At 65.0% G+C, this 55213-nt stretch carries 56 protein-coding genes and 1 tRNA gene (1 of these 57 cut by a window edge); 19 read left to right on the forward strand and 38 right to left on the reverse strand.

Features of this window, described 5'->3' with window-relative positions:
* The first annotated feature begins 381 nt into the window (after window positions 1–381).
* Window positions 382–1674 (forward strand): O-acetylhomoserine aminocarboxypropyltransferase/cysteine synthase family protein, encoded by a 1293-nt coding sequence (locus B2P87_RS13075; RefSeq protein WP_141889871.1) that lies wholly within the window; start codon window positions 382–384, stop codon window positions 1672–1674.
* Window positions 1675–1726: 52 nt separating this feature from the next.
* Here the strand turns inward: B2P87_RS13075 and B2P87_RS13080 are convergent, their stop codons facing one another.
* Window positions 1727–2458, reverse strand: a complete 732-nt coding sequence (locus B2P87_RS13080) for an SIMPL domain-containing protein (protein WP_141889870.1) — start codon at window positions 2456–2458, stop codon at window positions 1727–1729.
* A 177-nt stretch (window positions 2459–2635) separates the two neighbouring features.
* Between B2P87_RS13080 and B2P87_RS13085 the strand changes: the two genes are divergently transcribed.
* The gene (locus tag B2P87_RS13085; RefSeq protein WP_244940783.1) at window positions 2636–5188 is read left to right on the forward strand and encodes a hypothetical protein; all 2553 of its coding nucleotides are present in this window, start codon (window positions 2636–2638) and stop codon (window positions 5186–5188) included.
* A 142-nt stretch (window positions 5189–5330) separates the two neighbouring features.
* Here B2P87_RS13085 and hppD read toward each other — a convergent pair whose 3' ends face one another.
* Window positions 5331–6431, reverse strand: a complete 1101-nt coding sequence (hppD, locus tag B2P87_RS13090; protein WP_141889869.1) for a 4-hydroxyphenylpyruvate dioxygenase — start codon at window positions 6429–6431, stop codon at window positions 5331–5333.
* A 152-nt stretch (window positions 6432–6583) separates the two neighbouring features.
* On the opposite strand from hppD, the gene B2P87_RS13095 reads away from it, so the two are divergent.
* The 3 genes from B2P87_RS13095 (at window position 6584) to B2P87_RS13105 (ending at window position 10317) form a co-directional block, all read left to right on the forward strand.
* Complete coding sequence (locus tag B2P87_RS13095; protein WP_008556450.1) at window positions 6584–7039, forward strand: Lrp/AsnC family transcriptional regulator; 456 nt, start codon at window positions 6584–6586, stop codon at window positions 7037–7039.
* A 65-nt stretch (window positions 7040–7104) separates the two neighbouring features.
* Window positions 7105–8325 carry a PAS domain-containing protein gene (locus B2P87_RS13100; protein ID WP_058284487.1) on the forward strand — a complete coding sequence of 407 codons (1221 nt, stop codon included), beginning with the start codon at window positions 7105–7107 and terminating at the stop codon, window positions 8323–8325.
* 102 nt (window positions 8326–8427) lie between these two features.
* Window positions 8428–10317: a monovalent cation:proton antiporter-2 (CPA2) family protein gene (locus tag B2P87_RS13105; RefSeq protein ID WP_058284368.1), complete on the forward strand. Its 1890-nt coding sequence runs from the start codon at window positions 8428–8430 to the stop codon at window positions 10315–10317.
* A gap of 50 nt (window positions 10318–10367) precedes the next feature.
* On the opposite strand, the gene cobT is transcribed toward B2P87_RS13105, so the two are convergent.
* Window positions 10368–11384 (reverse strand): nicotinate-nucleotide--dimethylbenzimidazole phosphoribosyltransferase, encoded by a 1017-nt coding sequence (gene cobT, locus B2P87_RS13110; protein WP_141889868.1) that lies wholly within the window; start codon window positions 11382–11384, stop codon window positions 10368–10370.
* 101 nt (window positions 11385–11485) lie between these two features.
* Here cobT and cobS point away from each other — a divergent pair, with 101 nt between their 5' ends.
* Window positions 11486–12244 (forward strand): adenosylcobinamide-GDP ribazoletransferase, encoded by a 759-nt coding sequence (gene cobS, locus B2P87_RS13115; RefSeq protein ID WP_141889867.1) that lies wholly within the window; start codon window positions 11486–11488, stop codon window positions 12242–12244.
* A gap of 66 nt (window positions 12245–12310) precedes the next feature.
* Here the strand turns inward: cobS and B2P87_RS13120 are convergent, their stop codons facing one another.
* From B2P87_RS13120 to B2P87_RS13140, 5 genes are all read right to left on the reverse strand, one after another.
* Window positions 12311–12820, reverse strand: a complete 510-nt coding sequence (locus B2P87_RS13120) for a CarD family transcriptional regulator (protein WP_008553660.1) — start codon at window positions 12818–12820, stop codon at window positions 12311–12313.
* Between the two features lie 299 nt (window positions 12821–13119).
* Window positions 13120–13458 (reverse strand): ferredoxin FdxA, encoded by a 339-nt coding sequence (fdxA, locus tag B2P87_RS13125; protein ID WP_027236939.1) that lies wholly within the window; start codon window positions 13456–13458, stop codon window positions 13120–13122.
* A gap of 62 nt (window positions 13459–13520) precedes the next feature.
* Window positions 13521–13895 (reverse strand): RNA-binding S4 domain-containing protein, encoded by a 375-nt coding sequence (locus B2P87_RS13130; protein WP_141889866.1) that lies wholly within the window; start codon window positions 13893–13895, stop codon window positions 13521–13523.
* Between the two features lie 7 nt (window positions 13896–13902).
* Entirely contained in the window at window positions 13903–16854 is a 2952-nt protein-coding gene (locus B2P87_RS13135) for a helicase-related protein (protein ID WP_141889865.1), read from the reverse strand.
* Window positions 16855–16881: 27 nt separating this feature from the next.
* Window positions 16882–17448, reverse strand: a complete 567-nt coding sequence (locus tag B2P87_RS13140) for a tetratricopeptide repeat protein (protein ID WP_141889864.1) — start codon at window positions 17446–17448, stop codon at window positions 16882–16884.
* A 100-nt stretch (window positions 17449–17548) separates the two neighbouring features.
* Between B2P87_RS13140 and B2P87_RS13145 the strand changes: the two genes are divergently transcribed.
* The 5 genes from B2P87_RS13145 to B2P87_RS13165 all read left to right on the forward strand — a co-directional run bounded on the left by B2P87_RS13145 (window position 17549) and on the right by B2P87_RS13165 (window position 21488).
* The gene (locus B2P87_RS13145; RefSeq protein ID WP_008554433.1) at window positions 17549–17839 is read left to right on the forward strand and encodes an SCP2 sterol-binding domain-containing protein; all 291 of its coding nucleotides are present in this window, start codon (window positions 17549–17551) and stop codon (window positions 17837–17839) included.
* Window positions 17839–18801: an alpha/beta fold hydrolase gene (locus tag B2P87_RS13150; RefSeq protein WP_141889863.1), complete on the forward strand. Its 963-nt coding sequence runs from the start codon at window positions 17839–17841 to the stop codon at window positions 18799–18801. Before B2P87_RS13145 ends, B2P87_RS13150 begins: the two co-directional genes overlap by 1 nt.
* A 159-nt stretch (window positions 18802–18960) precedes the next feature.
* Entirely contained in the window at window positions 18961–20781 is a 1821-nt protein-coding gene (locus B2P87_RS13155; RefSeq protein ID WP_141889862.1) for a M3 family oligoendopeptidase, read from the forward strand.
* Window positions 20781–21263: a GNAT family N-acetyltransferase gene (locus B2P87_RS13160; RefSeq protein WP_141889861.1), complete on the forward strand. Its 483-nt coding sequence runs from the start codon at window positions 20781–20783 to the stop codon at window positions 21261–21263. The genes B2P87_RS13155 and B2P87_RS13160 overlap by 1 nt, the downstream gene beginning before the upstream one ends.
* Complete coding sequence (locus tag B2P87_RS13165; protein ID WP_027243491.1) at window positions 21264–21488, forward strand: hypothetical protein; 225 nt, start codon at window positions 21264–21266, stop codon at window positions 21486–21488.
* Between the two features lie 25 nt (window positions 21489–21513).
* Here B2P87_RS13165 and B2P87_RS13170 read toward each other — a convergent pair whose 3' ends face one another.
* From B2P87_RS13170 to B2P87_RS13180, 3 genes are all read right to left on the reverse strand, one after another.
* Window positions 21514–21783, reverse strand: coding sequence for a DksA/TraR family C4-type zinc finger protein (locus B2P87_RS13170; RefSeq protein WP_008557604.1), 270 nt, complete (start codon window positions 21781–21783; stop codon window positions 21514–21516).
* A gap of 545 nt (window positions 21784–22328) precedes the next feature.
* Window positions 22329–23225 carry an RNA polymerase sigma factor RpoH gene (gene rpoH / locus B2P87_RS13175; protein ID WP_141889860.1) on the reverse strand — a complete coding sequence of 299 codons (897 nt, stop codon included), beginning with the start codon at window positions 23223–23225 and terminating at the stop codon, window positions 22329–22331.
* Between the two features lie 174 nt (window positions 23226–23399).
* Window positions 23400–24425: an RluA family pseudouridine synthase gene (locus B2P87_RS13180; protein WP_141889859.1), complete on the reverse strand. Its 1026-nt coding sequence runs from the start codon at window positions 24423–24425 to the stop codon at window positions 23400–23402.
* Here B2P87_RS13180 and B2P87_RS13185 point away from each other — a divergent pair.
* Window positions 24424–24729 (forward strand): DUF6476 family protein, encoded by a 306-nt coding sequence (locus tag B2P87_RS13185; protein WP_058284357.1) that lies wholly within the window; start codon window positions 24424–24426, stop codon window positions 24727–24729. The genes B2P87_RS13180 and B2P87_RS13185 overlap by 2 nt on opposite strands.
* A gap of 10 nt (window positions 24730–24739) precedes the next feature.
* Here the strand turns inward: B2P87_RS13185 and B2P87_RS13190 are convergent, their stop codons facing one another.
* Complete coding sequence (locus tag B2P87_RS13190; RefSeq protein ID WP_141889858.1) at window positions 24740–25321, reverse strand: hypothetical protein; 582 nt, start codon at window positions 25319–25321, stop codon at window positions 24740–24742.
* A 165-nt stretch (window positions 25322–25486) separates the two neighbouring features.
* Between B2P87_RS13190 and B2P87_RS13195 the strand changes: the two genes are divergently transcribed.
* Entirely contained in the window at window positions 25487–25843 is a 357-nt protein-coding gene (locus tag B2P87_RS13195; protein WP_058284355.1) for a hypothetical protein, read from the forward strand.
* Window positions 25844–26036: 193 nt separating this feature from the next.
* Here B2P87_RS13195 and B2P87_RS13200 read toward each other — a convergent pair.
* Together B2P87_RS13200 and B2P87_RS13205 are read right to left on the reverse strand one after the other, a co-directional pair.
* A tRNA-His gene (locus B2P87_RS13200) sits at window positions 26037–26113 on the reverse strand.
* Between the two features lie 184 nt (window positions 26114–26297).
* Entirely contained in the window at window positions 26298–26795 is a 498-nt protein-coding gene (locus B2P87_RS13205) for a GNAT family N-acetyltransferase (RefSeq protein WP_141889857.1), read from the reverse strand.
* An 88-nt stretch (window positions 26796–26883) separates the two neighbouring features.
* On the opposite strand from B2P87_RS13205, the gene B2P87_RS13210 reads away from it, so the two are divergent.
* Window positions 26884–27069, forward strand: coding sequence for a DUF6324 family protein (locus B2P87_RS13210; protein ID WP_058284353.1), 186 nt, complete (start codon window positions 26884–26886; stop codon window positions 27067–27069).
* A gap of 191 nt (window positions 27070–27260) precedes the next feature.
* Here the strand turns inward: B2P87_RS13210 and B2P87_RS13215 are convergent, their stop codons facing one another.
* The 5 genes from B2P87_RS13215 to ribB form a co-directional block, all read right to left on the reverse strand.
* A complete protein-coding gene (locus B2P87_RS13215) occupies window positions 27261–27743 on the reverse strand; it encodes an MmcB family DNA repair protein (protein WP_058284486.1) in 483 nt (160 codons plus the stop codon).
* 353 nt (window positions 27744–28096) lie between these two features.
* Window positions 28097–28426 (reverse strand): hypothetical protein, encoded by a 330-nt coding sequence (locus B2P87_RS13220; protein WP_141889856.1) that lies wholly within the window; start codon window positions 28424–28426, stop codon window positions 28097–28099.
* 173 nt (window positions 28427–28599) lie between these two features.
* Window positions 28600–29082 carry a transcription antitermination factor NusB gene (gene nusB / locus B2P87_RS13225; protein ID WP_058284352.1) on the reverse strand — a complete coding sequence of 161 codons (483 nt, stop codon included), beginning with the start codon at window positions 29080–29082 and terminating at the stop codon, window positions 28600–28602.
* Window positions 29079–29630, reverse strand: a complete 552-nt coding sequence (locus B2P87_RS13230) for a 6,7-dimethyl-8-ribityllumazine synthase (RefSeq protein ID WP_058284351.1) — start codon at window positions 29628–29630, stop codon at window positions 29079–29081. The genes nusB and B2P87_RS13230 overlap by 4 nt, the downstream gene beginning before the upstream one ends.
* A 1-nt stretch (window position 29631) precedes the next feature.
* On the reverse strand, window positions 29632–30759 hold the full coding sequence (gene ribB / locus B2P87_RS13235) for a 3,4-dihydroxy-2-butanone-4-phosphate synthase (RefSeq protein WP_058284350.1): 1128 nt from the start codon (window positions 30757–30759) through the stop codon (window positions 29632–29634).
* 195 nt (window positions 30760–30954) lie between these two features.
* Between ribB and B2P87_RS13240 the strand changes: the two genes are divergently transcribed.
* On the forward strand, window positions 30955–32007 hold the full coding sequence (locus B2P87_RS13240) for a proline racemase family protein (protein WP_141889855.1): 1053 nt from the start codon (window positions 30955–30957) through the stop codon (window positions 32005–32007).
* A gap of 169 nt (window positions 32008–32176) precedes the next feature.
* Here the strand turns inward: B2P87_RS13240 and B2P87_RS13245 are convergent, their stop codons facing one another.
* A complete protein-coding gene (locus B2P87_RS13245) occupies window positions 32177–32764 on the reverse strand; it encodes a riboflavin synthase (RefSeq protein WP_058284348.1) in 588 nt (195 codons plus the stop codon).
* Window positions 32765–32928: 164 nt separating this feature from the next.
* Between B2P87_RS13245 and B2P87_RS13250 the strand changes: the two genes are divergently transcribed.
* The 3 genes from B2P87_RS13250 (at window position 32929) to B2P87_RS13260 (ending at window position 37472) form a co-directional block, all read left to right on the forward strand.
* Window positions 32929–34221, forward strand: coding sequence for a capsule biosynthesis protein (locus tag B2P87_RS13250; RefSeq protein WP_141889854.1), 1293 nt, complete (start codon window positions 32929–32931; stop codon window positions 34219–34221).
* Between the two features lie 95 nt (window positions 34222–34316).
* On the forward strand, window positions 34317–35453 hold the full coding sequence (locus B2P87_RS13255) for a polysaccharide biosynthesis/export family protein (protein ID WP_141889853.1): 1137 nt from the start codon (window positions 34317–34319) through the stop codon (window positions 35451–35453).
* Window positions 35454–35459: 6 nt separating this feature from the next.
* A complete protein-coding gene (locus tag B2P87_RS13260) occupies window positions 35460–37472 on the forward strand; it encodes a capsular polysaccharide biosynthesis protein (protein ID WP_141889852.1) in 2013 nt (670 codons plus the stop codon).
* 187 nt (window positions 37473–37659) lie between these two features.
* Here the strand turns inward: B2P87_RS13260 and ribD are convergent, their stop codons facing one another.
* The 18 genes from ribD to B2P87_RS13350 form a co-directional block, all read right to left on the reverse strand.
* Window positions 37660–38757 carry a bifunctional diaminohydroxyphosphoribosylaminopyrimidine deaminase/5-amino-6-(5-phosphoribosylamino)uracil reductase RibD gene (gene ribD, locus B2P87_RS13265; RefSeq protein ID WP_141889851.1) on the reverse strand — a complete coding sequence of 366 codons (1098 nt, stop codon included), beginning with the start codon at window positions 38755–38757 and terminating at the stop codon, window positions 37660–37662.
* On the reverse strand, window positions 38757–39224 hold the full coding sequence (gene nrdR / locus B2P87_RS13270; RefSeq protein WP_058284344.1) for a transcriptional regulator NrdR: 468 nt from the start codon (window positions 39222–39224) through the stop codon (window positions 38757–38759). Before nrdR ends, ribD begins: the two co-directional genes overlap by 1 nt.
* Window positions 39225–39347: 123 nt before the next feature.
* A complete protein-coding gene (locus B2P87_RS13275) occupies window positions 39348–39764 on the reverse strand; it encodes a secondary thiamine-phosphate synthase enzyme YjbQ (RefSeq protein WP_141889850.1) in 417 nt (138 codons plus the stop codon).
* 60 nt (window positions 39765–39824) lie between these two features.
* Entirely contained in the window at window positions 39825–40250 is a 426-nt protein-coding gene (locus B2P87_RS13280; protein WP_058284342.1) for a hypothetical protein, read from the reverse strand.
* A gap of 47 nt (window positions 40251–40297) precedes the next feature.
* Entirely contained in the window at window positions 40298–40708 is a 411-nt protein-coding gene (locus tag B2P87_RS13285; protein ID WP_141889849.1) for a hypothetical protein, read from the reverse strand.
* Between the two features lie 119 nt (window positions 40709–40827).
* Window positions 40828–41229 (reverse strand): hypothetical protein, encoded by a 402-nt coding sequence (locus B2P87_RS13290; protein ID WP_244940782.1) that lies wholly within the window; start codon window positions 41227–41229, stop codon window positions 40828–40830.
* Between the two features lie 106 nt (window positions 41230–41335).
* Window positions 41336–41632, reverse strand: a complete 297-nt coding sequence (locus B2P87_RS13295) for a hypothetical protein (protein WP_058284340.1) — start codon at window positions 41630–41632, stop codon at window positions 41336–41338.
* 84 nt (window positions 41633–41716) lie between these two features.
* A complete protein-coding gene (locus B2P87_RS13300) occupies window positions 41717–42262 on the reverse strand; it encodes a DUF4166 domain-containing protein (protein WP_167510241.1) in 546 nt (181 codons plus the stop codon).
* Window positions 42259–42690 (reverse strand): thiol-disulfide oxidoreductase DCC family protein, encoded by a 432-nt coding sequence (locus B2P87_RS13305; protein WP_141889847.1) that lies wholly within the window; start codon window positions 42688–42690, stop codon window positions 42259–42261. Before B2P87_RS13305 ends, B2P87_RS13300 begins: the two co-directional genes overlap by 4 nt.
* A gap of 19 nt (window positions 42691–42709) precedes the next feature.
* Window positions 42710–43105 (reverse strand): hypothetical protein, encoded by a 396-nt coding sequence (locus B2P87_RS13310; protein WP_141889846.1) that lies wholly within the window; start codon window positions 43103–43105, stop codon window positions 42710–42712.
* Complete coding sequence (rpoD, locus tag B2P87_RS13315; RefSeq protein WP_141889845.1) at window positions 43102–45090, reverse strand: RNA polymerase sigma factor RpoD; 1989 nt, start codon at window positions 45088–45090, stop codon at window positions 43102–43104. The genes B2P87_RS13310 and rpoD overlap by 4 nt, the downstream gene beginning before the upstream one ends.
* Before the next feature lie 133 nt (window positions 45091–45223).
* Entirely contained in the window at window positions 45224–47221 is a 1998-nt protein-coding gene (gene dnaG / locus B2P87_RS13320) for a DNA primase (protein WP_141889844.1), read from the reverse strand.
* Window position 47222: 1 nt separating this feature from the next.
* A complete protein-coding gene (locus tag B2P87_RS13325; RefSeq protein ID WP_058284334.1) occupies window positions 47223–47561 on the reverse strand; it encodes a hypothetical protein in 339 nt (112 codons plus the stop codon).
* Window positions 47562–47598: 37 nt separating this feature from the next.
* Window positions 47599–48144 (reverse strand): sarcosine oxidase subunit gamma, encoded by a 546-nt coding sequence (locus B2P87_RS13330; RefSeq protein WP_141889843.1) that lies wholly within the window; start codon window positions 48142–48144, stop codon window positions 47599–47601.
* Window positions 48137–51082, reverse strand: a complete 2946-nt coding sequence (locus B2P87_RS13335) for a sarcosine oxidase subunit alpha family protein (RefSeq protein WP_141889842.1) — start codon at window positions 51080–51082, stop codon at window positions 48137–48139. The genes B2P87_RS13330 and B2P87_RS13335 overlap by 8 nt, the downstream gene beginning before the upstream one ends.
* Window positions 51079–51348, reverse strand: coding sequence for a sarcosine oxidase subunit delta (locus B2P87_RS13340; protein WP_141889841.1), 270 nt, complete (start codon window positions 51346–51348; stop codon window positions 51079–51081). The genes B2P87_RS13335 and B2P87_RS13340 overlap by 4 nt, the downstream gene beginning before the upstream one ends.
* Window positions 51349–51438: 90 nt before the next feature.
* Window positions 51439–52692 (reverse strand): sarcosine oxidase subunit beta family protein, encoded by a 1254-nt coding sequence (locus B2P87_RS13345; protein WP_058284330.1) that lies wholly within the window; start codon window positions 52690–52692, stop codon window positions 51439–51441.
* 283 nt (window positions 52693–52975) lie between these two features.
* Entirely contained in the window at window positions 52976–54406 is a 1431-nt protein-coding gene (locus tag B2P87_RS13350; RefSeq protein WP_058284329.1) for a Glu/Leu/Phe/Val family dehydrogenase, read from the reverse strand.
* A gap of 347 nt (window positions 54407–54753) precedes the next feature.
* On the opposite strand from B2P87_RS13350, the gene B2P87_RS13355 reads away from it, so the two are divergent.
* A protein-coding gene (locus tag B2P87_RS13355) for a TadE/TadG family type IV pilus assembly protein (protein ID WP_141889840.1) crosses the window boundary here: on the forward strand, window positions 54754–55213 show its 5' portion. 1157 nt of this gene lie beyond the right edge of the window; the window shows 460 of its 1617 coding nt (coding positions 1–460); its start codon is at window positions 54754–54756; its stop codon lies off the right edge, out of view.

Raw genomic sequence — 55213 nt, forward strand, 5'->3', positions numbered from 1 at the left:
GAACTACCGTGTGGGGGCACCATCACTTCAGATACCCACTTGTTTCTGCTTCGGATTTTGCAGCGCGTATAACACAGCAGCCGCCGCTGGAACTCATTCTGACTGCCGCATCTGCACCGAAAGCCAGGCCGGCTGATCCGGCAGCCGGACGCCAGGTATTCCGGTAAAAGCGGATCTGGCCTTCCCGCCCGCAATCGCAGGCTGCAACTCAGGCGCTGGAGCCTGCTTGCCGCGCTGAACCTCCAGTTTAAAACCGGCTGTGAACTGCAGGGCAAACCGCAGCCCGGCCCCGTTTCCGCTGCGGCATTGGCGCGATTGCCTTCTGCCCGCAGCCATGCTGTTGTGCGCGCGACGCAGGAGAGTTTTCAGGGAGACCCACTCATGACCGATGCCCCGTCTTATGGCTTTGACACCTTGCAGATTCATGCTGGCGCCAAGCCGGACCCGGCCACTGGCGCGCGGCAGACGCCGATTTACCAAACCACCGCTTATGTCTTTCGCGATGCCGAACACGCTGCGGCCCTGTTCAACCTGCAGGAGGTCGGGTTTATCTATTCCCGCCTGACCAACCCTACGGTTGCGGTGCTGCAGGAGCGGCTGGCGACGCTGGAAGGCGGCGTTGGCGCGGTCTGCTGCTCCTCCGGCCATGCGGCGCAGATCATGGCGCTGTTCCCGCTGATGGGGCCGGGCTGCAATGTGGTGGCCTCGACCCGGCTGTATGGCGGCACCGTCACCCAGTTCAGCCAGACCATCAAGCGTTTCGGCTGGTCGGCGAAATTCGTTGACACCGACGATCTGGACGCGGTCAAGGCGGCGATCGACGGCAACACCCGTGCTGTGTTCTGCGAATCCATCGCCAACCCGGGCGGCTATGTGACCGATATCCGGGCGCTGGCGGACATCACCGATGGCGCCGGCATCCCGCTGATTGTCGACAACACCTCCGCCACGCCGTACCTGTGCAACCCGATTGCCCAAGGGGCCACGCTGGTGGTGCATTCGACCACCAAATACCTGACCGGCAACGGCACCGTGACCGGCGGCTGCGTGATCGACAGCGGCAAGTTCGACTGGTCTGCAAATGACAAGTTCCCGTCCCTGTCGGCGCCGGAGCCGGCCTATCACGGCCTCAAGTTCCACGAGACCTTTGGCCCGCTGGCCTATACCTTCCACGGTATCGCCATCGGCCTGCGCGATCTGGGCATGACGATGAACCCGCAGGCGGCGCATTACACGCTGATGGGCGTCGAGACGCTGTCCCTGCGGATGCAGCGCCATTGCGAAAACGCGCGCAAGGTGGCCGACTGGCTGGAGAACGACGACCGGATCGATTATGTGACCTATGCCGGGCTGCCGTCCTCGCCCTATTACGAGCGCGCCCAGGCCTGCTACCCCAAGGGCACCGGCGGGCTGTTTACCTTTGCCGTCAAGGGCGGTTACGAGGCTTGCGTCAAACTGGTGGATTCGCTGGAGATTTTCAGCCACGTCGCCAACCTGGGCGACACCCGCTCGCTGATCATCCACTCCGCCTCCACCACCCACCGGCAGCTGACGCCGGAGCAGCAGGAAGCCGCGGGCGCGGGCCCCAACGTGGTGCGCGTGTCCATCGGCATCGAGGATGCGGACGACCTGATCCGCGACTTGGACCAGGCGCTGGCCAAAGCTTGCGGCTGAGACACGGTTTACCTGAAAGAGAAAGGCCGGGCGCCCTGCCCGGCCTTTTTCGTTATTCGCTTGCCGCGCCGCCCGGCTCGGCCATGTCGAACACCACCGAGACATTATGGGTGAAGGTCAGCTCGCCAGCTTCGACCGGCATCGCCTCGCTGCGGGCCATGTCCATGGCCATCATCGGACGCGGCCCGCCACCGCCGCCGTTCTCGGTGATTGTGCGCACCGGGCCCAGCTCCATGCCGGCGGCTTCGGCCAGCTGCTGCGCTTTGCGCATCGCATCCTTGACCGCCTCGCCGCGGATCCTGTCGGTGACCGCGGCGGTATCCTCAACGCCAAAGCTCAACCCCTGGAACTGGTTGGCGCCCGCGGTCAGCACTGTATCCAGCACCGGCCCCAGACGGTCCAGATCGCGCACCCGCACCATCAGCGTGTTCGACGCCTGAAAGCCGGTGATCTCGCGCCGGCCGCCGTTGTCGTAGGAGCGGTCCTGCGACCAGACCGGATGCATCGCGATCTGCTGGGTCTGCATGTCGGCACCAGCGATGCCGCTGTCCTTCAGCTGCGCGATCACCGCCCCCATCGCCTCGGACACAGCCGCCATGGCAGCCGCGGCTTCCTCGGCCTCCTCGGTCACGCCCAGGGTGATGGTTGCCAGTTCCGGCGCCATCTGCAGGGTGCTTTCGCCATTGACCGTGATCTGCCGCGGGGCGGCGGCTTCGCTTGCGGCTGCAGCGCCTGCCCCCATCGACAGCATCAGTGCGGCGGCCAGAAGTTTCCTTGCTTTCATCTTCAAAAGCTCCTTTTACGAATGCCCCTTAGATGGGGACGGCAAACTGCCGCCCGCAAGCCCCGCCGTCAGTCTTTTCCTTTAACTCGGCAATCTCCTGCTTTAAGGTCCGCGGCAAAACACCGGGCGCGTCGGGCGGCCCCGGGCAGTATGGATTTGGATGGTTTGACCCACGGCATGAAACCGGCTTTTGCTCTTTCGCTTTCCGCTGATGGTATTGCGCTTCTCTATCGCGCCGAAGACGGCTGGCGGCACGTGGGCAGCACCCCGTTTGACGCCGGGGATCTGCCTGCTGCGCTGGCGGACATACGCGCCGATGCGCTGCGGCTGGCGCCGGACGGCGTGTTCAGCAAGCTGATCCTGCCAGAGGACCAGATCCGCTATCTGACATTGGAAACCGGTGAGCTGCCGGCAGAGGCGCGGATTGCCGCCGCCAGGGCTGCGCTGGAAGGGGCGACGCCCTATCCGGTGGATGAGCTGGCCTTTGACATCAGCGCGGACGGCAGCCTGACCCATGTTGCCGCCGTGGCGCTGGAAACGCTGGACGAGGCGGAAACCTTTGCGGTGGAGCATGGATTTGGCCCGGTGAGCTTTGTCGCGGCACCCGAAGACAGCGGATTTCAGGGCGAGCCGTTCTTTGGCACCACCCGTGCGATCCGCGGCACCGAGGTAGAGCCCGACAGCGAAGCGGTAGAGGTTGCCGGCCCGGCCAAGCTGCCGGCGCCAGTGGCAGAGGACACGGCAGAAAACAGCGCGCCCGCCCCGGCAGAGAACACACCGGAGCCGTCCACGGACACTGCCGCCGAACAGCCGGCGGAGCAGCAGCCGCCCGCTCCGACCGCCAGCCTGGACCCGCCGCAGCCGCCCCAGGCGCCCGCACAGGAACCGGACGCGGAAGCAGCAAAAGAAGACGCGCCTGTGGATGCCCCGGCGCTGCCCGCCGATGCGAAGGCACCGGTCAGCCTTCCGCCTGCGCCGCCGGCACCGGCAGCCGGCGGCTCCGCGCAGGAGGGCAACGGGTTCTCCAGCATCCGCAGCAAAGCTGCGGCCGCAAACTCCTCTGCTCCGCCCGTTCAGGGTCCGGCGCCGGCGCCTGACCGTATTCCGCCGCCTCTTGCGGCGAAACCGCTGGGGGCCGCTGTTGCGGCCAAGCCCGCGGATCAGGCCGGCGCCGCCGCGCCGCAGCCAAAGATCCCGCCCGCCCCCGCAGCGCTGCGTGAAGCTGCCGCAGCTCCGGCCCCGCCGCCCAAGGAGGATGCCGGCAAACCGGCAGCCAAAGGCAAGCCGCGCTACCTTGGGGTGATCCTGACGGCCCTGCTGCTGCTGTTCATGGCCACCGTCGCGGTTTGGGCGGTATTCGGCGAAAGCGGCTTCTTCTCGGACACGCCTGCTGAAGACAGCCGCCTAGCACCCGAAGGCGCCCCCGGCAGCCCCCCGCCGGACGGGACAGACAGCCCGGCCGCCGTGGTGCCGCAGCCCGGCACGGATGCGGATGATGCCGCCATCGCGCCGCAGGTCAGCGTGCTGGCGGATCAGCCCGACCCCGGCGTGCAGGTCCTTGGCGCTGCCGCGGATGCCCCCACTGGCGAAGCGGCCCTGGCGGACGTGCTTGACAGCGGGCAGGAGCCCTCTGCCGAAGACGAAGCTGCCGCGGATGGCGCGGAGCTGCCTGACGAGACCGCTGAGGCTGACGCGGCAATTCCGGACGCGCTGGAGGACTTCGAAACGGAGGAAGGCTTGGCGGTGCCTGCCGCCCCGGCGCAGGCACCGCAGCAAGAGCCGCTGGACGAATTGGCCTTGGCTGCGCGCTATGCCGCGACCGGGGTATGGCCGGTTGCGCCGGATCTTGGAACCAGCCCCGCTGCGCCTGGCCTTGATGAGCTTTATACCGCCTCCATTGACCAGCCGGACATCGCCGCCGATGCAGTGGCGCTGCCGCAGCCGGAGTCCTTTGCCGGGGATGACAGGCTGGCGGCGATTGCCTCCCCCGCCGTGGCGGGTGCGGACTTTGACCTGGACGCCCGCGGACTGGTCAAGGCCAGCCCCAAAGGCACACTCAACCCCGACGGCATCAGGGTCTACCTGGGCCGCCCGAAGAAGGTGCCGCCGCGCGCACCGGAGCGCAGCGACCCGGCCGCCGAAGCCCTGGCCGAAGAGGTGGCCCGCAATCAGGTGCTGTCGCGCAAGCGCCCCAAAGCCCGGCCCGCGGATCTGGAGGAACAGACCGAGCGCGCCCGGCTGGGCGGCCTCAGCCGGGCCGAACTCGCCTCGCTGCGCCCGCGCCAGCGCCCGGCCAGCGTGAAACCGGCCGGGGAAGAGCAGATGGCGGCCACCGCCCTGGCCATTGCCGCCTCGGCGGTGCCGCGCGAGCGGCCTGCGAATTTCGCCAATCTGGTGGACCGCGCCCGCCGCAATGCCCAGAACCAGGTGCAGACCGCCGCCGCCGTGCCCGCCGCTGCCGCTGCTGCCGCGCCGCGCATCCCGACCGAAGCGTCGGTCGCCCGCCGCGCCACGGTCAACAACGCCCTCAATCTGCGCAAGCTGAACCTGATCGGGGTTTACGGCACCGCCTCTGACCGCCGCGCGCTGGTCCGGCTGCCGTCGGGCCGCTACATGAAGGTGCGGGTCGGCGACCGCATCGACGGCGGCCGGGTGATTGCCATTGGCGAAAGCCAGCTGCAGTACCAGAAAGGCGGCCGCAACCGCACTCTGAAGATGCCCAACAGCTAAGCATCCGGGCGGGACGGCATTTTGCCCCTGCCCACTACCACCAGCCCCCGGTCTGCAGGCAGCCGGGCCCCGAACACGCAGACGAACACGAAAAAGCCGGGCCCGCAGTGCGGACCCGGCCCTGTCACTCAAGCGCCGGCGGTTACTCGGCGGCCTGGATCTCGCCGTTTTCGATCTGCTCCCGCTCGATCGATTCAAACAGCGCCTTGAAGTTGCCCTCGCCGAAGCCGTCGTCGCCCTTGCGCTGGATGAACTCAAAGAAGATCGGACCGATCACGGTCTTGGAGAAGATCTGCAGCAGGATCTTGGTCTCGCCGCCGTCAACCACGCCTTCGCCGTCGATCAGGATGCCGTGTTTCTTCATCCGGTCCAGCGGCTCTTCATGGCCCTGCACGCGCTCGTGGCTCAGGTCGTAATAGCTCTCCGGGGGGGCAGGCATGAACTTGATGCCGCGCTCCGAAATCTCATCGGTCGAGTCATAGATGTTCTCGGTGCCGACGGCGATGTGCTGGATGCCCTCGCCCTTATACTTCTTCAGGTAGGAGACGATCTGCCCGGTTTCGCCGCGGTCCTCGTTGATCGGGATCCGGATACGGCCGCAGGGCGAGGTCAGCGCGCGGCTCAGCAGGCCGGTGTATTTCCCTTCGATGTCGAAGAAGCGGATCTCCTTGAAGTTGAACAGCTCGCCGTAGAACTTGAACCACTTGTCCATGTTGCCCTTGTAGACGTTGTGGGTCAGGTGATCGAGGTAGTAGAAGCCGACGCCGCGCGCCTTGGACTGCTTCAGCCACTCGAATTCCTCATTGTAGGGCGAGGTGTCATAGTACTGGTCGATGAAGTAGATCAGCGAGCCGCCGATGCCCTTGATCGCGGGCACGTCCATGGTCTTGTCATCGCCGTCATAGGCTTCGGCGCCCTTGGCGACGGCATGTTCGAACGCCTTCTGCGCATCGGCCACGCGCCAGCCCATCGACGGGGCGCAGGGGCCATGCTCTGCGACGAATTTTTCGGCAAAGCTGCCGGCCTCGGCATTCAGGATATAGGTGATGTCGCCCTGCTGCCACAGCTCGATGCCGGGCTTTTGCTTGTGTCGGCCGACCAGCTCATAGCCCATCCGGGTGAACAGGTCCCGCAGTTCCTGCGGCTCCGGGCTGGCAAATTCAACAAATTCAAAGCCATCGGTGCCAGCGGGGTTTTCCGGGGTAATCTCGGATTTCGGGGCATTGTGGGGGAACGGACCCATTGCGCGTCTCCTTCATCTGATGTGGGGACAGGATTAAATCTTGCGCCAAGAATACCGCATTTCCGATACAGGTTTTCCGCGTAGTTTAACGCGCGCCGCTTGCTTTATGCGCAGGTTTTTCACATTCTTCCTGAAAAACGGAGAAATCCCGCATGCTGGATCCGACAGACACGAAACTTCTCGCGGCGCTGCAAAAAGACGCGCATCTGACCGCGCAGCAGCTTGGCGAACTGCTCAACCTGTCGCCCAGCCAGGCCGGGCGGCGGCGCCAGCGGCTGGAGGCGGAAGGCTATATCGAGGGCTATGCGGCGCGGCTGAACCCGGCCAAACTGGGGCTTGCGGTGCAGGGGTTTGTGCAGGTGCATCTGGGCAGCCACGGCCCCGAGCAGTCCAAGGGGTTCGCCCGGCTGGTGGCCAGCCAGCCGCAGATCACCTCCGCCTGGACGATGACCGGCGAAGCCGATTACCTGCTGCGTGTCTACTGCGCCGACCTGCAGGCGCTGAACACGCTGATTCACGAAATTCTGCTGCCGCACCCGGGCGTTTCACGCGTCCAGAGCCAGATCGTAATGGCACAATTAAAACGAGATGCGCCGCTGCCAACTTAACTACTCGGGAAGGGTTTGGGCGTAAGACGAACGCAACGACTACTCAAACAGAAGTGGAATTTGCCGTGTCTTTTGTTGACCGCCGTGTTGAAACGCGCCCAAGCAGCGGCGAGGCTCCCTTTGGCCTCCATGAAGTGTTCTTCTCCAGGACTGACGGCCGGGGCGTGATCCAGGCCGGGAACTATGTTTTCCGGCGGGTGGGCGCCTACCCCTGGGAGGAGCTGATCGGCGCGCCGCACAAGCTGATCCGCCACCCGGACATGCCCAAGGGCGTGTTTTCTTTGTTCTGGGACACGATCCAGCGCGGCGACCCCATGGGCGCCTATGTCAAGAACAAGTCCAAGGACGGGCTGTACTACTGGGTGTTTGCCGTGGTTGTCCCCTGCCAGGACGGCTACCTCTCTGCCCGGATCAAGCCCAGCAGCAAACTGTTCGGCGAGGTGCGCGCCTTTTACGCCCAGATGCTCAAGCGCGAGAAAGACCAGGGGGTCAAACCTGAGGACAGCGCCCAGTACCTGCTCGACTGGCTGGGCAGTCACGGCTACGAGAATTACCACCAGTTCGCCGCCCACGCGCTGAGCCAGGAGCTGATCGCCCGCGATACCGGCCTCAGCAACCAGCCGCACGCCCGCATCCGGGAACTGACCGGCATGCTGCGCAATGCCGAAACCCTGGTCGAGGAAACCGAAGGTCTGATCGCCGATTTCGACGCCATGCACACGATCCCGCACAACCTGCGGGTGCTGGCCTCGCGGATTGAGCCGTCGGGCGGACCGGTCACCGTGCTGTCGCAGAACTATGGCTCCATGTCGCGCGAGATGTCGGACTGGTTCGCGGCGCATGTGATGGGAAAGAACAGCAACTTCGCCAAGATCAAATCCTCCGTCAACAACAGCCTGTTTGTCGAAGGCATGGCGCGGATCCTGATCGAATGCGACAACCAGCTGCAAAAAGAACGCCGCGAACTGGGCAATGTCGACATGGAGGCCGAGCGCAAGATCCTCGGCGATTTGGTGAAGGACCAGGTCAAGCGCTCGCAGGACGGCATGAAGGAAGTCGATCAGGAAGCCGAGCGCATCACCAGCGCCTGCCAGGTCATGCACCGGCATTTCCTCGGCCTCAGCTCGACCCGGGTGCTGCTGAAGATCGAAAGCGCCAGGCTGACCGATTCTGGTGAAACCCTGGCAGATATCATCGACCAGCTCGGCGGTTTCCAGGAGCGGATTTCGCGGCGGCTGGACCGGATCGGCAAGCTCAGCGAAGAAATCCGCCTGCTGGAGCAATAATTCCGCGGCGCCGGCCCCCGGCAGGCGCCGAATTGCCTTATCAGCGCGCCGCAGCTGCCAAAGCCATTGCCAAGGTACCGGCGCGCTTGCGATACCTTCTGTATGGAAGAGTTTTTTTACCAGGCAACCGTTTATCTGGCAGCCGCCGTCATCGCGGTGCCGCTGGCCGCACGTCTCGGCCTTGGCTCGGTGCTGGGCTACCTGGCGGCGGGCATTGCCATCGGCCCGGTGCTTGGCCTGACCGGCACCGAAACCGAGGATCTGCGCCATTTCGCGGAGTTCGGCGTGGTCATGATGCTGTTCCTGATCGGGCTGGAGCTGGAGCCGCGCGCGCTGTGGGCGATGCGGCACAAGCTGCTGGGACTGGGCGGCATGCAGATTTCGCTGTCCACCCTTGCCCTGATGGGGGCAGCCATGGCGATGGGCCAGCCCTGGCACGTCAGCCTGGCCATCGGCCTGGCGCTGTCGCTCTCTTCCACCGCGATCGTGCTGCAGACGCTGTCCGAAAAGGGATTGATGCGCACCGGCGGCGGCCGCTCGGCCTTTTCGGTGCTGCTGACCCAGGACATTGCGGTGATTCCGATACTGGCCTTCCTGCCGCTGCTTGGCTCTTATGCAATCCCGCAGTTCTCCAGCGATGGCTCCATCATTCTGGAAAGCGACAGCCACGGCGCGGGCCACGGGTCCTTGTCACTGGTGGACGGGCTGCCCGGCTGGGCGGTGACGCTGGTCACCCTCGCCGCCATTGCCTTTATCATCCTCGCGGGCATCTACCTCACCCGGCCGCTGTTCCGCTTCATCCACGCCTCCAACCTGCGCGAGATGTACACCGCGCTGGCGCTGATGATCGTGGTCGGCATCTCCTTCCTGATGACGCTGGTCGGCCTGTCGCCGGCGCTCGGCGCCTTTCTGGCGGGCGTGGTGCTGGCCAACTCGGAATTCCGGCATGAACTGGAAAGCGACCTCAACCCCTTCAAGGGGCTTCTGCTGGGGCTGTTCTTCATCACCGTCGGCGCAGGCATCGACTACCGCCAGCTCCTGGCGGATCCCGCCGACCTGATCGGACTGGCCGCGCTGGTAATCTTTGCCAAGGGCGCAGTGCTGTTTGCGGTTGGCCGCGCCTTTGGCCTGCGCCGCCGCGGGCTGTGGCTGTTCACCCTCAGCCTGGCCCAGGCCGGGGAGTTCGGCTTTGTGCTGCTCACCTTCTCGCGCCAGCTGAATGTGATCCCGGCGGCCCTGTCGGAAAAGCTGCTGCTGGTGATTGCCCTGTCGATGCTGATCACGCCGCTGCTGTTCATCCTCTATGACTTCCTGTCCAAACGCATGGCCGACGCCCGCCAGGAGCACGAGCCGGACGAGATCGACGAGGAAGGCCCGGTCATCATCGCCGGCATTGGCCGCTTCGGGCAGATCGTCAACCGGCTGGTTCAGGCCAGCGGTTTCAAGACCGTGGTGCTGGACCACGACATGGAGGCGGTGCAGCTGATGCGCCGCTTCGGGGTCAAGAGCTTTCTGGGCGACCCCACCCGCCCGGAGCTGCTGAAAGCGGCCGGCATTGCCAAGGCCAAGGTGTTTGTCGTGGCGCTGGATGATCCCGAAGGGGTGGTCAAGATGGTGTCCCATGTGCGCCGCGCCTATCCGGACCTGCACATCATCGCCCGCGCCAAGGACCGCAACCACGTCTATGAGCTGTATCAGGCCGGCGCCGACGACATCGTGCGCGAGCTGTTCGACAGCTCGGTCCGGGCGGGCCGCTACGTGCTGGAGAACGTGGGCCTCACCGAATACGAGGCGGCGCAGGCGGCGCAGACGTTCTACAATCACGACCGCCAGAACCTGCGCGATCTGGCCGAGCACTGGGTCCCCGGCACCCCGGCCAGCCAGAACCCCGCCTATATCGAACGGGCGCGGGAACTGGAAAAGGCCCTCGAAAGCGCGATTTTCGAAATGGCGGAGCGCAAGCGGAAGAAATCCTCCGAGGCCGCCGAATAAAAAAGCCCCGGCGCAGGCCAGGGCTTCGTTTTAGCAACTGAGACAGGCGCTCAGCCGTCCGAGACCCCCGCCTCGGCAAATGTTGCCATACCGCTGTGACAGGCAATCGCGCCTTTCAGCACCTGGATCGCCAGCGCCGCGCCGGAGGCCTCGCCCAGCCGCAGACCCAGCGACAAGAGCGGCTGCTTGCCCAGTTTGCCGAGCAGCACCGGATGGGCGCCCTCGGCGCTTTGGTGGCCCGCCAAGGCGTGGTCCAGCGCCCCGTCTGCGGTTTGCAACAGGCAGGCGGCGGCGGCGCAGCAGATGAAGCCGTCCAGGATCACCGGGATGCGCAGCACCCGGGCCGCGGCAATGGCACCGGCCATGGCGGCAATCTCGCGCCCGCCAAGGCAGGCCAGCGCATCCAGCCCATCCCGGATGGCGCCCTTGTGCAGCGCCACGCCTTCGGCCACCACCCGGGTCTTGTTGGCAAGACCGGCATCATCCACGCCGGTGCCGCGGCCGGTCCAGTCAGCCGCGTCTCCGCCGAACAGGGCACAGGCCAGCGCCGCCGCCGGGGTGGTGTTGCCGATGCCCATCTCGCCGACCACCAGCAGGTCGGCGCTGGGGTCCACTGCGGTCCAGCCCGTCCGCAGGGCGGCCAGCAGCTCATCCTGGGTCATGGCCGGGCCTTGGGTGAAATCACCGGCCGGGCGGTCCAGCTCCAGCGCGTGCACATCCATGCGGGCGCCTGCCAGCTTGGCCAGCTGGTTGATCGCGGCGCCGCCGTGCTGGAAGTTGATGACCATCTGAGCGGTGACTTCCGGCGGAAAGGCCGAAACGCCTTGCGCTGTCACGCCGTGATTGCCGGCAAAGACGATCACCTGCGGCGCGGCGATTTCGGGCCGGTCGCTGCCGCGCCAGCCGCCGTACCAGATCGCCAGGTCTTCCAGCCGCCCCAGCGCGCCCGGCGGTTTGGTCAGCTGGCTGTTTCGGGCGGCAGCGCCCTGCAGCGCGGCCTGGTCCTGGGCCGGCGCAGCAGCCAGTGCGGCGCGGAAATCATCAAGGGAGGAAAGCTGTGGCAGCATGTGAAAGCCTCGTTGCATCTGAGCGGGTGACGCGGATAAAGCGGTTGGCAATCTGTTTAACCGCTGGCGGCAGTGCCGCAAGCCCCGCAATAGGCCCGTAAATGCGAAAAAACGACATCCAGGCAAATGACGTGCTTCTGGCGCTGGTGCTGCTGACCCGGCTGCCGCTGCCGCATCTGCCGCCGCAAGCGTTTCAGCGTCAGGCCAAGGCAGTCTGGGCGTTTCCGCTGGCCGGGCTGGCGGTGGCCCTGCCCGCAGCACTGCTGGCCGCGCTGGCGCTGGCGGCGGGCCTGCCGGCGGCGGTGGCCGCCGGGCTGGCGCTGGCAGTTCAGGTGCTGCTGACCGGTGCCATGCATGAGGACGGGCTGGCCGATACCGCCGACGGGCTGTGGGGCGGTTTCAGCCGCGAACGGCGGCTGGAGATCATGAAAGACAGCCGCATCGGGGCCTACGGGGTGATCGCGCTGATCCTGGGGTTCGGCCTGCGCTGGACCGCGCTGGCCGCCTTGCTGCAGGTTGCAGGCCCCTGGCCGCTGCTGGCGCTGGCGATGATGAGCCGGGCGGTGATGCCCGCGCTGATGGCGGCGCTGCCCAATGCGCGATCGGCGGGGCTGTCGCAAACCGTGGGACGCCCCCGCGCTCTGCCCTGCCTTCTGGCCGCAGGGCTTGCAGTATTCCTGTCATTGCCTCTGATTGGCGCGGCGGCCTTTGGCACCGCCCTGGCAATGGGTGCAGCCGCTATGGGGCTGGGCGCGCTGGCCAGGGCCAAGATCGGCGGCCAGACCGGCGACATACTGGGCGCTTCGCAGCAGATGGCGGAAATTGCGGGGCTGCTCGCTTTGCTCGCCATCTGCAGCTGAGCCGGACGGGCATAAAAAAAGGCCGCGCCTTCTCAGGCACAGCCTTTCTGTCTTGTGATCGGCTGATCAGGCAGCGCGGGAGGTCAGAACCTCGTCCACCTGCTTGGCAGCGGCGATCTCATCATTGCCGGAGACGGCGGCCACTTCGCGGGTCAGGCGCTCCAGCGCGGCCTCATACAGCTGGCGCTCGGAGTAGCTCTGCTCGCGCTGATCGTCCGTGCGGTGCAGATCGCGGACCACTTCGGCGATCGAGATCAGGTCGCCGGAGTTGATCTTCTGCTCATACTCCTGGGCGCGGCGCGACCACATCGCGCGCTTCACCTTGGCCTTGCCCTTGAGCGTCTTCATCGCCTGCTCGATCACATCGGGCGAGCTCAGCGAACGCATCCCCACTTCGGTCGCCTTGTTGGTCGGCACCCGCAGGGTCATCTTGTCCTTTTCAAAAGTGATCACGAAAAGCTCCAGCGCAAAGCCGGCCACTTCCTGCTCCTCGATCGAGATGATCTGGCCAACGCCATGCGCCGGGTAAACCACGTAATCATCGGGGCGGAATTCGAGCTTCTTCGACTTGGTCATACAGGTTTTTCCTCACTCACAGCCGGGCGGCACCGGCATTAACGCGAAAAAGCACCGGACTCCGGCCAGTTCGTCTGGACCAGTCCCCGGGACATTTTCTTCGCAGAAATACCGCCCAAAGTACGCACCGCTTAAGGCGTGCGCCCGGGGCGGACTCCGATTTCTTTTGCCTATTGTGGCCTGAGTATATCATAAAAATGGGCCGCCTGAAAGACAGCCCGCTGGTCAGGGACCGCAAAATCCCTATGCAATGCGGCGGTTTTTTGCACAATTGCGCCATCGCTGCGCAGGAGGGAGAATCAGCCGCCTTCGCCGGGTGCCTCGGAGAAATACTTCTCCATCTTGCCCTCTTCACCGTCGCGTTCTTCGGCGTCGGGCAGCGGGTCCTTCTTGGACACGATCACCGGCCACATTTCGGAGTATTTGCGGTTGAATTCAACCCACTTGTCCATGTCCGGCTCGGTGTCCGGACGGATCGCATCCGCCGGGCATTCCGGCTCGCAGACGCCGCAGTCGATGCATTCGTCGGGGTGGATCACCAGGGTGTTCTCGCCCTCATAGAAGCAGTCCACCGGGCACACCTCGACACAATCGGTGTATTTGCAGGCGATGCAGTTTTCCGTCACGACATAGGTCATAGTACCGAGTCCCGTTATCCGTTTGCGCCTAGCTAATCCAGACCGGCCAAGGCTTCAAGCCGTCAAAGGGTATCCTGCTTGCGAGTAAGATCAAGCGCCCTGCGGGCTTTTTTGTCCGGGCGGCCTTTTCCTTCGAACTTGGGATTGGCCGGAATTTTTTCCTGCTTTTCCGTCATGTCGGAATAAAGGGCCTGCGCTTCCGGCGCCGGGCCGCGGCGTTCGCCGGTGGCCTCGATGCGGACCACGCGGATCACCTTGCCCTGGGCGAAGGTCAGAACGTCCCCGGGGGAGACGTTCTGAGCCGGTTTCGATGCCTTGGTGCCGTTGACGCGCACATGGCCCGCGCCGACCTGTTTGGCGGCCAGGCTGCGGGTCTTGAAAAACCGCGCATACCACAGCCATTTGTCGATGCGGATCCGGGGCGCGCCGTCGGCCATGGCCGGATCAGTCGCCCTGTTTCAGCCCCATCAGCGCAGCGGCAAAGGGGTTGTCCGGGTCGATCTGCTTTTCCTTCTTGGCGGGACGCGAGGAATAGGTCTTGGCGCCCTTGTCCTGGCGCGGACCGCCCTTGCGGCCCGGTTTGCCGTGGCCGCCTTCGCCGCCGCCTTTGCCGCCGCGCGGCTTGCCCTTGCCGCCCGGTTTGCCGTCGCCCTGCGGACGGCGGTTCTGCTGGCGCTGGCCGCCCTGACGGCCGCCCCGGGTGCCGCCCCAGGTGAAGGTGTAAAAGACTTCCGTCTCCGCTGCGTCGAGCGCGGCGTCGGCCGCTTCGCCCACCGGGGTTTCAGCCGCAGCAGTCTCTGCAACCGGCGTCTCAGCCACCGGCTCGGCCGGTTCCTCGGCCACCGGGGCAACGCCTGCATCCTCGATCGCTTCGGTGCCTGCGGGCACGTCGGCGGGTGCGGCTTCACCTTCTTCTGCCGGTGCGGCAGCAGGCGTGTTCTCGACCTCGGCGGCGGCGTCCATCACCGGCTTGTCTTCGGACGGGGTGCCGGTTTCGGTCACGACGGCATCCACCGGCTTGACCTTCTGGCGCTCGCCCTTCTCGGCGCTGTAGCCCAGGCCCTGCATCAGGTCGGCGAACTGCTCCAGCGTCATGCCGGTGATCGACAGCATGTCGGCCTTGGCTTCAAAACCGCCGCGGCTGTCTTCGGCGCGCAGCATGTCGGCCAGGCGCTCCAGCATGTCGATGCGGATCATCCGCTCGCCCGCAGCCCGGTAGCCGCACATAGTGTCATAGCCCTCGGGCGCGTCCTTGATCGACGGCACGGTGACCAGACCCGGCGGCGGCGCCTCGGGGAAGTCCTGCAGGCCGTTGGCCAGCGACCACAGCACCAGGCGCAGACGCGTCGGCGCAGGCTTCAGCAGAAGCGGCATGAAGATGGTGAACTGGCCGAAGCGGATGCCGTGCTTGCGCAGCGCGCCGCGGGCGTCCTGATCCAGATCCTTCACCTCCTGCGCAACGCCTGCACGCGGCAGCACGCCGAGGTTTTCGACCATCCGGAAGGCAAAGCCGCGCGCCAGGCCGGTCAGCTCTTCGTCCTTTTGCAGGTCCAGCAGCGGCTCGAACAGCGCGTTGATCTTGCGGGTGATGAAATGCAGCAGGCGGCGCTCCACCTTCTGGGCGACATCCGGCCCGGCGGCGTCGTCGACGAACACCTCGATCTGCGGGCTCAGCGCGTCCGCGCCGGCCACCAGCTTGCCCACCGCATCGCCGCCCCACATCAGGCCGCCCTGCTCGGTATAATCGATCTCGGTATCGGGTGCGTTATAGAACCGGTCCGCACGCAGATGGAATTGCGGCGCCAAAGCCTGCAGCGAGGCCGCTTTCAAGGCTTTTGCCTCAGCACCCTGCGCGCCTTTGTCCGGGCTGAACCGGAACCCTTCCAGACGGCCGACGAATTCGCCTTCGACCGTCACTTCACCCTTGTCATTCACTTCGGCCAAAAGGGCCTCCTTCTGTTTGAGCCGGCGCAGAAGCACGGATGTGCGCCGGTCCACAAATCGCTGAGTCAAGCGCTCGTGCAGCGCGTCTGACAGTCTGTCTTCTACAGCGCGCGTCTCCCCGCGCCAATGGCTTTCGTCACGCAGCCAGCCATTCCGCTGCGCGACATATGTCCACGTCCGGATAAAGGCCAGACGCTTGGACAGGGTATCTATGTTGCCGTCGGTCCGGTCAATCCGCTTGATCTGGCGGGCCAACCAGTCGTCCGGCACCACACCGCCGCCGTGCAGATGCTCAAAAATAACGCCCAGAAGCGAGGTATGTTCCGCATGGCTGATGCCGCGGAAGTCGGGAATCCGGCAGACATCCCACAGCAGTTTCACCGATTGCGCATTGGTGGTGCGGGCGATGATGGCGGATTCGCGCGACAGCATCTTCAGCGCACCCAGGTCGTCGGCCTCGCGCGCCTTGGTCAGATGCTCGTTCGAGGGGCTTGATTCGAGCGAGTTGATCAGCGCCTCGACGGTGCCGAACTGCAGATCGGCAGAGCGCCAGTTGAGCTTTTTCAGCGGCGTGAACTGGTGGTTCATGATCGCCGAGGCGGTGCCTTCATCCAGCGGCCGGGCATCGCCGGTAACACCAAAGGTGCCGTGACTCATGCCGCGGCCGGCGCGGCCTGCGATCTGCGCCAGTTCATTGGGCGCCAAGGGGCGCATCCGGCGGCCGTCGAACTTGGTGGTGGAGGAAAACGCCACATGGTCGATATCGAGGTTGAGCCCCATGCCGATGGCGTCGGTGGCGACCAGGTAATCGACCTCGCCATTCTGGTAGAGCGCCACCTGGGCGTTGCGGGTGCGCGGGGAAAGCGCCCCCATAACCACCGCCGCGCCGCCCTTCTGGCGGCGGATCAGCTCGGCAATGGCATAGACATTATCAACCGAGAACCCGACGATGGCGGTGCGCGGCGGCATCCGGCTTATCTTTTTCGAACCCGTATAGACCAGATCGGACATCCGCTCGCGGCGGTGGAACTCGACGCCCGGCACCAGTGCCGAAATCGGGCCGCGCATGGTGTCGGCGCCCAGGAACAGAGTTTCCAACGTGCCACGGGCGCGCAGCAGCCGGTCGGTGAAGACATGGCCGCGCTCCGGGTCGGCGCAGAGCTGGATCTCGTCGATGGCCAGGAAATCGCATCCCATGCCCTCGGGCATCGCCTCCACCGTGCAGATCCAGTACTGCGCCCGCGGCGGCACGATACGCTCCTCGCCGGTGACCAGCGCCACCACCGAGGGCCCGCGGGCCGCAACCACCTTGTCGTAGACCTCGCGCGCAAGCAGGCGCAGCGGGAATCCCATCACCCCGGTGCGGTAACCCAGCATGCGTTCGATGGCGTAATGGGTTTTGCCGGTGTTGGTCGGGCCCAGGACGGCCACGATCCGCGATGCGCTTGCCATTGCTTCAGCCCCCGCCCCCGAGAGGGCTTAGAGTTCCCTGCCCTCGACAGAGAGCTTCAGACGTTCGAGGGCGCTGCTTACTTCCTCGTGGTGCGGATGTATAGCCTTGGCGCGCTGGTAGGCCTGGTAGGCGCGCGCAGGCTCACGGAACTGCTCGAACAGCGCGCCCAGCGCGTAAATGGCGTTGTAATCCTTGGGATTCAAGGCCAGCGCGCGCTCCAGGTCGGCAACTGACGGACCGTAGAGCCCCATCGCGAAATAGACCCGCGCGCGCTGATACCAGCCGCGGGCGAACTCCGGCGCATGGTCTGTCAGCGCCGTCAGATGCTCTGCCGCCTGCTGCAGATCGCCGCGTTCAATCGCGTCGGTGCCGCGCCGCAACAGCAGGTCCATGGAGGGCGAGCCGCTTTTGGCCCATAGCGCCTGCAGCTCGCGGTCAATCGCCGCAGCCTCCGTTGCGCCGGCAGAGGCCAGATCCTGCAGCAGCACATCGGCCGGCACGGCCTGCGCCAGCGCCTGCCCGGAGAGGGAAAACGCGGCAGCGGACGCTGTTGCCGCCACGATAGCTTTGAGCTTTGGAAAATTTGCCAGCATGATGCCCCCAGTGTAATCCCGCGCGCTGTATTTTCCAGTATTGGATGCACATGCTTCACAGGTTTGTGCTATAAGCGCGCAAAATAGATTGAGGACCGATATGAGCGTTACCCTTGAACAGGCGGCAGAAGCCCTGAACGGCAAACTGGATGCGGGCGAATTCGATTCCACCGCCAAGTTCCAGATCGAAGGCCTGGGCGCCATCATGCTGGACGGCGCCGGCGCCCGTGCCGGCGATGAAGAAGCGGACGTGACGATGACCGCAGATGCCGACACGTTCCAGGCGATCCTGGACGGTGAGCTGAACCCGACCGCCGCCTTCATGTCCGGCAAGCTGACCATCGACGGCGACATGGGCGCCGCGATGAAGCTGGCGGCGGCGCTGGCCTGATGGACGGCGCCCCGGTGGAGCTGCAGCCCGCCCCCCTGTTTGCGGAGATCGCGCAGGGGCCGGCGAACGGCGCAGCCCATTGGGTCCAGACCGCTGACGGCCTGCGCATCCGTGCGGGCCATTGGCACCCCGGGGGGACGGCCAAGGGCACGGTCCTGCTGTTCCCCGGGCGCACCGAGTATATCGAAAAATACGGCCTTGCCGCGGCGGAGTTTGCCGCCTGCGGCTATGCCACCCTCACCGCGGACTGGCGCGGCCAGGGGCTGGCCGGGCGGATGCTGGCAGAGCGCCGTCTGGGCCACGTGGGCCATTTCACCGATTTCCAGAAAGACGTGCAGGCACTCACGGCGCTGGCGGACCAGCTGGAGCTGCCCCGGCCCTGGTTCCTGGTGGGCCATTCCATGGGCGGCGCCATCGGCTTGCGGGCGCTGATCGAAGGGCTGGACGTCAATGCCTGCTGTTTCACCGGCCCGATGTGGGGCATCCAGATCCCGCCGATGATGCGCCCGCTGGTGCGCGTCCTCAGCGGGATCGCGCCGTATCTGCGCCTGCACGAGCGGCTGCTGCCGACCACTGCGCTGGAGCAATATGTCCAGGTCACCCCGTTTGAAGGCAACACCCTGACCACCGATCCGGAGATGTACCGGATGATGCACGCCCAGCTGGAGGCGCAGCCGGACCTGGCGCTTGGCGGCCCCACCATCCAATGGCTGCGCGTCAGCCTGGAGGAATGCGCCTGGCTGGCGCAGCAGCCCTCCCCCGCGCTGCCCTGCATCACATTCCTGGGCACCGACGAGCAGATCGTCAACTGCGAGGCGATCCACGACCGCATGGACCGCTGGCCCGGCGGCGAGCTGGACCTGATCGAGGGCGGCCAGCACGAAGTGATGATGGAAACCCCGGACATCCGCGCGCATGTGTTCTCCCGCATGTGCCGCCTGTTCGAGCAGCACGGCGGCTGACCCCCGCGACATCCCGTTGCCTGTTCAGCGCGCGCCCCCTTTACCCGGCCGTTACCCGTCTCTGTCATTCTCCTGCGCTGATCCGCCCCCGGCTGCTTGTGATCCCGCAAGCCGCCGCTTAGATGTTGGATCAAAGCATTTCTCATGACAGGAGCCCCCATGTTCCAGCTTCCCTTCCCCGTCCGCGACGCAAACGCCACTGCCGGTTCCGGCGGCCTCGGCAAACTGCCGGAATGGGACCTCAGCGATCTTTACGCGTCTGAGGACGCGCCCGAACTGGCCCGCGATCTGGACTGGCTGCAAAAGGAATGCGCCGCCTTTGCCGCCGACTACGAGGGCAAGCTGGCAGATCTGGACGCAGACGGGCTGCTGGAATGCGTGCAGCGCAACGAGAAGATCAACAACATCGCCGGGCGCATCATGTCCTTCGCCGGCCTGCGCTATTACCAGCTGACCACCGACGCGGACCGCGCGGCCTTCCTGTCGGACTGCCAGGAAAAGGTGACCATCGCCACCACCCCGCTGGTGTTCTTCACGCTGGAGCTGAACCGGATCGAAGATGACGCGATGCAGGCGCATCTGGAGGCCAATGAAGAACTCGCCCGCTATGCCAGCGTGTTCCGCCGCATCCGCGCCATGAAGCCCTACCAACTGTCGGACGAGCTAGAAAAGTTCATGCACGACCTCGGCATTGTCGGCGATGCCTGGGAGAAGCTGTTTGACGAAACCATCGCGGGCCTGACCTTCACCGTTGATGGTGAAGAGCTGAACATCGAAGGCACCCTTAACCTGCTGACCGAGCAGGACCGCAGCAAGCGCGAGGCCGCCGCCCGCGAACTGGCCCGCGTTTTCGGCGAGAACATCAAGACCTTCGCCCGCGTCCACAACACGCAAGCCAAGGAAAAGGAAATCATCGACCGCTGGCGCGGCATGCCCAGCGCTCAGACCGGCCGCCACCTGTCCAACGATGTTGAACCGGAAGTGGTCGAGGCACTGCGCGAGGCGGTGGTTGCCGCCTACCCCAAGCTCAGCCACCGCTATTACGAGCTGAAGCGCAAATGGCTGGGGCTGGACGTGATGCAGGTCTGGGACCGCAACGCGCCGCTGCCGCTGGAGGATAGCCGCATTATCGGCTGGGACGAGGCCGAAAAGACGGTGATGGAGGCCTATGAGGCCTTTGACCCCCGTATGGGCGAAATCGCAGCCCCCTTCTTCTCGGACGGCTGGATCGACGCCGGCGTGAAACCCGGCAAGGCGCCCGGCGCCTTTGCACATCCGACCGTCACCAACGTGCACCCCTATGTGATGCTCAACTATCTGGGCAAACCGCGCGACGTGATGACCCTGGCGCATGAACTGGGCCACGGCGTGCATCAGGTGCTGGCGGCCGAACAGGGCGAGATGCTGTCCTCCACCCCGCTGACGCTGGCGGAAACCGCGTCTGTCTTTGGCGAGATGCTGACCTTCCGCAAGATGCTGGACAAGGCCGAAACTAAGGAGCAGCGCAAGGTGCTCTTGGCCGGCAAGGTCGAGGATATGATCAACACGGTTGTGCGCCAGATCGCCTTTTATGATTTCGAATGCAAACTGCACGCCGCCCGCGCCGAGGGTGAGCTGACGCCGGATGACATCAACGCCATCTGGATGTCGGTGCAGGCGGAAAGCCTGGGCGAAGCCTTTGAATACATGGACGGTTACGAGACCTTCTGGGCCTATATCCCGCACTTCGTGCACTCGCCCTTCTACGTCTACGCCTATGCTTTCGGCGATGGCCTGGTGAACGCGCTCTACTCCGTCTATGCGAGCGGCGCCGAAGGTTTCGAGGACAAGTATTTCGAGATGCTGAAGGCGGGCGGCTCCAAGCACCACAAGGAACTGCTGGCGCCCTTTGGCCTCGATGCCACCGACCCCAAGTTCTGGGACAAGGGCCTCAGCATGATCTCCGGCTTCATTGATGAGCTGGAGGCGATGGAGGACTGATGCGCCTCTGCCTGCGCCCGGTGGCCCGCAGCGAATTTGATCTGGTCTCCCGCATCCAGGTGACGCCGGATCAGATCCGCTTTAGCGGCACCGTGGCGCAGGCCTTTGAAGAAGATGAGGAGGGCGTGGATTTTCACGCCGTCCTCGACGGCGCCCGCGCGGTGGGCTTCTTCAAGACCGACCGGCTGTATCACGAGACCTATGAGTTCGCCCGGGCGGATGAGCTGGGCCTGCGCGCCTTTATGATCCACAGCCGCGATCAGGGCAAAGGCTATGCCACTGCGGCTGTGCTAGCCCTGCAACCCTACCTTGCCGCCCGCTACCCGGAGCGCGGTGCGGTTTTGCTGACGGTCAACATGCAGAACCCAAGTGCCATCCGCTGCTACCTGAAGGGCGGTTTTGCCGATACCGGCGGCATCTACCCCCACGGCCTTGCCGGTCCGCAGCACATTCTGCGGATGGGCCTGGCGGCGGAGGGTTAAGTGGCCGGGAAGGACAGTTTCAAAGACCGCTTCCGCCCGTTCTTTGCCTGGGTCCGCGCGCATGTGCCGCGCGGGCTGAGGCTGGTGTTGGGTATCCTGCTGATCCTTGGCGGCATCTTCGGGTTTCTGCCGGTGCTTGGCTTCTGGATGGTCCCGCTTGGCGTTCTCGTGGCCGCCATGGACATAAAGCTGATCCGCCGTTGGCTGCGGCGCAGAAGGCGGTAAGAGCCCGGCCAGACGCCGGCAGCGCTTATTTCAGCTGGCTGTCCTTGGAGCCGCGCCGGTTGATGCCGCCGCGCGCCTGATGCGCGCCATCGCGTTCCTGCTGGCAGTCGATGCACAGCTTGACGCCCGGAATGGCCGCGCGGCGCTTTTCCGGGATCGGCTCCTCACACTCGGCGCAATGGGTCCGGCTTTCGCCCACCGGTCGCTTTTGCGCCTTCAGGCGTGCAAGTTCATCATTGATCGAAGCTTCGATCTGCTCATTCACCGCGCCGTCCTGCGCCCAGCCGCCAGCCATGGCTCCTCCTCCTGTGCCAGAGGATGTGAATGTAGGGCCGCACAGCCGCCCTGACCAGTGCCCTGCGGCGGCAATAACCGAGTAAATCTATCAACTATTTGATTTTATTGCATTTTCCCTTGACCGCCCTTATGCCGCCCGATACACAGGATACAGAAATTGCGAGCAAGCCAGACTCACCAGGCCGCAAGCAGCCAGCGCTCCAGCCCCCCTTCGGGCCAGCCAGACCGCCAGCGACGCCAGCCACCAGAGTGATTTCAGCCAGCCACGCGCCAGCCTTGCAGCCAGCAGCTTCGCCAGCCATCCCTATCCAGCTTGAGCGCACCCAGCCCGCAGCGGCCAGGCACGCGCCAGACAGGTCCCCCCGCCAGCAACCGCCAGCCCTTCAGGTCAGCCAAGCTGACCCAATGTTTCGCGCGCGAAACATTGGGGAAACACTGCTGCCGTAAAGCCAGCACAACCGCCAGCAGCCCGGCACGCTCTGCACGCAAGAAAAAAGGCGGCGCCGCGGCACCGCCTTTACACGCTGTTTGGGGACGCAGAGGTCAGGCGCTGGACAGCATGCCCTTTTCGCTGGCCAGTTCACGCATCTTCTTCTGCAGCTTTTCGAACGCCCGAACCTCGATCTGGCGGATGCGTTCGCGGCTGACGTTGTACTGCGAGCTCAGATCCTCAAGCGTCACAGCCTGATCCATCAGGCGGCGCTGGGTCAGAATGTCCTTCTCGCGGTCGTTGAGCACGTCCAGCGCCTCGGCCAGCAGCTCGCGCCGCACTTCCAGCTCATCGCGGGCCTCATAATCGCCGGCCTGATCGGCATCTTCATCCTCAAGCCAGTCCTGCCACTGCATGGTGCCCTCGCCCTCGCTGCCGACGGTGGCATTCAGCGAGGCATCGCCGCCCGACATGCGGCGGTTCATCGAGATCACTTCATCCTCGGTCACGCCAAGGTCGGTCGCGATCCGCTTGACGTTCTCGGGGCGCAGGTCGCCATCTTCCAGCGCGCCGATGCGGGCCTTGGCCTTGCGCAGGTTGAAAAACAGTTTCTTTTGCGCCGAGGTGGTGCCCAGCTTCACCAGCGACCAGGAGCGCAGGATATATTCCTGGATCGAGGCGCGGATCCACCACATGGCGTAGGTCGCCAGGCGGAAGCCCTTTTCCGGGTCAAAGCGTTTCACCGCCTGCATCAGGCCAACATTCGCCTCGGAGATCACTTCGGCCTGCGGCAGGCCATAGCCGCGGTAGCCCATGGCGATCTTGGCCGCGAGCCGCAGATGGGAGGTCACCATCTTATGGGCCGAGGCCGCATCCTGTTCTTCCACCCAGCGCTTGGCCAGCATGTATTCCTCTTCCGGCTCCAGCAGCGGAAACTTGCGGATTTCCTGGAGATACCGGTTCAGGCCGCCTTCGGGCGTCGGGGCAGGCAGGTTTGCATAATTCGCCATATAAAGTGTCCCTCCCAAAATGTATAAGGACTTAACATTAGCGCATATGTGTTAGCGCTAAGTCCTTTTCAAGGACCGCTTGTGGAATTCTTCTATGTTAGCGCCGGCGCTGCCGTCTGTGAATTGCATCACAGGGCAGAACACACTTATTTGCTGATAGTTTACTGGCGCAAATTACTGGCGCAAAGCCGCCAGCAAATCCGCCATATCCTGCGGCAGGGGTGCCTCGAATCTGAGCAGTTCGCCGGTGACCGGGTGCGCGAACCCCAGCACCGCGGCGTGCAGGGCCTGGCGCGGGAACGCCCGCACTGCGGCCTGCGCCTCCTCGCTCAGCGCTTTGGCGGGCAGCTTGCGGCGGCCGCCATAGGTGGGGTCGCCCACCAGACTGTGGCCGGCATGGGCCATATGCACCCGTATCTGGTGGGTGCGGCCGGTTTCCAGCCAGCATTCGATCAGCGCCGCGCAGGGCGGATTGCCAAAGCTTTCGCAGATGCGGGCCCGGGTCACCGCGTGGCGGCCGCCCTGGAACAGCACCGCCTGTTTCTGCCGGTCGGTCTTGTGCCGGGCCAAATGGGTGGTGAGCTTGAGGATATTGCCAGGCTCGAAGCTCGCCCCTTTGACGCCGCGCAGGCGCGGATCGTTGCCGTCGGGCACGCCGTAGCAGACCGCCTGGTAGTAGCGCTCCACCGTGTGCTTCTCGAATTGCACGGCCAGCCCCTGATGCGCGGCATCTGATTTGGCCACCACGAGGAGGCCGCTGGTCTCCTTGTCGATGCGGTGCACGATGCCCGGGCGCTTGACCCCGCCGACACCCGACAGGTTGCCGCCGAAATGATGCAGCAGCGCGTTGACCAGGGTGCCAGAAGGCGAGCCCGGCGCCGGATGCACCACCATGCCCGCAGGCTTGTTGATCACGATCAGGTCGCCGTCTTCAAAGACGATCTCCAGCGGGATGTCCTCGGGGCCGATATGGCTGTCTTCAGCCTCTTCCACCTCGATCGCGATAACCGCGCCAGCCGCCACGTTGGCCTTTGGGTCCTGCACCACGGCGCCATCCACGGTCAGCGCCCCCTCCCCGATCAGCCGCGCCAGCCGGGTGCGCGACAGGGCGGCCTCCTCTGGCACATCGCGCGAAACCGCTTTATCAAGCCGCTTAGGCGGGTTTTCCGCGATGACAAACTCAATCCGGCGGCTGCCCATGACTGATCCTTCCGAGACCGAAATCCAAACGGAGCCGCCGCAGATCCGGTTTCTGCGGCGGCTGGTGACCACGCTGACCGTGGTGATGATTGGCGGGCTTGTAGTGATAATCTCACTGCTTGTCATCCGCCTGCAGGCAAGTGATGCACCGCTGCCTGCGGAAATCGCCCTGCCCGCCGGAGCGGAGGCAGAGGCGGTGACCCTGGGCCGGGACTGGATCGCGGTGGTCAGCCGGGACAACCGCATCCTGATCTACGACCGCGAGACCGGCGCGCTGCGTCAAACGGTGCAAATCACGGACTGAGCCGCCCGGCTCAGGACCTCAGCAGAACCTTGTTGGAGTCGATTGCAGCGGCGATCTGAGCGTATTGGGTCTGCCGGTCCTGCGCCGTTTCCGCGCTGCGCAGCAGGACGGTGGCTGCGTCATCCAGAATGCGGGCGGCTTCGCGGTTGACCGCCGCCTGAGCCGAGGCGCGCACCGGAGTGAGCGGCCGGTTAGTGCGCTCTGCCGGATCGCTTGCGCTGGAGACGGTCACCCGGCTCCGGTCGGGATCGCGGTTCTGGCGGGCCAGCTGCCTGAGCCTGCCGGAGCTGTCCTGCAGCACGCTGCGCACCTCGTCGTAATCGGTATCCTCGGGAATACTGCCCGCTGCGGCTTCCAGCCGTTCGGACAGGCAGTCGACCTGCAGCGCCGAATCACCAGTCGCGCGGCAAAAGGCCTTGGCCGTAGCCAGCGTCGCCAGCAGCTCCGCCAGAAAGGCCGCCGAGCCGAACTCTCCGCCCGGCACCACCACCGTGTAAACAAACGGTCCCGGGCTTTGCGCAAGGGCCGGCGCGGCGGCCAGGCCCAGGCAGGAAACCCCTGCGGTCAAGGTCTTGGCAATTGAATTCAGCATCTCGTTACCCCCGCTGCATCGCTGAAAGCACCCGCCGCCGCCCGCTCCGCGCAGCGGCACTGCGCGGCATCTTGCCGGAACCCGGAAACCAGGTATCTGCGTTATTGCCCGGTGCTCAGCCGTTAACTAATCTGAATACGTTCCTAATCATAAGGTTGTTTATCCATGTATACCAGTATCTTGCAGGCGGCCACGCTGATAATTCCGCTCGCCTTCGCCGGCCAGGCGGCTTTTGCCCAGGCCGCGGACCCGGCCCTGGAAGAGGCCAAGCGCCGTCTGGCCTGCGGTGCCGGGGTGCCTGTTTCCGCCAGCTATCTTCCAAACGGCTCGCTGCAGGTGACCTGCCAGGCGCCAGGTGCCGAAGCCGTGGCCCAGTCCAGCACCAGCCGCATGCCGGAGACCGGCCTTTCGGCCGGTGCCACAGCCGGGGTGATCGCGGGCGCCCTGTTTCTGGTCGTGATTGCCGACGACGATGACGGCACCACCACGACCACCACGACGACGACAACCACGGCTGATTGAGGCCGGGGCCGGCCGCTGGTTCAGGCGGCGGCCGGCCTGCTTCCCGCCACTCCTCCGGCACTGAAACACGGAGATGGCATCGCAGAGCACGCTCTGTGCCGCCGCAATCAACAGCAGCAAAAGCCCAAGTTCGAAGGACTGTCCCACAAAGGTGCTCGGAGCGTTCTGGATAGTGATTTCTAATAGGGGGGGATGGTACCGCCTCCCCGGCTTGAACGGGGGACCTCTGGATCCACAATCCAGCGCTCTAACCAACTGAGCTAAGGCGGCACTGAGGGGGCATTTATAGCACGTCCCAGGGGCACGCAAGAGGTTTTTTCACGTTTCTGCCGCAGAAAACCGCGGCTGCCGGACGTCTGGTGCGAGACCTTCTGCAATCCGCCGCATCCGCCCGGAATTTATCCACAAGCGATTGCAATTGCAGCCGAATCCAGCGCAGCCCGCCCAGCGGAAATCAGGCGCCGGCGGTTTCAAACGTCAGCCGCCAAGTCTGTTCCACCAAGTCCTGGCCATAGCTGCGCACCGGGCGGCTGCCCGTCAGCTGCCAGCCGAACGCGCGGTACAGGGCACAGGCGGTGCGGTGGCTTTCATGGGTTGTCAGCATCATGCCCCGGTACCCCGCGGCCCGGGCAAATTCCACGCACTCGCGCAACAGCCGCTTGCCCAGGCCCTTGCCGCGGGCCTCCGGGGTCAGCAGGAACAGCCGCAATTGCGCGGTCTCCGCGTCCTTCTTCATGCAGAACACCGTCCCCAGCCGCTCACCGCGGCTTTCGGCCATCCAGCCCCGCTCGCAGGCGGGATCATGGCCCGCGCAGAAACTGTGCAGGATGTCGGCGACCAGCGGCCCGAAGGTCTGGTCGAAGCCCGCCTCGCGGGCATAGAGATCCTGGTGTCGGGCTACCAGCCATTGCATGTCGGTCGGGGCGAATCGGCGCAAGATCACATCCGTCATGCCTTAGTGTAGCGCAAAGGCGGCTTGCCTTTCAGCGTGCGGCGGGCTAGCACCGGCTGCATTCCGCTGACCGGCTAGGGAGTGCAAGATGAGTATCAATACCGAACGCGACATCGAGGCAAACCTGCAAATCGGCCCGACCGATCAGGGCATGGTGCGGATCTTCATCGAGGCGGGCGGCGCCGAGATTCCGATGGACTTCGATCCGGAAGAGGCGGAAGAGATCGCCGACGAGATCCGCGCAGCAGCCCAAGCGGCGCGCAGCATCAAGTGATCCGGGGCGTCTAGGCCGCCGCCCCTGTGACCGGGCCGGTTCCCGGTTCTGCCGCAAGCTCGACCGCTTGGCGCGGCAGCGCAGCGCGCGGCCGCCAGCAGGGCGCCGAAGGCGCGCTGCCGGGCCCAAGGCTGCCAAGGGGACCCGGCGCAGCCGGGGCACCTGCAGGCGCGGGAGCGCGTCCCTCCGCCTTATACTTCCAGATCTGCGCCCCCTGCCCCGCCCAGCAGCAGCCCGTCCTTGCCCGGGACCGGATCGCGCAGGAATTGCAGGCGGCGGGCAGCGTCCATGGCGAACTTCTGCACCAGCTTCTTGCGCCGGGCCGGCGCCAGCTTGTCCTCCGGCGCCATGCGGATGATTTCCGCATCATAGGGATCAGCGATGATCAGCCCGGTGCCGTCCGGCAGCAGCTCGGCCGGAAAATCCATGTCCACCGCCCAGAAATAGCGGTCGCACCACTCCAGATAGCCTTCCCACTTGCTGTCGGCCTGAAAATCTGCGCGGCTGGATTTGCATTCGATGACCCAAAGCTCGCCCTTCGGCCCCAGCGCCATCACGTCCACCCGCAAGCCGCGGGCGGGCACGAATTCCTCCAGCGGCGCGAATCCGAGCGAGCGCAGACAGCGCGACACCCCGCGGGCCAGTTTTTGTCCGGGCTGCAGATCTTCCATCATGGGTGCGAATGTGAACAATTGGTGAACAAATTGCAATCCCGCGGTTTTGCCGGGAAATGATGAAAGCCCGCCCCGCGTTCCCCTTGTAACAAGGGGCCGGGCAGCTTACTTACGGCCTTGGCGGGTTCTGCCCTTCTCGTGACAGGCAGCATTCCGGTGGCCTTAAGCAATTCCGAGGGAGCTGGCTCTGTGCGGATCCTGGTCCGTTTACCTGGCGCCCACCTGTATATACAGGTCCTCGGGAATCAAAGCCGCACGGTTGACTGGTGGTCCCGCCGCTTCCCCCCCCTCCGCAAAAGAAAACCGCGCCCTCCGTCAGGAAAGCGCGGTTCGGATTTCCGTTATTCCGCGTATCAGCGGCGGGTGCGCAACTGACGCTGTGCCTGGGATGGCTTTTCGGCGGGCACTTTCACCGGCTGAAACGCATCAACCACAGGCGTGCCGCGGCGGGGGCCGGTGCCTTTCTCAGCCATCGCCATTACGGCCCAGGCGAACTGCACCCCGGCAAAGACGATGCCATGCATGAACCAGAGCAGGAACACCGCCAGCAGCCCCGCATCCGAGGCGGTGACCAGCGACCAGAGGTTCATCACGTTGAACCACAGCAGCACCGCGACAAAGGCGGCCGCGATTCCAAAGCCGATCAGAACATTGCGGATATACATTTTCACCAGTTCAGGCATCTGAGTCCTCCAGATAAGCTCGAAGAGGTTATCAGCCTTTGCAGCGCCGTCCAGCGGTTGCGGGCAGGATGAGCGGAATTTGTCGCACCCTTTGCGCAGCACCAGCCCCTGAAACAAAAAAAGCGCGCCCCGCGGCGCGCCCTTTTATCCTCAAAACCCTGTGCCGGCCGGTCTTAGAACGCGTCCGGCCTGGCCTCCCGCGCCATGTGGTCCAGGACGGCATTGACGAACTTCGGCTCCTTGCCTTCGGGAAAGAAGGCGCGGGCAATGTCGACAAACTCGTTGATCACCACTTTGGGCGGGGTGTCGGACTGGGTCAGCTCAGCCCCCGCCGCGCGGAACAGCGCCCGCAGGGTCGGGTCGATGCGGGCGATCGGCCATTTCGCCACCAGCGCGCGGTCGGTCATCTGGTCGATCCGCGCCTGATAGTTCACCGCTTCACGCACCAGCTTGCGGAAGACCTTGGCATCGCCTTCCGCCATCTCGTCACCTTCATAGACAGCGCCGAACCGGTGGTCCTCGAACTCAACGATCACCTGGTCAAAGGTCTGGCCGCTCTGTTCCATCTGGAACAGCGCCTGCAGCGCATAAAGCCGCGCTGCCGATCTCATCTGATTCTTGCCATTGCCCTTGGGGCGGCTGTCCTGGGTGCTCATGCGCTGGTGGATCCGTTGTCTGTACCGGCGACCTGATACGCCCCTGCGGGCGCTTTGAAGCCGATGCCTTTGGTCTGGGCGCCCCACTTACGCGTGAGTGCGATCAGATGCAAGGCCGCAGCCGCCGCGCCGCCGCCTTTGTTCTGATCGGCGGTATCGGCGCGCACCTCGGCCTGTTTGCGGTTTTCCACGGTCAGGATGCCGTTGCCGATGCACAGGCCCTGCAGCCCCATCAGCTGGATCGCGCGGGAGCTGTCGTTGCAGACGGTGTCGTAGTGTGTGGTCTCGCCGCGGATCACGCAGCCCAGCGCCACATAGCCGTCGAAGTTTGAGCTGCGGTCGGCAATCGCAATTGCGGTCGGCACTTCCAGCGCGCCAGGCACTTCCACGATTTCAAAGGTGCCGCCTGCGGCTTCGATCTCTGCCGCGGCGCCGGCGACCAGATTGTCGGCGATATCCTTGTAGTAGGGCGCGACAACGATCAGCAGCTTCACCGGCTTGTCGAACTTTGCGCGCGGCAGGGTGTAGTGGGTTTCATGTCCGGCCATATCAAGCGTCCTTCAGAATGGGGCGGCTGCCGGTGATGGACAGGCCATAGGCGTCCAGCCCGACGTATTTCGTGGAGGGCGAGTCGGTCAGCAGGACCAGCTCATGCAGGCCCAGGCCCGACAGGATCTGGGCGCCGATGCCGGTCTGTTTGATGGTCACCGTGCGCGGGCCTTCGTCCTCGTTGGCATAAAGCGCGTTGCGCGGCTGGCGGAACAGGGTCACCACACCGCGGCCCTCTTCGGCGATGATCTCCATCGCGCGGGGCAGCTGGCGGGCGGATTTCGGGCCAAGACCCAGGATGTCCGTCGCCTCATGCAGCGCATGGGTGCGCACCAGCACCGGCTCCGGCGTGGTGATGTCCCCCTTGATCATCACCACATGCTCGATACCGTGGGTCTGGTCGGTGAACAGCCGCATTTCCCACTCGCCGCCGAATTCCGAGGTCACGGTCTCGCGCGAGGTTTCCACCACCAGGTTGTCGTTGCGGGCGCGGTAGGTGATCAGGTCGGAGATGGTGCCAATCTTCAGCCCGTGTTTCTGTGCGTATTCGACCAGGTCGGGCAGGCGCGCCATGGTGCCGTCTTCCTTCATGATCTCGCAGATCACCGACGCCGGGTAATGGCCCGCCAGCCGCGCCACATCGCAGCCGGCCTCAGTGTGGCCCGCGCGGACCAGCACCCCGCCCCGGCGCGCGCGCAGCGGGAACACATGGCCCGGCGTGGCGATGTCGGCGGCGGATTTCTCCGGGTCGATGGCGGTGGCCACGGTCAGCGCGCGGTCAGCGGCGGAGATGCCGGTGGAGACCCCCTCGCGCGCCTCGATGGAGACGGTGAAGGCGGTCTCATGGCGCGACGAGTTGTGCAGCGCCATCATCGGCAGGCCCAGCTCCTCGATCCGCTCGGCCGGCAGGGTCAGGCAGATCAGACCGCGGCCATGGGTGGCCATGAAATTGATCGCGGCGGCATCGGCGTGCTGCGCCGGGATCACCAGGTCGCCTTCGTTCTCGCGGTCCTCATGGTCGACCAGGATGAACATGCGGCCCTGGCGGGCCTCTTCAATGATCTCTTCAATCGGGCTGATCGCATCGCGCAGTTGCGCCTCAACCGGCCCCGGTTTTTCAAAGCTCATATGGCAGCCTTTCGATGTGCATGGGCAGCACGCCTGGCACTGCGGGTTCTTTCCCAGCCAGATAGCCCAGGCCGGCGGCAAATGCCAGTCCCGCAAACGGCACCAGGGGGTCTGGACGCGGCCTGTGCAGCTGTGCACAACTGGCTTTGGATCCAATTCAGGATCCCAGATGCCAGATGGTTGGGAGGACCGGACATGCGCGCATCCCGCATACTGCAAGCCGTCGAAGTTCATGCCGAGGGCGAACCGGGCCGGGTGATCACCGGCGGCATGCCGCTGCTGCGGGGCAGCTCGGTGTTCGAGAAGATGCAGGACATGGCCGCCAACCATGACGAGATCCGCCTCTCGATGCTGCGCGAGCCGCGCGGCAATCCCGGCCTGTGCGGCAATGCCATCGTGCCGCCCTGCCACCCGGAGGCCGATGCGGGCTTCATCATTTTCGAGCAGACCGAATACCCGCCGATGTCCGGCTCCAATACCATCTGCGTGGTGACGGTGCTGCTGGAGACCGGAATCGTGCCGATGACGGAGCCGGTGACGGAGCTGACCCTGGAGGCCCCCGCCGGGCTGATCCGGGTGAAGGCCGAATGCCGCGATGGCAAGGTGACGCGGGTAGAGTTCAGGAACGTGCCGGCCTTTGCCATGCATCTGGATGCGCAGGTGGAGGTGGCGGGATTGGGCACCGTCACTGTGGATGTGGCCTGGGGCGGCATGTTCTTTGTGCTGGCCGGGGCCGAAACTCTGGGCGTTGCGCTCGATGCGGACAACGGCGCGGAGATCGTTCGGGTGTCAGAGGCGATCCGCCACGCCGCCGCCGAGCAGCTGCCGGTGGTGCATCCGGACAACCCCGGAATTTCCGGCCCGACCATCACCAACCTTTGGGGCGCGCCGGTGGCGGAAGGAACCCATGGGCGCGGAGCGGTCACCCTTTCGACCGGCCCGTTCGATCCGGAGCGCCCGCAGGACGCCAGCGGCATCCTCGACCGCTCGCCCTGCGGCACCGGCACCTGCGCCAAGATGGCGGTGCTGCACGCGCGCGGGCTGTTGGGGCTAGGCCAGGACTATGTGAACGCCGGGCCGCTGGGCACCACCTTTACCGGGCGGATCGTGGAGGAAACGCAGGTTGGGCCCTACCAAGCGATTGTCCCAACGCTGTCAGGGCAAGGCTGGATCTACGGGCTGAGCCAGTACACGCTGGACCCCAGCGACCCCTTCCCGGCGGGCTACACCGTTGGCGACATGTGGTGACGCGCCGCCTTGGCGGCGCGCGCGGCCCAACGCTTTTGACGGCATATGTGATGCAGGCAAAAGGGGCGGGAGCGTTTGCTCCCCGACGCCCCGGCGCATGAGGGGCGCTGCCCCTCGGCCTGGCGGCCTCACCCCGGAGTATTTCGGGAAAGATGAAAGAGCCCTGCCCTTATCCGGCGTCGTGCAGCCGCGCGACGTAGCGGGCCAGGGTGTCGATTTCCAGGTTGATCTGATCCCCCGCCTTCACATCGCCCCAAGTGGTGACCTCCTTGGTGTGCGGAATGAAGTTGATGCCGAAATCGCAGCCATCCACGTCATTCACCGTCAGCGAGGTGCCATTGAGCGCCACCGAGCCCTTGGGGGCGATGAAGCGGGCCAGCGCCTGCGGCGCGCGCAGGGTGACCCGGGTGCTGTCGCCCTCGTCCGTCATGGCAACCACTTCGGCGACGCCGTCCACATGGCCGGACACGATATGGCCGCCCAGTTCGTCGCCCACTTTCAACGCGCGCTCCAGGTTCACCCGCTTGCCCACGGTCCAGGCGCCGAGGTTGGTCTTTGAGACGGTCTCCGCCGAGACCTGCACGTCGTACCAGTCGTCGCCCAGCGCGATCACCGTCAGGCAGACCCCATCGGAGGCGATCGAGGCGCCGATGTCGATTGTGGCGGTGTCATAGCCGGTGCGGATCCTTGCCCGCAGGTCGCCCTGCTGCTCCAGTTCGGCAATGGTGCCAACGTCAGTGATGATGCCTGTGAACATGGGTGCGCTCCCCGCCGGTGCAATGTCTATCCTGCGGCAGAGGTAGCCAAGCCGTGCGGTCTTCACAAGCCCCGGCTTGCCATCCCCCCCGCTGAAGCCTTAGTTTCGCCGCACTCAAATATTATCCGATCCTTATCTTAGTCTTTCGAGTTCAGCCCCCTGTGATGCCCACCCCTGCCGAAAAGCACCGGAGCTTTCTGTTCCTGCAAGGCCCGCACGGGCCGTTTTTTGCTGCCCTCGGAAAAATGCTGCAGGCGGCGGGCTGCGAGGTGGCGCGGGTCGGGTTCAATGCAGGCGATCAAGCCTTCTGGCGCGGCAGGGAGAGCTTTATTCCGTTCACCGGACCGCAGCGGGAGTGGCCTGACGTGCTGGCCGGGCTGCTGGACAGCCGCGGCATCACCGATCTTGTGCTTTACGGCGACACCCGGCCCGTACACGCCGCCGCAGTGGCGGCGGCCCGGCAGCGCGGGCTGACGGTGCATGTGTTTGAGGAAGGCTATTTGCGTCCCTACTGGGTGACCTATGAGCGCGGCGGCGCCAATGGCCATTCGCGGCTGATGGACATGACCGTGCCGCAGATGCAGGAAGCGCTGGCGCTGTCGGACATGGAGGCGCCGCTGCCGCCTGCGCATTGGGGCGATATGCGCCAGCATGTTTTCTATGGCGCGCTGTACCATTGGTTCGTGATGTTCCGGAACCGCAAGTACCGCAACTTCCGCCCGCACCGGGCGCTGCCTGTAACCAAGGAATTCCAGCTCTACCTCAAGCGCTTGCTGCTGATGCCCGTCCAGGCGCTGGAGCGGCGGCTGGCGGAGCAGCGCATCCGCGGCGGCGGCTTTCCCTATCACCTTGCGCTGCTGCAGCTGGAGCATGACAGCTCGTTCCAGATGCATTCCCCGTTCAGCAGCATGGGCGAATTCCTGGCGGAGGTGATCGGCGGTTTCGCCGCAGGCGCCCCGCGCCACCACCACCTGGTGATCAAGGCGCACCCGCTGGAGGATGGCCGTGCCCAAGTGCGCCGCACCCTGCGGCGGCTTGCGCGGGCGCATGGCATTGCCGACCGGGTGCATTACGTGCGCGGCGGCAAGCTGGCGCAGCTATTGAACGAGGCGCGCACAGCGGTGACCGTCAATTCCACCGCTGGCCAGCAGGTGCTGTGGCGCGGCATCCCGCTGCGGGTGTTTGGCCGCGCGGTCTATGGCAAGCCTGAGTTTGTCTCGGAGCAGCCGCTGGCGGAATTCTTTGCCGCCGCCAGCCGCCCTGACAGCCGCGCCTACAAGGATTACCGCCGCTTTCTTCTGGAAACCTCGCAGGTGCCCGGAGGGTATTATTCGCGCAATGGGCGCCGCCAGCTGCTGCGCCAGGTGGCGGATATGATGCTGGCGGAGGAAGATCCTTATGACGCGCTGCGCCTGGGCACAGCGGCACCGCGGCAACAGTTTCGCCTTGTGACCTGACGCAGATTTGCCCTAAGACTGGATTTTTCCCTGCTGCCCGGTTAGGTTGCCGGTAAAACTTGAGGCAAACAATAATTGGTCGAGGAGACCGAGCAGTGAAATCCGTTCCCCTTCGCTGGGCGCGTCCGGTGGCCATGCTGGCCGCCTTGACGCTGGCCGCCTCCTGCGGCCTGCCCAAAGTCGGCCCCAACAAGCGCCAGATCTTCGCCGGGTCCGTGCAGCGGGAAGGCGATGCCTTTATCGTCTCCGTCAACGACCGGGTGGCCCGCGCCACGGCGGTGGTGCCTGCCCTGGGGTTCTCCTCCGGGTTCACCTCGGCGGGGCGGCTGACTTCTGACACCATCCGCCCCGGCGATGTGCTGGGCCTGACGGTCTGGGAAAACGTCGATGACGGGCTGCTGGCCGCCGAGGCCACCAATGCCACCGTGCTGGAAGAGGTGCAGGTCGACAGCGCCGGCTATATCTTTGTGCCCTATGCGGGCCGCCTGCGGGCGTCCGGCAATACACCGGATCAGCTGCGCGAGACCATCACCCGGAAGCTGGAAGACCAGACCCCGGATCCGCAGGTGCAGGTGCGCCGCCTGGCAGGCGACGGGGCGACTGTCAGCCTCACCGGCTCCGTCGGCGCCCAGGGCGTCTATCCGATCGAACGCCCGACCCGGACCCTGTCCTCCATGCTGGCCAAGGCCGGCGGTGTGACGATCCAGCCGGAGATTGCCCAGGTCACCGTGATCCGCGGCCACGAAAAGGGCAAGATCTGGTTCCAGGACCTGTTCGACAACCCGGCGCTGGATGTCGCCCTGCGCGGCGGCGACCGCATTCTGGTGGAGGAGGACACCCGCTCCTTCACCGCCCTTGGCGCAACCTCCGCCCAGGCGCGGGTGCCGTTTGAAAGCCAGGACCTGTCCGCGCTGGAGGCCATTGCCCAGGTCGGCGGCCTGATCTCCACCGCCTCGGACCCTACGGGCGTGTTTGTGCTGCGCAACGAGCCTGCCGAAATCGCCAACCAGGTGCTGGGCCGCGACGATCTGATCGGCGCCCAGCGCATGGTCTATGTGCTGAACCTGACACAGCCGAACGGGCTGTTTGTCGCCCGCGATTTTGTGATCCGCGACGACGACACGCTTTATGTCACCGAAGCGCCGTATGCGCAGTGGACCAAGACCATCTCGCTGCTGGTGACGCCGGTCGGATCCCTGTCGAGCGTTTCGACCGCGCTGGACGGCAGCTAAAACAGCATGAGCCTGACCGCAGGCCAGCACAAAGCCGGGAGCGCTGCGTCCCGGCTTTTTGTTTACAACGGCGGCTTTCTGACCCAGCGCCGGGTGCGGCGCATCCTGCAATTATCCGGCTACGATATCCGGCTGGGGCTGCCGCAGCCCGAAGACCTCGTCGGCATCTGGGGCGCCTCCCCCACGGCGCAGCGCGGGCTGGCAGTGGCGCAGAAGCGCGGCTGCGGGCTGCTGCGGGTCGAGGATGCCTTCTTGCGCTCGGTCCATCCCGGCCGCGCCGGGGAGCCGCCTGCGGGCCTGCTGCTGGACAGCGCCGGAGTGCACTTCGACGCTGGCGTGCCGTCGGATCTGGAGCAGCTCCTGGCCAGCCACCCGCTGGATGACGCGCATCTGATGCGCCGGGCGCGCGATGCGGTTGCGCGGCTCAAAGCCGCGCATCTCAGCAAATACAACGCTTTTGATCCCGAAGATCCGGTGCCGGAGCCCGGCTATGTGCTGGTGGCGGACCAGGCACGGGACGATGCCTCCGTCACCGCATCGCGCGCGGACCGCGCCCGGTTTCTGGAGATGCTGGCCTTTGCCCAGGAGGAGCACCCCGGCGCGCGGGTGCTGATCAAGACCCATCCCGAAACGCTGCACGGCTACCGGGCGGGCTATTTCAGCGCCCTTGACGCACAGGGGCGGGTCGAGCTGTTCACCGGCAGCGTGTCGCCCTGGGCGCTGCTGGAGGGCGCGGTCGGGGTCTATACCGTCTCGTCGCAGCTGGGGTTCGAGGCGATCCTGGCAGGCCACAAGCCGCGGGTCTTCGGCCAGCCGTTTTATGCGGGCTGGGGGCTGAGCACGGACGACGCGCCGCCCGCGCGGCGGCAGCGGCGGCTGACACGGTCGCAGCTGTTTGCGGCGGCGATGATCCTTTACCCGAAATGGCACGACCCGTTCCGGGATGAGCTGTGCGAGCTGGAAACGGTGCTGGACAATCTGGAGGCGCGCGTCCGCGCCTGGCGGCAGGACCATTGTGGTTGGGCCGCCTCCGGAATGCGGATGTGGAAGCGAAGGCCGCTGCAACAGTTCTATGGCGCAGAAAAGAAGGTGCTGTTCACCGAAGACCCGGCCAAGGCACAGGCCAGTGGCCGCAACTGGATGGTCTGGGCCGGCAAGGCAACAGAGGCGCATAAAGGCGCGGTGCGGGTGGAGGACGGCTTCCTGCGCTCGCGCGGACTGGGCGCGGAGCTGGTGCCGCCGCTGTCGCTGGTGACCGACCGGAGCGGGATCTACTACGATCCGCGCACGCCCTCCGGCCTGGATGCGCTGATTGCCCGCCGGGTGGACATGACCCAGGCGGAGGCGCTGCGGGCCGAACGCCTGGTGCAGTCGCTGGTCCGGGACGGCGTGTCGAAATACAACCTTGGCGGCGCCGTCCCGGCGCTGCCGGACGGCCGCCGGATCCTGGTGCCGGGCCAGGTGGAGGATGATGCGTCGATCCTGTGCGGCGCCGGGCAGGTGCGGACCAACCTGGAGCTTTTGCGCGCCGCGCGGGACGCCAACCCGGAGGCGGTGATCATCTACAAGCCGCACCCGGATGTGGAGGCCGGGCTGCGCAAAGGCCAGGTGAATGCCGAGGGGCTGGCGGACATTGTCGCCGCGCAGGCAGACCCCATGGCCCTGCTGGAGAACGTGCAGGAGGTGTGGACGATGACCTCGCTCCTGGGGTTCGAGGCGCTGCTGCGCGGGGTGAAGGTGACGACGCTGGGCACGCCGTTTTATGCCGGCTGGGGGCTGACCGCGGATCTGGCGCCGGTGCCGCCCTGGCGGACGGCACAGGTGCCGCTGTTGGGCCTCGCCCATGCGGCGCTGATCGACTACCCGCGCTATTTCGACCCGGTGACCGGCCAGCCCTGCCCGGTAGAGGTGGCGGTGCGGCGCCTGCGCGAAGGCCGCCTGCCGCATCCGGGCCTTGGCAACCGCCTGCTCTCCAAACTTCAGGGACTGTTTGCGACTTACGCCCGCCTCTGGCGCTGAGCCCAGCAGCAAGCGGCACCGGCAGACCTCCCGCGCCCGCAGGACGCCCTGGCTGGCGCCAGCGCATCTTTGGCGGCCTTGGGCGTGGCCCGGCGCAAGGCGCCGGGCCACGCCCAACGGGAGCGGAGCATGACCATGCTCCGGCGACGGGCGGGAGAAACCGCCTGACAGGAAAGATAGCAGGCCGTCAGCGCAGCGCGCGGGTCCAGCGGTGCAGGATGTCAGGGCCAAGGGGGCGGGTTTCGACCAGCTCGAACCGCGGCGCTTCCTCCAGCCGGCCGATGCCCAGGGCCCCGATCGAGGGGAGCCCCTCGGCGCCGATCCCCAGACCGGCGGTGAAACCGATCAGCTCATCCACCAGATCAAAGGCCAGGAGCGAAGCCGCCAAGGCGCTGCCGCCCTCGCAGAACACACGGGTCAGACCCGCCTGCCCCAGCTGCTGCAGAACATCCGCCGCGTCCAGCTGCACCCCGTGCGAGGCGCAGGGGATCAGCTTGGCCCCCAGCCCTTCCCAGGCCTGAATACGCTCCTGATCCGCACCATGGCCGTGGCAGAGCCAGACCGGCACCTGTTTGGCCGTGCGGGCCAGCTGGCCCATCAGCGGCAGGTCCAGGTGGCGGGAGATCACCACCCGCACCGGCTGCCGCTCCACCCCCAGATCGCGCACCGTCAGCGAGGGATCATCCGCCCGCGCCGTGCCGCCGCCGACCATCACCGCGTCATGGCGCGCCCGCATCGCATGCACGGCGCGGCGCGCCTCCGGCCCGGTGATCCATTTGCTCTGCCCCGATCCGGTGGCAATGCGGCCGTCGAAACTGCTGGCCAGCTTCAGCGTCACCAGCGGACGGCCCTGTTCGGTCTTCAGGAAGAACCCGGCATGATCGCGTGCCGCCTGGGCGCCCCAGACGCCCGTGTCCACCCGGATGCCCGCGTCCCGCAGCATCCGGATGCCCTGGCCGGAAACCCGCGGATCGCTGTCCCCGATCGCGGCCACAACCCGCGCCACCCCGGCCTTGATCAGCGCCTGCGCGCAGGGCGGCGTTGCCCCCTGATGGGCGCAAGGCTCCAGCGTGACATAGGCGGTGGCGCCGCGGGCGGCCTCACCGGCCTGCGCCAGCGCTTCGGTTTCCGCATGGGGACGGCCACCCGGCTTGGTCCAGCCGCGGCCCACAATGCGTCGGCCCTGCACGATGACACAGCCCACAGCCGGATTCGGCCAGCAATTGCCCTGCCCGCGCCGCCCCAGGGACAGCGCCAGCGCCATGTAACGGTGATCTGTGTCCATTATTCTTCCGGGGCCGCCGGCGGGCGCAGCTCGTGGACAAAATCCTCGAAGTCGTCTGCCGCCTGGAAGTTCTTGTAAACACTGGCAAAGCGCACATAAGCTACGGTGTCGATCCGGGCCAGCGCCTCCATCACGATCTCGCCGATCTTTTTGGAGGGGATGTCGGTCTCGCCCATGCTTTCCAGCCGCCGCACGATGCCGGAAATCATCTGGTCGATGCGTTCCGGCTCAATCGGGCGCTTCTGCATCGAGATGCGGATCGAACGCTCCAGCTTGTCGCGGTCGAAATCCTCGCGTTTGCCATTGGTCTTGATGACCACCAGATCGCGCAGCTGCACCCGCTCATAGGTAGTGAACCGGCCGCCGCAGGCGGGGCAGAACCGGCGCCTGCGGATCGAAACATGATCTTCGGCGGGGCGTGAATCCTTGACCTGAGTGTCGATATTTCCGCAAAATGGGCAGCGCATCCGCCTGCTTCCTCAATCCTGTCAGTTTGATTATTAGTGCCGGGATCGGCCCGGTTATCCACAACTATAGGCTACCCTCCAGAATTTGGGTAGAGGTGATTTCCCGCCGCTAGATAAAGAGGGTTACTCCAAGTGCGCCGCCACCCGGCGCTGGTGCGGGGCATCGCGGTGTTCAAACAGGTAGACCCCCTGCCAGGTGCCCAAAACCGGCGCGCCGCCCGCCACCGGGATGGTCAGGCTCACCGGCATCAGGGCTGCCTTGATATGGGCAGGCATGTCGTCCGGGCCTTCATAGGTGTGGCGCAGGTAAGACATCGACGGATGGTTCGAGGGCGGCACCAGCCGGGCAAAGAACGCCCGCAGGTCTGTCTGCACCTCGGGGTCGGCGTTTTCCTGGATCAGCAGCGAGCAGGATGTGTGGCGGACAAACAGCGTCAGCAGCCCCTCCTGCAGGCCGATTGCGGCCACCCAGGACTGTATCCCGGCAGTAAACTCATAAAGGCCCTGCCCCCGCGTCGGAATGGTGAATTCATGATGCATGAGGCAGTTTTGGCGCAAACCGGACCGGCAGGCAACTGAGGCGGCTCATAAAACCGCTGGTTACGGCAGCCAGCGGTCGCGCCCGGGCAGCCGGTCATAGCAATAGGTCTGCGCTGCCGTCACCCGCAGGCTGTCGCCCGCCTGCCGCACGTTCAGCGACAGGCTGCCGGAGCGGTCAGGCACCCCGGGCGGCAGGCCAAAGGCGAATTGCACCGCCTTGCGGCCCGGCCGGTTGACCGAAGGCCCCTCGCCGCGCCAGACGTAAATCCGCTGGTTCACCGGCGCCCGCAGCTGGCGGATGGCGAAGTCAGCGATGCTGCACCAGTAGTCCTGTGCGCCGGACCGGCTCCGGGCCACCACTTCCCAAACACCTTCGGAGACCGGCAGCACCTCGTTCCGGTTGATCGCCCGCCAGGCGGAAGCGGGCACCGGAACGGCCAGAACCAATGCCAGCAGCCCTGGCAGCCACAGTTTTTTAATGCTCATTTCAATCCCCTTCCCCGCCGCCGCGGCGGCCGCGGATCAATCTGGTTTCAGGGCCGCCCAAACGGCACGAAGCAGTACTCATGGGCCCTTAACACACTCATTGTATCACCAGCTTGCAGGCTGTTAACAGACCCGTATCCGCCCGCCGGTGCGGCAGCCGCCAAATTCGGGTCCAGCGTGAACTGAACCGCGGAGCGGCGCCCCGTGGTTTTGCTGGGACCAAGGCCGCGGTAGATATACAGGCTGGTGCTCCAGGGCCGCCGCAGCACGCGCTGCACGTGATCCGCAGCGCCGCACCAGAACAGATAGCCGTTGCCGCTGCGGGCAATGACTTCGAAGACGCCATCGGACACCGCATTGACCCGGATGCTATGGCGGCTGGCGTTGGCGGCGGACACGTCCGGCAGCGCCAGGATCAAGGACGCGGCAAGGACCGTGGCGGCGGTTGCTGGTTTCATGTGATCTTCCCTCCGGTCTGAAGGTTGCCCGCCCGGCCGGGCGGCTCCCCCTCAAGGGTAGGAAGATTTGAGACACAAGCCAGTCACACTGCCGTGCGTGCCCGGGCCTGCAGCGCCGGTTACAACGCGGACGCCTGCGCGCAGTAGCCATACCCCTGCTGCACAGACATGCTTTCGCCGGGGCGGAAGCCAAGCGACAGCCAGCCGATCTTGGGCGTGATGCCGGCCCGCTTGGGGTACAGGGTGAACTGCACCGACGAGCGGCGGCCGGTCGTCACGCTCATGTCCCGTCCGCGCACCACATAGAAACGGTCGGTCCAGTTTGCCCCCAGTTCCCGGCGGGCATACTGGGCGGCGGCGCACCAGTAATCCCAGGTGCCTCCGGATCTGCCCGGCACCACCTCGTAGATGATTTCATCGACCGGCAGCACCCGCACGCCCCGGTTGGCGAGGAAAGGCTCTGCGGCCGCAGGAACCGCGCCGAGACAGGCCAGGCCAAGCGCGCACATGAAGTTTCTCATCCGGAAATATCCCTTTGCTTCTTTCAGCATAGGGATTGGCGGCAAGGGCTCCAAGCGCCGCTTGCGGGCTGGGGCGCCTGCTCTCGCAGATGTGTGCAGGCTGATGTCAGGCCCGAACCGGGAACGGAATGATCTCCGCGCTTTCCTGCTGGCGGCCCAGAACCTCCTCCAGGACAGCCAGAACGGCAGCGTTGGGCGCTGTGCCGGTTTCCGGGTGGAACCTGACCCGGGCCTGGCGCCGCAGCATGGCCTTGGAGCTGCTGGCGTCCAACTGCTGCAGGGTGCCGCCCTGCTGCGCCAGCGCCTCGACCATGAACTGGTTGGCCGTCACCAGATCGTTGAGCGAACGGAGCTTGTCCGTCAGCGCGGCAAGCGCCTCATTCATATCGGCGTGTTCAGACATCTTCTTCCCCCCGGAAGACCTTTGGCGATACCCGGGATTTTACGCGCCGCCGCCGCGCGGAACAACGCCAGGGTTACCAAATGGTTAACGCCTGACGTCCAGCTCCGGCAGCACGATATGGCCGCTGTAGCGCACCAGCAGGCCGATCCGCGGCAGGCTGGCAGAGATGTCAAATCCCAGGTGCCCCTTCGGCGTCTCATACTCCATTGACGCGCTTTGCGGGCACAGGGCGCGGGGCAGCGGCAGGCCGAACAGCCGCGCCCTTTCCACTGTCACCACCAGCGCGCCTTGCTGGACCGAGGCCGCCAGTTCCAGCTCCACCGGCCCGAAGCGTTCCACGGCCCGCCCCTTGCGCGGATCAAACCGCAGGCGCGAGCGGGTCTGGTACTTGCCGAAACTGCGCTGCCACACATGGCCCCTGCCCTGCGGGGCGACATCCAGCCGGAAGCGGGTGCGGGGCATCGGCGGCGGAAACCCTGCCAGACCGGCCAGCAGCCGCGCCCAGCCGTTGCCGCCCTCAACCGTGACAACGCCCTGGCTGCGCTCCGGCGGCTGCGCGTGGAACCGCAGCAGAGCGGGCGGCACCTCCAGCCGTTGCGCTGCGATGATCTCGCCAAAGGCGTCCCTCATGTGCCAAAGCCCCCGGCAGCAAAGCGGGCGCGGACCTCCGGGCTGGGGATCATGCAGCGGTCATAGCGGCCGAACAGACGGTAGCGGTTGCGGGCGACGCTGAAATAAAGCGGATCTTTGAGCCATCCCGGCAGAAACCGGCAGGCCGACAGAACCGGCCACGGCCAGGGCAGCGCCCGCATCGCCGCGGCAAAGGCATCGAGCCGCTGGTAAGTGCGGCCGTTGATAATCACCAGGTTGGTCTCGAACTCATCTGCGGACAGACCGTGGTCCCGGTACAGCTTCTGCCCTAGCGGCGACTGCGCGGTGGCAAAAGAGAACCGCCCCGCCCGGTCATGGCGCAGCATGAAACGGAAGAAACCAGAGCACAGAACGCACTCGCCGTCGAAGACGATGAGGCTATCGAAATTCGAACTGAAAACCTTCACCCTCAGCCCCCCTTGGCCGCTAAGATGAAATCTCGGCGGGCTTCGACTGCCACACAATCGAAAATGACGTTACAGGAAGAGCAACATTGCCACCGTAGCTGGCCAGCTCAAGTCCGAGCAGGCAGTCATCAATGTAGTATACTGCCGCGCAAGCGCCGTGTTCGATACTCTCGCTATCGACGAAAATATCCAGGGGCTCCAACACGGCCCTTTCGGGATAGCCTGCAGAATTTTGAGGCCGGAAATCCGTATACAATCCATGAACGGTATAGTTCCGGTGAACGACGCTTAATTCTTCGTTCACCGAACTCTTTAGGGTCGGCACCTGAACAAAGGCTGCAGCAACAATTGCACGCTCCAGCTCAGACAGCGCATCCCCCGGATCATAATCCATGATCCAGGGGATCAGGCTCATTGATCCAGGAAGCTGCGCAGCTTGCGCGAGCGGCTGGGGTGCTTCAGCTTCCGAAGCGCCTTCGCCTCGATCTGGCGGATCCGTTCGCGGGTCACGCTGAACTGCTGGCCGACTTCCTCCAGCGTGTGGTCGGTGTTCATACCGATGCCAAACCGCATCCGCAGGACCCGCTCCTCGCGCGGGGTGAGCGAGGCCAGAACCCGGGTGGTGGTTTCCTTGAGGTTTTCCTGAATGGCGCTGTCCAGAGGCAGCACAGCATTCTTGTCCTCGATGAAATCGCCCAGCTGCGAATCTTCCTCGTCCCCGATCGGGGTTTCAAGGCTGATCGGCTCCTTGGCGATCTTCATCACCTTGCGGACCTTCTCCAGCGGCATCTGCAGCTTGTCGGCCAGTTCCTCCGGGGTCGGCTCGCGGCCGATCTCGTGCAGCATCTGGCGGCCGGTGCGGACCAGCTTGTTGATGGTCTCGATCATGTGGACCGGGATCCGGATGGTGCGGGCCTGGTCCGCGATGGAGCGGGTGATGGCCTGACGGATCCACCAGGTCGCATAGGTCGAGAACTTGTAGCCGCGGCGGTATTCGAACTTGTCGACCGCCTTCATCAGGCCGATGTTGCCCTCCTGGATCAGATCCAGGAACTGCAGGCCGCGGTTGGTGTATTTCTTGGCGATGGAGATCACCAGGCGCAGGTTGGCCTCGACCATTTCCTTCTTGGCCTGGCGGGCTTCTTTCTCGCCCTTCTGAACCTGCTGCACGATGCGGCGGAATTCAGAGATGTCCAGACCGACATACTGGCCCACCTGGGCCATGTCGGAGCGCAGCTCCTCAACCTTGTCGGTGGAGCGTTCAATGAACATCTGCCAGCCGCGGCCCGGCTTCTCGCCCATTTCCGACAGCCAGTTCGGGTCCAGCTCGCGGCCGCGGTAGGCGTCAATGAACTCGCGGCGGTTGATGCGGGCCTGGTCGGCCAGCTTCACCATCGAGCTGTCGATCTGCATGACACGGCGGTTGATGCCGTAAAGCTGGTCGATCAGCGCTTCGATCCGATTGTTGTGCAGGTGAAGGCCGTTCACCAGTTCAACGATTTCGGAGCGCAGCGACTGGTAGCGCGCCTCGTCTTCCGAGCTGAAGGAGCCGTCCTCGTTCAGAGTGGCCGAGATCCGGCTGTCCTGCATTTCGCTCAGCTCGGCGAAGTCGGTGGAAATCCGCTCCAGCGTGGTCAGCACCCGGTCCTTGAGCGCAGCCTCCATCGCGGCCAGCGACATGTTGGCCTGATCGTCCTCGTCGTCATCGTCGTCGGTGGAGATCGGGTTGCCGTCGGCGTCCAGCTCCGGGCCTTCCTCCCTGGCCGGCTTGGCCGCGGCCTGTACCGCGGAAGCGTCGACCACCGGGGTCTCTTCCTCGCCGTCCTCGTCCAGCTGGTTGCCGAAAGTGGCCTCCAGGTCGATGACGTCGCGCAGGAGAATGTCCTCGGACAGAAGTTCGTCGTGCCAGATGGTGATCGCCTGGAAGGTCAGCGGGCTTTCGCACAGGCCCGCAATCATCGTGTTGCGGCCGGCCTCGATGCGCTTGGCAATCGCGATCTCGCCCTCGCGGCTCAGCAGCTCGACCGAGCCCATTTCGCGCAGGTACATGCGCACCGGGTCGTCGGTGCGGTCCAGCTTCTCGGTCTGCGCGCCTGCCAGCGCAACCTCGCGCGGGCCTTCGGTGGTCACAAGGTCGGTGGCGCCCTTGTTCTCTTCTTCCTCGGCCTCTTCGTCCTCGATGATGTTGATGCCCATTTCGCTGAGCATCGACATCACGTCTTCGATCTGTTCCGAGCTGACCTGATCCGGCGGCAGAACCTGATTGAGCTGATCGTAGGTGATGTAGCCTTTTTCGCGGGCTTCCGCGATCATCTTCTTGACCTGAGCCTGGCTCATATCAAGGGAGATTTCGGCGTCCTGATCGTCAGGTTTGCGGTCGTCGGTGTCTTTGGCGGCCATTCAATGCTCCTACTCAGGGGCTGCGGGGCAGTTCGAATCACGCGAATCATGTGCGCGATCATCCGATTCGTCACCCCGTTTACCCAATTTTCCTGTGCTCTTCCTTAGCAAAACGCAGAATCACCCCTGCGTGTCACTTCTCTGAAAAGCCGATCCGGTCCAAAAGGGCGCCGAAGGCATCACGCTCATCCCGGTTGAGCCGCGCGCCATTCTTGCCCACGTCATACTGCGCCTGGTCCTCGTTTTCGCTGCGCACCGCTTTATTCTTGGCCTCCGCCGCCTGCCGCAGCCGCCAGGTCAGCGCCTCATCGGCAAGGCCATGCAAATCCTCTTCGGCTTCTGCCAGTTCCGCATCCAATCCGCGCAGCGCTTCAAGTTTCGCGAGCTCTTCGGCCAGGGTCATGCTGGCCAGTTCGGTGTCGCCGGGTTTGCGCAGGCAAGGGATGATTGCAACGTGGCGAAGGCCAAACAGGTTTTCAAGGGCATGAGGCCCCAAAGACCAGTCGATTTCCTCGCGCAGCCGCTCCGGCGCGTCGATGCCGTGGCGCAGCACCATGTCGCGCAGCAGCGCCAGATCCGGGTCGGCGCATTGCAGACGCTCCAGACTGGTTTCGAATTCCGGGATCACCGCCGGGGTGGTGATCGCCGTCGCCAGGATCACCGCCTCGCGCATCGCAGCAAAGGATTCATCGTCGGCACCCGCGACCAGCGAGGCCCGGGTGGTTGCGCGCGGCTGCGGGATCACGCCGAACCCCTTGCCAGGTTTCCAGGGCGCGCGGGCGCCATCGCGGAAGCCGCCGCCCCTGCCGCCGCGCTGCTGATAACCGCCCTCGCCGCCGCCCCGGCTGCCGCGGAACAGCTGCCAGCGCATTTCCTTGACGTCTTCGCCATAGTGCTTGCGGATCGAGGGATCGCGGATCAGCTTGATCTTTTCCCGCAAGCTTTTGTCCAGCGCCGCCTTGCGCTCGGGACTGTCGAAAACCTTGCCCTCGGTCTCGCGCCGCCACAAGAGCTTGACCATCGGTATCGCCTGATCCAGCACCGCCTGCACCGCTTCCGGACCTTCGCTGCGGATCATGTCGTCGGGATCCTTGCCCTCGGGCATGATGGCAAAACGCAGGGATTTACCGGCCTCCAGCAGCGGCAGCGCCAGATCTATCAGCCGCATGGCCGCACGGATGCCAGCGGTGTCGCCGTCCAGCGCGATGATCGGCTCATCCGACATCCGCCACAGCATCTGCAGCTGGTTTTCCGTGATCGCGGTGCCCAGCGGCGCAACGGAGGATTGGAAACCTCCCTCGGACAGCGCAATCACATCCATATAGCCCTCGGCCACAACCAGCGTGGAGCCGCGCCCAGAGGCCGCCCGTGCCGGCCCGTGATTGTAAAGGCTGCGGCCCTTGTCGAACAGCTCAGTCTCGGGCGAGTTCAGGTATTTGGCGTTGTCATTCGGGTCCATCGCCCGGCCGCCAAAGGCAATCGCCCGCCCGCGCGCATCGCGGATCGGGAACATGATCCGGTTGCGGAAGGTGTCATAAGGCTTGCCGCCCTTGTTCGAGGGCTTGGCCAGGCCCGCCCCGATGATCAGGTCCTCGGGCACATTCTTGCCGCGCAACGCATCCCAAAGGTTCTGCCAGCCATCGGGGGCAAAGCCGATTTCCCAGCGGTCCAGCGCCTGCGCCGTCAGGCCGCGGCGCTGCAGATAGGCGCGCGCGTCGCGGGCGGCATTGGTTTTCAGCTGCAGGCGGAAAAACTGGACCGCTTGCTCCATCACATCGGCCAGCAGCGTCCGGCGGTCCTGCTGCTCCTGCGCGCGCGGGTCGCGCTTGGGCATCTCCATGCCCGCTTCACCGGCCAGGATCTCCACCGCCTCCATGAAACCGACATTCTCGGTCTCCTGCACAAACTTCAGCGCGTCGCCTTTGGCGTGGCAGCCGAAGCAGTAGTAGAAACCCTTACGGTCTTCGACATGGAAGGATGCGGTTTTCTCGTGATGAAAAGGGCACGGCCCCCAGTAGTCGCCCTTGCCCGGCTGCGATTTGCGCTGATCCCACATGACCTTGCGCCCGACAACATCAGAAATGCTGATGCGGGTGCGCAGTTCATCCAAAAAGCCGGGCGGCAGGGACATATCAGTTAGACTTCAGCTGTTTCTGCATCGCCTGGATCTGATCCCAGTTCTGCAGGCACTGCTGTTCGAACAGCGCGCCGAGGTCGGTGCCTTTCAGGTCGCGCCGCTTCATCGCGTAGACGTGGCTTGTCAGCTGCGGGATCGCCTTGGAATAGGCCGCGGGCCATTCCGGCTCACTGCCCAGAATGGTCTGCTCCACATCTTCCTGCTGCACCCTGTCCAGACGCGCCTGCTGCACTGCGGCCATGACCTGGCCCTGGTACTTACAGCTTTGTTCTTTGCTTTCAGAAGCATAGGCCGGCGCCGCCAGCAAGGCGGCTGCAAGGACGATGCGGATCATAGATGCGCTCCGGGAATCAGTTGGTGATCCCCAGAGGTTACCCCCGCGCCGCGACAGCTTCCATGGCTGTTTTCAAATCATGCACAAGCGTTTTGGCCATCGAGCGGAACACCATGATCTGAAACGCCTGCGGGCCGGTGCGGGTCACCGAGGCCATCATATGCTTCAGCTCACTGCGCACCGTGTGGCCGCGCTTGAACACAGCGGCCCGCAGGTCGACAGGCACCAGCCGCGCCAGCACGTCCTCTGCGCCCCGCCCCTCCAGCCTCACCACGGCCCAAGCGTCGCTCTGGTCCGTCAGCGCCGCGTGCTCGGCCAGCTTGGCGTCGGGCTCCGGCCCTATCAGCAGTGCCATGCCGCGGCCGAACCAGACAGCCCGGCTGCCCGCCTTGCCCGTCGCACGGTTTGCCGCGGGGAATGCCATGCCGTGGGCAGCCTCCAGCGCTTGGCTCAGCGCCTTATCCTCGCCATTGAAGGGCGCCACGGCCCACATGTCGCCGGGGTGCTCCTCCGTCAGGCTCATGCCGCCGACGGTCACCGGCAGCAGCCCGTCGCAAGGGCTTTTCGCAATCAGTTCAGCCACGGGCACGGTCTCCTTCCGGATCAAAGAACACAGGCGAGACAACCTCGCACAGAGTGTCGGCACCCCGCATATGGTCGACCAGGCGCACGGTCTCGCCAATGCGGTCCGGCCCCTCTTTCAGGAACGCCAGGCCGATCGGGTGCCCCAGCGTCGGCGAATAGCCGGCCGAGGTGACATAGCCCTGGTCATAAATCCGCTCGACCGGATCGCCCGGCGTGAACAGATGCGCACCGGCGGTGATCTCTTTGGCCGCTCCCACGGGTTTCAGGCCCACCAGGCGCATCCGATCCTCGGCCATCAGCCCCTCGCGGGTGGACATGGGTTTGCCCAGGAAGTCCTTCTTCGTCGACATCATTCCCTGCAGGCCCAGATCAAACGCAGTCACGGTGCCGTTGATCTCCGCGTGTGTGATCAGGCCCTTCTCGATCCGCAGCACATTGAGTGCTTCCATGCCATAGGCACCGCCGCCCATCGCCTCGGCCCGCTTCAGCAACTCGCGGAACAGGCTCTCGCCATAGCGCGCGGGGACGGCAAGTTCATAGGCATGCTCGCCCGAGAAAGAAATCCGGAACAGCCGCCCCTTCACGCCCAGCACGGTCGCCGCGCCGCAACCCATGAAAGGCCAGGTCTCGCTGTTGACGTCCTCATCCACGAGGCCATTCAGCAGTTCCTGAGACTTCGGCCCGGCGACCGCAAACTGCGCCCACTGCTCCGTCACCGAGGTGAACCGCACATCCCACTCCGGATGCAGCACCTGGGCGACATACTCCAAATGCGCCATCACCTGCCCCGCGGCAGCGGTTGTGGTGGTCATGACGAAATGGTTCTCGCCCAGCCGCGCGGTGGTGCCGTCATCCATGACAAACCCATCTTCGCGCAGCATCAGCCCATAGCGGACCTTGCCCGCCTTCAGGGTGCTGAAGGTATTGGTATAAAGGAAATCCAGGAACTTGCCCGCATCGGCGCCCTGAATGTCGATCTTGCCCAGGGTGGAGACATCGCAGATCCCGACCGCATTGCGCACCAAAGTGACCTCGCGGTCGCAGGACTGGCGCCAGTTGGTTTCTCCCGGCTTCGGGAAATAGGCGGCGCGGTACCACAGGCCCACCTCCAGCTGATGCGCCCCGCGGGTGTCGCTCTCGCCATGCGAGGTCAGAAAACGCTGCGGCTTGAAGCCTTCATCCGTGGCCCCCGCCCCCATCGCCCCGATGGCGACCGGCACAAACGGCGGGCGGAAGGTGGTGGTGCCGGTTTCCGGAATGGTCTGCCCGGTGGCATCCGCCAGCACCGCAAGTGCCGCGACATTGGAGTTCTTGCCCTGATCGGCCGCCATGCCTTGGGTGGTGTAACGCTTCATATGCTCGACAGAGCGGAAGTTCTCCACCGCCGCCTGTTTCACATCCTTGACGGTCACGTCGTTCTGGAAATCGAGCCAGGCACGGCCCTTACCCGGCACCGCCCACAAAGCGGCGATGCGATAAGGGTCGTCCTCCGCCTGCGGCAGATCGGCGGCGGAGGATTTCAGGCCCAGCGCCTCCAGAACCTTTGCAGCCGCCTCCGCGCCCTCGCGAAGCGCGCCTGCGGTGGAAAATGTGCCGTTGCAGGCGCCTGCGGCAACCATGCCCGGCACCGCGCCTTCGCTTGGGATAAAGGCAAGCGCCTCGCGCTTCCACACCGGACGGCCGTTAAGGTGGCAGGTCAGATGCACCGACGGGTTCCAGCCGCCGGACATCGCCAAACAGTCGGTCTGGATCTTCTCCTCGCCCTTGACTGAGCGCACGGTGATGCTTTCCAGCCGCTGACGCCCGGCACTGTCGCAGACCTGCGCGCCCTTGATCACCTGGTAAGGGCCGCCATCCGGCGCCTCGTGGCGGCTGTCGATCACCGCCGCGATATGCACGCCCGCGTCATGCAGGTCGCGCGCCGTCCGATGCGCCTGATCGTTGTTGGCGAAGATAGTAACCCGCTCCCCCGGCGCCACGCCCCAGCGGTTCAGATAGGCGCGCACCGCGCCCGCCATCATGATGCCGGGGCGGTCGTTGTTGCGGAAGGCCACCGGGCGCTCGATTGCGCCTGCCGCCAGCACCGCGTGTTTGGCCGCAATCCGCCAGAAACACTCGCGCGGCAGATGGCTGCCCTTCAGCGAATGCCGACGCGGCAGGTGGTGCGAGACCCGTTCCAGCGCGCCGTAAGTGCCCTGGTCATAAGCGCCGGTGACGGCAGTGCGGGTCATCAGCCGCACATTGTCCATCGCCTCCAGCTCGGCCACTGCCCCTGCCGCCCAGGCATGGCCCGGCTTGCCGCCAACTTCCTCGCGCTCGGCCAGCAGGCGGCCGCCCATACGGCTGTCTTCCTCGCACAGGATCACATCCGCCCCGGCCCGGCCTGCAGTCAGCGCCGCCATCAGCCCGGCAGGGCCGGAGCCGATCACCAGCACGTCGCAGAAGGCAAAGGCCTTCTCATAGCGGTCCTGGTCCGCCTCGCCTGACAGCGCGCCAAGGCCTGCCGCTTTGCGGATCAGCGGTTCATAGAGCTGCTCCCAGAACGCCGCAGGCCACATGAAAGTCTTGTAATAGAACCCCGCACCAAAGAAGGGCGCGGCCAGATCGTTCACCGCCATCACGTCGCGCTCGACCGAGGGCCAGCAGTTCTGGCTGCGCGCCTCCAGCCCTTCAAACAGCTCCTGCTGGGTGGCGCGCACGTTCGGGTCCTGCTGGCCGCCGGTGCCGATGGTCACCAGCGCGTTCGGCTCCTCGCTGCCCGCGGTCAGCACCCCGCGCGGGCGGTGGTACTTGAACGACCGCCCCACCAGGTGCACGCCATTTGCCAGAAGCGCTGCCGCCAGCGTATCGCCCTCCAGCCCCATCATGTGGCGGCCGTTGAAGACAAAGGTGATCGGCTTCGCACCCTGGTTCAAACCTTTCCCGGGAAGTCTCATGTCTCACCTCCCAGCCCGGCCTCGGAGGCCAGTTGCACCGCCAGAATCTCATGCGTCGCGGTATTGCGGGTGACCTTCAGCCAGGAATTGCAGCCCATCTCATGATACCACAGTTCATCCAGCGGCCCGGCCGGATTTTCCCGCAGGTTCACATAACCATGCCAGGCGTCCAGATCCGCGCCCTCAGCCGGACGCACCAGCGCGGCACCCTTGTAATAGAATTCGCGGCGGTCCCTTTCACCGCAGAGCGGACAGGTAATCCTCATGACCGGCGCCCTTTCATCTTTGCAAAAATACTCCGGGGGTGAGGCCGCAAGGCCGAGGGGGCAGCGCCCCCTGCCGCGGCGGAGGCACGATCAATGCAAGTTATGCTGCGCACCGGTCCCCTCCTCATCCATCAGGCCAGCGCCGCTGCGGAACCGGTCGAGCTTGAATCTGGCGGCAGCACCATGCGGCCGGTCCGTGGCGATCAGATGCGCATAAACGCTGCCCGATCCCGGCGTCGCCTTGAAACCGCCATAGCACCAGCCGCAGTTCAGGTAGAGCCCGTCAATAGGCGAATGATCAATGATCGGGGAGCCATCAGGCGTCATGTCCATGATGCCGCCCCAGCTGCGCAGCAGACGCGCCTTGCTGACCGCCGGCACCATCGCCACAAAGGTCTCCATCGTATGCTCTACCATCGGCAGGTTTCCCCGCGCCGCATAAGAGCTGTAGAAATCCAGGTAGCTGCCGAACACCAGCCCGCCCTTGTCCGACTGGCTGATATAAAGATGCCCTTCGGCAAAGGTGATCACGTGATCGACGATGGGCTTCAGCCCTTCGGACACAAAGGCCTGCAGCACGTGGCTTTCGACCGGCAGCGTCAGCCCCGCCATCGCCGCCACCTGGCCGGAGCGGCCCGCAGCCGCCAGCGCCACTTTCTTCGCCCGGATCGGGCCGCGCACGGTCTGCACCCCCACCACCTTGCCGCCTTCCACGTCGATCCCGGTGACTTCGCAGTTCTGGATCAGGTCCACCCCGCGCATGTCGGCACCGCGGGCATAGCCCCAGGCCACCGCGTCGTGCCGCGCGGTTCCGGCGCGGCGCTGCATCAGCCCGCCCATGATCGGGAAGCGGTTGTTCTCGAAGTTCAGAAACGGCGCCAGCTTGCGCACCTGTTCGCGGCTCAGCAGCTCCGCGTCATCGCCCTGGTTGACGATGGCATTGCCCCGGCGCACGGCTGCATCGCGCTGGCCGTCGTTATGGAACAGGTTGATGATACCGCGCTGGGACATCATCGCGTTGTAGTTCAGGTCCTGCTCCATCCCTTCCCACAGCTTCAGCGAGTGGGAATAGAATTCGGAGTTTCCCGGCAGGTAGTAGTTGGCCCTTACGATGGTGGTGTTGCGGCCGACGTTGCCGCCGCCGAGGTAGCCCTTTTCCAGCACCGCGACATTGGTGATGCCGTGTTCCTTGGCGAGATAATAGGCGGTTGCCAGCCCGTGGCCGCCGCCGCCGATAATCACCACGTCATATTCGGATTTGGGTTCAGGATCCCGCCAATGGGGCTTCCACCCCTTGTTTCCGGTGAGCCCCTCCCGGAGCACACGCCAGCCCGAAAACCGCATGTCGTCCCTCCCCGTCAAATCACTTGTCCGCACCCGGAAAATTACCGGCCCGGGCCTTGGCGGCATTGCTACCTGCTTTCGCCTGCAGCTCCTAGCCCAAACCCTCAACTTGCGGCACATCAGCACGGCTTTGCTGGAAATCACACGAACTGATCACTTGTGTCCAGTATTATTTGCGGCGGCAGATAACGTGCAGCCTGCAGGCGGGAATAAGAACGGGGCGGAGAGTTTCCCCTCCGCCCCGCCGCTGTTGCGCAACCTTGCAGTCCGCCCGTTCGGCCCGTCAAAGGCCCTTGGCGTGATAGCTCTTGGCGACCTTGTCGATCGACACCAGATAGGCGGCGGTGCGGAGGTCTGTCACGTCATCGCGGCTGTGCCAGACTTCGCGCATTGACTGATAGGCCACCCGCATCGTGTCATCGAGACCGGAGCGGACCAGCTCCAGCTCGTCCGCGCCGCGCAGGTACTTCTCCTTGAAGTGCGGCGACATCGACCAGGTATCGCCCATCACGTCATCCAGGCGCTGCAGCTCGTCGATGACCAGCTGGTGGCGCGCCTCTTCCTGACGGCGCTGCATCCGGCCGAAGCGGATATGGCTGAGATTCTTGACCCACTCAAAGTAGGACACCGTCACACCGCCTGCGTTGGCATACATGTCAGGAATGATGACCGTGCCCTTCTTGCGCAGGATCTCGTCCGCGCCTGCAGTCACCGGGCCGTTCGCGGCCTCGATGATCAGCGGCGCCTTGACACGCTCGGCGTTGGACAGGTTGATCACCGCTTCAAGCGCGGCCGGGATCAGCACGTCGCATTCTTCCTCCAGCAGCAGCGCGCCGTCTTCGACGAACTGCGCGTCGGGATAACCGGCCACGCCGTCGTGCTTGACGATCCAGTTGCGCACCGCCTCCACGTCCAGGCCGTCCGCGCTGTAAAGCCCGCCATCACGCTCGATGATACCGGTGATCAGCGCGCCATCTTCCTCGGACAGGAACTTGGCCGCGTGATAGCCGACGTTGCCGAGCCCCTGAACGATGATGCGCTTGCCTTCCAGCTTGCCGGACAGGCCGGCGGCGGCCTTGTCTTCCTCATACCGGAAGAACTCGCGCAGGGCGTATTGCACGCCGCGCCCGGTCGCCTCGACCCGGCCGGAGATCCCGCCTGCATTCAGCGGCTTGCCGGTGACACAGGCCTTGGCATTGATGTCGGTGGTGTTCATCCGCGCGTACTGGTCTGCAATCCAGGCCATCTCGCGCTCGCCGGTGCCCATGTCGGGCGCGGGCACGTTCTGCGACGGGTTGATCAGGTCGCGCTTGGCCAGCTCATAGGCAAAGCGGCGGGTGATCAGCTCCAGCTCATGCTCGTCATATTCGCGCGGGTCGATGCACAAGCCCCCCTTGGAGCCGCCGAACGGCGCCTCCACCAGGGCGCATTTATAGGTCATCAGCGCCGCCAGCGCCTCAACCTCATCCTGGTTCACGCCGGTGGCATAACGGATACCGCCTTTTACCGGCTCCATATGCTCGGAATGGACGGAACGGTAGCCGGTAAACGTGTGCATGGCACCGCGCAGGCGCACCCCGAACCGCACTGTATAAGTTGCGTTGCAAACTCTGATCTTTTCCTCCAGCCCCGGCGGCAGATCCATCAGGGATACGGCCCGGTTAAACATCAGGTCCACGCTTTCGCGGAAGCTCGGCTCTGTGCGGCTGCTCATCTAAAAACTTCTCCGTGATCAAACATCGACTCGCTGCCGATGATGCCCTCACTCTATGCAGAGATAATTAAGGAGTGCGACCTTTTTGACCATTCCCTGCCAAAAAGATTCTCATTTTATCCAAAGGTTGACGATTCGCCGCCCGCCCGGAAGCCATTGTACGCACCACCGCGACAACGCGGCGCAACAGCGGAATATTGGACCTCCGGTCCATTACAATCGTAGCTATTTCGGCAAAATGGCGCCCCAATTCCGCCACCTTTACCAAGCATTAATAAACGTAAATTCCGCTGCCAAAGCCGTGCAGACCCGTTCCAGAGCCGGCAGGGCATTTAGGGGGTGTTACGATGAACATGCGTCACAAAAACTCCACTGCGCTGTGCAGCCCGCTCAGGCTGCCCGGGCTGTCCAAGGTGCAAAGCTTCCTGCGCGAAGAGGACGGGGTTCTGGCGAAGCCGATGATCGGCACCTTCCTGGCCATGCTTGCGGTCGGCGGCATCGGGGTGGACCTGATGCGGATGGAGCGCGACCGGACCGAGCTGCAGTACACGCTCGACCGGGCAGTGCTCGCCGCGGCGGATCTGGACCAATCCCTGGACGCCGACGCTGTCGTTCTGGACTATCTGACCAAGGCCGGGCTGCAGCAGTACTATTCCGACCCCGATGATCAGAAGGGTCTTGGCTACAAAAGTGTCGAGGCGACGATCAACACCGATTTCGAGGCCTATCTGCTGAAGTTCGCAGGCGGCGACAACATGTCCCTCTACGCAAACTCCCGGGCGGAAGAGACCATCGGCAGCGTCGAAA

It is taken from the genome of Leisingera sp. UBA4491 (genome assembly GCF_002388965.1).
In the GTDB taxonomy this organism is placed as follows: domain Bacteria; phylum Pseudomonadota; class Alphaproteobacteria; order Rhodobacterales; family Rhodobacteraceae; genus Leisingera; species Leisingera aquaemixtae.

Coding starts and splice junctions, on each gene's coding strand:
- B2P87_RS13075 (WP_141889871.1), top strand. CDS start 382: ATGACCGATGCCCCGTCTTATGGCTTTGACACCTTGCAGATTCATGCT.
- B2P87_RS13080 (WP_141889870.1), bottom strand. CDS start 2,458: ATGAAAGCAAGGAAACTTCTGGCCGCCGCACTGATGCTGTCGATGGGG.
- B2P87_RS13085 (WP_244940783.1), top strand. CDS start 2,636: ATGAAACCGGCTTTTGCTCTTTCGCTTTCCGCTGATGGTATTGCGCTT.
- hppD (WP_141889869.1), bottom strand. CDS start 6,431: ATGGGTCCGTTCCCCCACAATGCCCCGAAATCCGAGATTACCCCGGAA.
- B2P87_RS13095 (WP_008556450.1), top strand. CDS start 6,584: ATGCTGGATCCGACAGACACGAAACTTCTCGCGGCGCTGCAAAAAGAC.
- B2P87_RS13105 (WP_058284368.1), top strand. CDS start 8,428: ATGGAAGAGTTTTTTTACCAGGCAACCGTTTATCTGGCAGCCGCCGTC.
- cobT (WP_141889868.1), bottom strand. CDS start 11,384: ATGCTGCCACAGCTTTCCTCCCTTGATGATTTCCGCGCCGCACTGGCT.
- cobS (WP_141889867.1), top strand. CDS start 11,486: ATGCGAAAAAACGACATCCAGGCAAATGACGTGCTTCTGGCGCTGGTG.
- B2P87_RS13120 (WP_008553660.1), bottom strand. CDS start 12,820: ATGACCAAGTCGAAGAAGCTCGAATTCCGCCCCGATGATTACGTGGTT.
- fdxA (WP_027236939.1), bottom strand. CDS start 13,458: ATGACCTATGTCGTGACGGAAAACTGCATCGCCTGCAAATACACCGAT.
- B2P87_RS13130 (WP_141889866.1), bottom strand. CDS start 13,895: ATGGCCGACGGCGCGCCCCGGATCCGCATCGACAAATGGCTGTGGTAT.
- B2P87_RS13135 (WP_141889865.1), bottom strand. CDS start 16,854: ATGGCAAGCGCATCGCGGATCGTGGCCGTCCTGGGCCCGACCAACACC.
- B2P87_RS13140 (WP_141889864.1), bottom strand. CDS start 17,448: ATGCTGGCAAATTTTCCAAAGCTCAAAGCTATCGTGGCGGCAACAGCG.
- B2P87_RS13145 (WP_008554433.1), top strand. CDS start 17,549: ATGAGCGTTACCCTTGAACAGGCGGCAGAAGCCCTGAACGGCAAACTG.
- B2P87_RS13150 (WP_141889863.1), top strand. CDS start 17,839: ATGGACGGCGCCCCGGTGGAGCTGCAGCCCGCCCCCCTGTTTGCGGAG.
- B2P87_RS13155 (WP_141889862.1), top strand. CDS start 18,961: ATGTTCCAGCTTCCCTTCCCCGTCCGCGACGCAAACGCCACTGCCGGT.
- B2P87_RS13160 (WP_141889861.1), top strand. CDS start 20,781: ATGCGCCTCTGCCTGCGCCCGGTGGCCCGCAGCGAATTTGATCTGGTC.
- B2P87_RS13170 (WP_008557604.1), bottom strand. CDS start 21,783: ATGGCTGGCGGCTGGGCGCAGGACGGCGCGGTGAATGAGCAGATCGAA.
- rpoH (WP_141889860.1), bottom strand. CDS start 23,225: ATGGCGAATTATGCAAACCTGCCTGCCCCGACGCCCGAAGGCGGCCTG.
- B2P87_RS13185 (WP_058284357.1), top strand. CDS start 24,424: ATGACTGATCCTTCCGAGACCGAAATCCAAACGGAGCCGCCGCAGATC.
- B2P87_RS13180 (WP_141889859.1), bottom strand. CDS start 24,425: ATGGGCAGCCGCCGGATTGAGTTTGTCATCGCGGAAAACCCGCCTAAG.
- B2P87_RS13190 (WP_141889858.1), bottom strand. CDS start 25,321: ATGCTGAATTCAATTGCCAAGACCTTGACCGCAGGGGTTTCCTGCCTG.
- B2P87_RS13195 (WP_058284355.1), top strand. CDS start 25,487: ATGTATACCAGTATCTTGCAGGCGGCCACGCTGATAATTCCGCTCGCC.
- B2P87_RS13205 (WP_141889857.1), bottom strand. CDS start 26,795: ATGACGGATGTGATCTTGCGCCGATTCGCCCCGACCGACATGCAATGG.
- B2P87_RS13210 (WP_058284353.1), top strand. CDS start 26,884: ATGAGTATCAATACCGAACGCGACATCGAGGCAAACCTGCAAATCGGC.
- B2P87_RS13215 (WP_058284486.1), bottom strand. CDS start 27,743: ATGATGGAAGATCTGCAGCCCGGACAAAAACTGGCCCGCGGGGTGTCG.
- B2P87_RS13220 (WP_141889856.1), bottom strand. CDS start 28,426: ATGCCTGAACTGGTGAAAATGTATATCCGCAATGTTCTGATCGGCTTT.
- nusB (WP_058284352.1), bottom strand. CDS start 29,082: ATGAGCACCCAGGACAGCCGCCCCAAGGGCAATGGCAAGAATCAGATG.
- B2P87_RS13230 (WP_058284351.1), bottom strand. CDS start 29,630: ATGGCCGGACATGAAACCCACTACACCCTGCCGCGCGCAAAGTTCGAC.
- ribB (WP_058284350.1), bottom strand. CDS start 30,759: ATGAGCTTTGAAAAACCGGGGCCGGTTGAGGCGCAACTGCGCGATGCG.
- B2P87_RS13240 (WP_141889855.1), top strand. CDS start 30,955: ATGCGCGCATCCCGCATACTGCAAGCCGTCGAAGTTCATGCCGAGGGC.
- B2P87_RS13245 (WP_058284348.1), bottom strand. CDS start 32,764: ATGTTCACAGGCATCATCACTGACGTTGGCACCATTGCCGAACTGGAG.
- B2P87_RS13250 (WP_141889854.1), top strand. CDS start 32,929: ATGCCCACCCCTGCCGAAAAGCACCGGAGCTTTCTGTTCCTGCAAGGC.
- B2P87_RS13260 (WP_141889852.1), top strand. CDS start 35,460: ATGAGCCTGACCGCAGGCCAGCACAAAGCCGGGAGCGCTGCGTCCCGG.
- ribD (WP_141889851.1), bottom strand. CDS start 38,757: ATGGACACAGATCACCGTTACATGGCGCTGGCGCTGTCCCTGGGGCGG.
- nrdR (WP_058284344.1), bottom strand. CDS start 39,224: ATGCGCTGCCCATTTTGCGGAAATATCGACACTCAGGTCAAGGATTCA.
- B2P87_RS13275 (WP_141889850.1), bottom strand. CDS start 39,764: ATGCATCATGAATTCACCATTCCGACGCGGGGGCAGGGCCTTTATGAG.
- B2P87_RS13280 (WP_058284342.1), bottom strand. CDS start 40,250: ATGAGCATTAAAAAACTGTGGCTGCCAGGGCTGCTGGCATTGGTTCTG.
- B2P87_RS13285 (WP_141889849.1), bottom strand. CDS start 40,708: ATGAAACCAGCAACCGCCGCCACGGTCCTTGCCGCGTCCTTGATCCTG.
- B2P87_RS13290 (WP_244940782.1), bottom strand. CDS start 41,229: ATGAGAAACTTCATGTGCGCGCTTGGCCTGGCCTGTCTCGGCGCGGTT.
- B2P87_RS13295 (WP_058284340.1), bottom strand. CDS start 41,632: ATGTCTGAACACGCCGATATGAATGAGGCGCTTGCCGCGCTGACGGAC.
- B2P87_RS13300 (WP_167510241.1), bottom strand. CDS start 42,262: ATGAGGGACGCCTTTGGCGAGATCATCGCAGCGCAACGGCTGGAGGTG.
- B2P87_RS13310 (WP_141889846.1), bottom strand. CDS start 43,105: ATGAGCCTGATCCCCTGGATCATGGATTATGATCCGGGGGATGCGCTG.
- rpoD (WP_141889845.1), bottom strand. CDS start 45,090: ATGGCCGCCAAAGACACCGACGACCGCAAACCTGACGATCAGGACGCC.
- dnaG (WP_141889844.1), bottom strand. CDS start 47,221: ATGTCCCTGCCGCCCGGCTTTTTGGATGAACTGCGCACCCGCATCAGC.
- B2P87_RS13325 (WP_058284334.1), bottom strand. CDS start 47,561: ATGATCCGCATCGTCCTTGCAGCCGCCTTGCTGGCGGCGCCGGCCTAT.
- B2P87_RS13335 (WP_141889842.1), bottom strand. CDS start 51,082: ATGAGACTTCCCGGGAAAGGTTTGAACCAGGGTGCGAAGCCGATCACC.
- B2P87_RS13340 (WP_141889841.1), bottom strand. CDS start 51,348: ATGAGGATTACCTGTCCGCTCTGCGGTGAAAGGGACCGCCGCGAATTC.
- B2P87_RS13345 (WP_058284330.1), bottom strand. CDS start 52,692: ATGCGGTTTTCGGGCTGGCGTGTGCTCCGGGAGGGGCTCACCGGAAAC.
- B2P87_RS13350 (WP_058284329.1), bottom strand. CDS start 54,406: ATGAGCAGCCGCACAGAGCCGAGCTTCCGCGAAAGCGTGGACCTGATG.